Genomic DNA, 56394 nt, shown 5'->3' on the forward strand with positions numbered 1-56394 from the left:
TTATTTTGCCTAACATATTGCCACTTTTTTATACCGAAATATACACTTTTTGGCGATTTAAAAGTACTGTTTTCAACTGAATTTAATCACAAGTTATTAACAATCAAATTGTTAATTCATTTTTAAGGAATGACTAATTAGGCACTAATGCCCGTTGAATACTGTGGAAAATCCACAACTCTATAACCCGAATCCCGACAGCTATCGGACGGGCTTCCTTATGCTATTTGAGGTGGTTGCCAAATGCTCCCGAAGTAATTACAAGTACGTATTGATTGGTATTCTGGAATTGTTTTGTCAATTAGAGTTTTGACTGTACTAAAATTGAAATTGTAAGTGGAGTTGTAAACAAAAATTTGACTACTACAGCAGCTACAAACACAAAAAGGAGAACAAAAATCATTGTCCTGATGATGATTTGATTGACGATTAATAGTACTATTAGCAAACGTTACATCCTGCTCCATATCTGCGCAAGGCAAACACGAAAGTGCTATTATATATATCGATAGTATAAAGTTAAGAATTTTCACTAGGTTACTGTACTACTAAAATTCAATTTTGGTCACTATTATTTAAAACCAACTATTCAATCCATTAAAAAAAACGACTGTGCCAACTATCCATAGCAGGTACTTCCCAAGATTCGTTGTATTCTTCGATATTGTTAACGAGATTATTGAAAACGATGGTATTTTCGTTGACGGCTTTTTCTTTGGCCATTTTCTTGAAATCGATTAAAGTTTTGTGTGCAATATGTTCGCCATTTTTGAACGTAACATTCATTTTATCGAGCAAATCTACATTGTATTTTTGTTCTAAATTTTGAATAAACTGAACCGACTTATCAATAGAACAACCTGTCGCAGCTTGCACTTCCTGATTTACAGCAATAATTATAAATCGGTTGTACTTCAGTTGATAGGAACATTCAAGACCCACGCTGTGGGCTTCCCATTTTTCAAGAAAGGAAATTACATTTGTTTCTATTTCGGAGAATTCTGCATCCGAAAATTTTCTGTTGGATTGGTAAATCCAGATTTTGGATTCTAATGGTAAATTTTCGAAAGGTATAAGCATAATAATTATGAGTTATGAATTATGAGTTATGAATTACTGTTTGGAATCCCAAAATTCGTAATTTTTAATTCGTAATTGATTTTACAAATCCATTGCATTGGCAATTAATTCTGCGATGTCAATTACTTTTACTTCGCCTTCTTTTTCTTTGTTTTTTATTCCGTCAGTCATCATCGTGTTGCAAAAAGGACAACCAGCGGCAATAATATCGGGTTTGGTTTCAAGGGCATCTTCGGTTCTTTCGATGTTTACTTCTTTGTTGCCCGGTTCTGCATCTTTAAACATTTGTGCTCCACCTGCTCCACAGCACAATCCGTTTGCACGAGAGCGTTTCATTTCGACTAATTCAGCATCCAGTTTTTGAATTAAATCTCTAGGAGCTTCATAGATATTATTGGCTCTTCCTAAATAGCAAGGATCGTGAAACGTGATTCGTTTTCCTTTGAATTGTCCGCCTTCGATGGTTAATCTTCCATCATCTAGCAAGGATTTCAGGAATTCGGTATGATGCAAAACTTCATATTTTCCGCCTAGTTCAGGGTATTCGTTTTTGATTGTATTAAAACAATGCGGACAAGCCGTTACGATTTTTTTTACTTCATAGGCATTCAAAACCTCGATGTTTGTCATCGCTTGCATTTGAAACAAGAACTCGTTTCCGGCTCGCTTTGCAGGATCGCCAGAACAACTTTCTTCGGTTCCGAGAACTGCAAAGGGAACATTGGCACGATTCAAAATTCGGACAAATGCCTTTGTGATTTTTTTGGCTCTATCATCAAAACTTCCGGCACAACCTACCCAAAACAAAACTTCGGGTTGCTTGCCTTGAGATAGCATTTCGGCCATTGTAGGTACTATTAAAACTTCTGACATAATTATTCTTTTTCCTCACCCCAGCCCTCTCCGAAGGAGAGGGAGCCGAGAAGTGATTGTGTTATTGTGTACTAATTTATATTTCCTCCGCGTGAGGGATGGACGTGGAGCTCTCCCGATTTTTCATCGGGAAGCGGGAACGTACAGCCCGACCCGAAATTGCTAGGCACGAAGCAATCTTGAGGGTCACGCCCAAAAAATTCTATTCATTCTTCCAATTCAAGCGATCTTGCTGGTTGTATTGCCATGGCGCTCCGTTGTTTTCGATATTGGTCATCATAGCATTTAATGATGTTGGTGCAGCGCTTTGCTCCATCACCAAATACCGTCTCAAATCGACAATAATCGAAAGCGGACTGATGTTTACCGGACATTCTTCGACGCAAGCATTGCAGGATGTACAAGCCCACAATTCTTCGGGAGTGATGTAATCGTTTAACAATGTTTTGTTGTCGGGAATGAAAATTCCTTTATTGGCATCGATATTTTTACCTACTTCTTCGATTCGGTCTCTCGTATCCATCATAATTTTACGAGGCGATAATTTCTTGCCGGTGATGTTCGCAGGACAAGCCGATGTACAACGACCACATTCGGTACAGGTGTAGGCATTTAATAACTGCACCCATTTCAAATCCTGAACGTCGCTGGCTCCGAATTTGGACGGAACACCATTTTCAGGAGTTGCAGCATACGGATCTGCGTTGGGATCCATCATGAGTTTTACTTCATTGGTTACGGATGCCAAATTAGAAAGTTGTCCTTTTGGATTTAAATCGGCAAAATAGGTGTTTGGGAAAGCCAACAGAATATGAAGGTGTTTTGAATAATACAGATAATTCATGAAGATCAAAATCCCGATGATGTGCAACCACCAAAATAATTCGTTCAGAAGCATTACCAATTCGCTAGAAACGCCATTGAATAGAGGTTCGATGAATTGACTTACGGGGAAAGAACCTGCTTTGATGAAATGTGAAAAACCTCCGGGAATATTTTGCAAATGCAAATCGGAAGCGTTCATTAGTAAAAATAATGACATTATAACCACTTCAAAATAAAGAATGTAATTCGCGTCTTTTTTAGGGAAGCCTGTTAAATCTTTGCTAACAAAACGTTTTAATTTGATGACATTTCTTCTTGTCCAGAAAGCAAATACGGCAACTAAAACCAATAATGCCAAAATTTCGAAGGATGCAATTAACACATTATAGGAAGTCCCTAAAAAGGCAAAAATTCGATGCGTTCCAAACAAACCATCAATAATTATTTCTAATAATTCGATATTGATGATGATGAAACCGACGTAAACAATAATGTGAAGGATTCCTGCAATCGGCCGTTTCACCATTTTGGATTGTCCGAGAGCAATCATCGCCATATTGCGCCAACGAGCTTTTGAATTGTCTTTGCGATTCACATCGGTTCCAAGATTGATGTTTCTGACAATTTTTTTAATGTTAGTAAAAAAATAACCAAAGCCTACAATCAGCAGAATTGCGAATAAAATAGAATCTAAATAACCCATAATTGCGCGTTTTTTATTTGGAAACTGTATCTTTTACTGTTGTAATATAAGGTTTGTTTTTCTTTCCGAAAAGGGATACGTTTACATAACGAGTTGGGTGAAGTCGTACATCTTCTAATAATAATTCTAGCTCTTTTGACGTTTTTTCTAAATTATTGTACAACCCTTCATCGTTTATTAACTTGCCCATCGTGCCTTTGCCTTCTTGAAGGTTTGCCATCATTTTATCTACTTTTTCTAGGGTTTTTTGTAGATTGACGACAGTTTTTCCTAAATCGGCTTTGTCTAAGGAATCCGAAATTTTAGAAAAATTGCTTGACATCTTATTGAAATTACTAACAGCACCGTTTATTTGTCCTTTATTTACGTCCAAAATAGTGTTGATACTCGAAGAGGCTTTGTGAAATTGTTCCATCGTCTGGCTTAATTCAGCCAAACTTTTCTTTAAATCTTCTTGCCCTTCAGTGTCTAAAACATTGTTGATGCCTACCAATAAATCATTAGCGTTGCGCATTACTTTTTCGAATTTTTCTTGCAGTGGCAGCAACTGTTGTTTTAGCGCTTCAGTTAAATCCAAATCAGATCTACCAATTAAAAACTGACCATCGGCGCTTTCAGACTTGTCTTGAAGATTTGGATGAATCGCAATTTGTTTTCCATCAATAAAGCCTGGTTTATAAATCACTGCTGTGCTGGTTTTAGAGATAGGAAAATCAGTTTTTAATTGCAATTGAACCACAAGTTTTCCTGTGTTTTTGTCTAAAGTGATTTTGGTCACCTTACCTACAATCAAACCATTGATAGTTACAGAAGCTGATGGAGACAATCCTTCAACATTATCATATTGCACATAAAACGTACGGTATTTATCTAAAAGATCTCTGCCTTTCAGATAACTGTAGCCCCAAATAAATAGTAATATTGTCGAGATGACAAGTATTGCGGTTTTAATTTCTCGTGTTAATTTCAAAGTGTAAAATTTTAGGCAAATTTAATATAAATAAGTTAAACTTGAAGTTAATAATTTATTTGAGTGCATCCTGCACGCTAATCATTTGGCCATCTTTAAAAGCAATTAAATAAGCGGAATTATATCCTTTGGATTTTGCTTCCTGTAATAATTTCTTAGCTTCATCATAATTAATAGTTTCGCCATACATATATTTAAAAAATTTACCGTCCGATGACATGGTTATGTTTTGTAAACCTTTAAAATTACTAGCAATTAACGCTACTCTCCTGACACTTGCTGATAATTGCACTTTAAAAATGATTGCTGAACTGTCAGTAGTTGGTACTAGTTTATTTTCAATATTTTCCACTGGCTTTTTTACAATTGTAGAAGTATCTTTTACAGGTTTTTCTATAACTTTTTTGATCGTTCTTTGATTAACATTGTCGCTAGCATCCGCACCAAAATATTCTCTTTTGTAACTAACAATAGCATCTGCAATGGCTTGAGAAATTTCGTTTTGCCCTTCTTCAGAGTTCAATAAATTTCCTTCAACAGGATTCGAAATAAATCCAGTTTCGACTAGGACTCTTGGCATATACGCTTTGTGGAGTACCATAAATGGGGCTTGTTTTACGCCGCCGTGTCTGATATCTTTTCCCAAATCGGCAAATCTATCTTCAATTTTTCCCGCCAGAGAAATACTATATTCTAAATATTCTTCCTGCATCAAAGTCATTCCAATCATTGTTTCGGGAGAATTGGGATCGAAACCTTCATATTTTTCTTTATAATCTTTCTCTAAGGTAATTACAGAGTTTTCCTTTTTTGCAGCTTCCAAATTAGAAGCCACTTTGCTCATCCCCATTACATAGGTTTCGGTTCCTGAAGCTGCTGTATTTTTGTTGGCGTTGCAATGTATCGAAACAAAAATATTGGCATCGGCTCTATTAGCGATATTGGCTCTCTCTATTAAATCTATGAAAACATCTGTTTTTCGGGTGTAAATGACATCAATTTTGGGATTTTGTTCTAATAATTTTCCAACTTTAAGCACTAGAGCCAAGTTGATATTTTTTTCAACTCGACCACTATACACTGCCCCAAAATCGTGGTCTCCGTGACCAGCATCTAAGGCAACCTTAAAAATACCGGTTTGACTGTGCGTAAGAATTGAAAAAAAAGCGAAGAGAAATATAAATAGGAGTTTGATTTTATTAAATTTATACATAAATCTAAAAGTTAATTAAATTAAAACACTAAAGCTATAATGTATTATTTGACTATTTTTGCCAAAATTAATATGTAAGTTTGACCAATCAAAAAACAAGCCATATTTTACAAAAATAGCATTAAAACCTTTGAATACAAACTTATTTCATATCGTTTTATTATCAATTTTCCTAACAATAGGATCTTGTAAAATATATTCACAAGATATTTCAAAAAAAACGAAATTAATTCCAGCCAATAAACAAAAAGACGCTACAATTACTACCGATGAAAATAAAAAAAAATCGACTGCGATTGTAAAAACGGAAACAGATACTATCAAAAAAGATAGCATTCTACCTAAAGCACTTCTTGAGGGAAAAGTAATATACAAGGCTACTGATTACGTGAAAATTGAGCAAAAGAAAAAGCTAATTACTTTATACAATAATGCTGAATTGTACTATCAAGATACCGAATTGAAAGCGGGAATTATAGTTTTAAATTATGAAACAAACGAAGTTCTTGCGGGACGAATAAAAGATTCTTTAGGAAAACCATCGCAATTCCCCAACTTCAAACAAGGCCCAAATGTTGTTGAACCGGATTCGATACGTTTTAATTTCAAATCAAAAAAAGCGCTAATTTGGAATTCAAGAAGCGATCAAGGTGAATTTAAAGTCAAAGCGGTTTTAACAAAAAAAGAAAATGATTCAGTTTATTTCTTAAAAGGGGCTCGTTTTACAACCTCGAAAGACGTTGACAATCCAGAATATTACTTCCAAACCAATAAAGTAAAAATCATTCCTGGCAAAAAAGTAGTAACAGGATTAACTAATATGGTGATTGCTAATGTTCCCACTCCTATTGCTTTGCCATTTGCTTTTTTTCCAATGAGTAAGGAAACTAGCGTTTCGGGGCTTCTTCTACCAAGTTATAACGATTCGAATACTAGAGGATTTTCATTGCAAAATGGCGGCTACTATTTTGCCCTTAGCGACAATTATGATTTAACCGTTTTGGGAGATTATTATACCAACGGAAGTTATGCGATGCGATTTGAAACCAATTATGCCAAACGATACAGCTACCGAGGAAACTTAAACTTTAGATTTGAAAATTTAATTAATAGCGAAAGAGGTTATCCTGACTATGCAAAACAAAATATTTACAATCTGCAATGGTCTCATTCGAAGGACTCTAAGGGAAGTCCGAATTCAAGCTTTTCTGCATCGGTGAATATGGGAAGTAGCAAATACTTTCAACAGTCCATAAATCAGGCCAATGTAGGGTCAAATTTGAATAACACTTTGAGTTCTTCGGTTTCATACAGTAAATCATTTCAGGGTGCTGTAGGTTCTCGATTGGCTTTGAGTGCCACACATTCTCAAAACACACAAACTTCTGAAATCCAAATGACCTTGCCTGATTTACAATATAGTGTAGATCGAATTTATCCTTTTGTAGGCAAAGACGGTATGAAAAAAGGGTTTTTCAAAAACATCAATTTACTTTATAATTTGGTGGGAAAAAACAGTTTTGTTACCACTGATTCCCTGTTTTTCTCCAAAGAAATGTTTGATAATGCTAAGTTGGGCGTGCAACATAGTATTCCTTTGAGTACCAATTTTAAATTATTCAAGTATTTTAGCGCTTCGACCGCGATGAATTATAACGAAGTTTGGACTATAAAAACCATTCAAAGAAACTATGACAAAGAGCAAAGCAAGGTAACAGACCAAACCATCAATGGCTTTGATGCTTTCAGAACCTATAATTTCTCCAGTAGTTTGGGAACCACGATTTATGGAACCTTCAATTTCAAACCCGACAATAAAATAAAATCCATCAGACACGTGATGCGACCTTCTCTTTCCTACGGCTACACGCCCAGCTTCGAAAAATATTTCGATACCTATGCGACAGATGGCAGCGGAACAATGACAAAAGAGTATACTCGCTTCGAAAATGGTATTTTTGGGGCTCCGGGAAATAGCAATTCTAATATTCTTGGCTTTGATTTAAGCAATACGTTTGAAGCTAAAATAACGGATCCTGATAGTACAAAAGTAGAACCCAAAAAAATAATGCTTCTTAATAATTTGAATTTTTCTACCAGTTATGATATCAATGCCAATGGGAAAACTTCACTTGCATGGACTCCAGTTCGCGTGAGCGGCGGAACTCAATTCTTTAAAGACAAATTGAATATGAACTTTGGAGCTACTTTAGACCCTTATGCAATAGACAATTCGGGAACTAGAATTAATGTTTATAACATCAATAATGGGGGCAGTTTGTTTAGAATGACCAGTGCTAATATGACTTTGAATTATTCTATTTCGAGCAAAGATTCTGAAAAAGATAAAAAAGATAAAAACAAAGAAGGGGAACGAAATGGTGGTCGTGATGACGATTTGTTTGGACGAAATACCGTAGATAACGTTCGAGGAAGGAGTCAGTTTGACGATGAAGAAACCGATGAAGACAAAGATAAAATTACCGAGTTTTTTGCTTCAACTTTGCCTTGGGATATGACTTTTGCGTATTCGCTCACGTACGGCAATAATAATAGGGAAAGTAAAATTACAGGAAATTCAATAATGGTTTCTGCCAATGGAGATTTAACCCCAAAATGGAAGGTTGGAGTTTCGACAGGTTATGATTTTGTTCAAAATGGTGTTACTTATACCCAACTTCGATTTGAAAGAGATTTGTTGAGTTGGCGAATGGATTTTAACTGGCAACCCTTTGGCAATCAAGCTAACTGGAGTTTCTTTATAGGAATAAAATCGGGAATCTTGAGTGACATAAAATACGATAAACGAAGTATTAACAATAGATAGCTTTGTTTTGATTTCAAATTTTTAATAAAATAATCAAATTAATTATGAAAAAAATAATTTTTACCGAAAATGCCCCAGCGCCAATTGGACCATACAACCAAGCAGTACTAATAGGAAACACGCTTTACACTTCTGGACAAATTGCTATAAATCCATCAAATGGTGAATTGGTTATCTCCAACATTGAAGCCGAAACCCAACAAGTAATGGAAAATATGAAAGCTGTTCTTGCAGCGGCAGGAATGACCTTTGAAAATGTGGTAAAATCGACGATATTCATAATGAATATGGGAGATTTTGGAACAATAAACAGCGTTTATGGATCCTATTTCGACGAAAAAACTGCTCCAGCACGTGAAACGGTTCAGGTGGCAGGTTTGCCAAAAAATGTAAATGTAGAAATTTCTATGATTGCAGTAATATAGTACTCAATAACAAATTAGGAATTCCATACTTGAAAAGTGAATAGTAAAAAAAAGATATAAAAGAAAAAACACCTTGTAGCTAGTGGTAGTAACGAATTCTTTTCTTTTTATTATTTCGAATAAAATCTAACATAGTCATATTCAGCAGAACTATTTTCTTGGTCTTTTCCTGTCCAATTTGCTGCAATAGCTGTAATCCAAATATTTATGTTGTCATGCTCAAACTGGGATGCTGGATATTCAGCAACATGAGTTATTTTACCGTCAACATAAAATGTTACTGTTTTTTCATTCCATTCAAAACCATAAGTATGCCACACTCCAGCATCAAACAGCGGTATTGCAGTAATGTCGGCGGGTGTTTTTGGTACTCTACCGTATTCTTTACCATCTGCTTTCCAAATAATAATATGCTGTGTGAATTTATTGAGTGAGCTTTCAGCAAGATGATCGTGTGTACTTGCATTTTCATAACAGTCAATTTCGGTTCTACGACTCTCCGGATAGGTGGTATTAACTTCTCCCCTAGCATCTATTGATGCTGCCATTGCCCAAAATGAGTGATGCCAACCTTCATCGGCTTGGCCATCTGTATCATCGTCGATTTTATCTCCTAAACGAGATCGCACTTCGTAATAACCATATTTGAATTGTTTTTTAGATACAATCCCAGCACCTGAAGCCATTTTACCTTTCAATGGCTGCGTCAATTCACGTAAATTAAGTTTTAAAATCCCTCCTTTTAGGCTTACGTTTTCTCTTAATTGAACACTTCTATGCTTTACATCAGTGCGGAAAGCCCACATTGAAGTATCGAGAACAGAACCGTTAAATTCGTCATGCCAAATAAGTTTATAACCTGTAACCGGAATTGAATTTTTTGATTTTTTTTGCGCAAAGCAACAACTTAGCCCTAGAAAAAAAAGTATTAGAAAGGTGGAAGTAGGTTTAAAAGTAAAATGCTTCATTGATGAATATTAATTTTAGTTTTCTTTTAACAAATGATTTGTTTTGTGAATAGTGCACATTCTTAATTAAACTTTTGGTTGATATTAGTTTATACTAACCTAAAAGTTTAAATTGGTACTACTTTAAAAACAGTTAAAATTATTCCCCGCTTTATCTGTAAAAGAATTTATATGATATACCCGAGTCATTCAGAGAATATAAGTATGAACTTGAATCACGCACTATAACTGTTTTACGTAATGGATAAACTAGCGTCGAGATAAAATGTCGCACTATTGTTCGCGATTTTATTTCTCTGAAATGTGATAGGCTATTAATCCATCTATTGGTCTTCGCAACACATTTCCTAGTTGCATTTCATATTTATCAAACATTAATTGCAATTCATCTTTGAGATAAAAAGCGATGGAGCCTACAAAATGAACAGGAACTTCTTTACAGTTATCGTATTGTTTGATGTAGTTTTTAATAAAAGATTTCATTCCTTTGAAAATGATTTTTTTACAAAATTCATGATCTTTATGTTGAATGAGGAACTTTGCAAAAGTGGCCAAATACGCATTAGGATTGGGTTCTTTGTATAATTTATTCTTGATGTAATCCGGACTTAAATCATACTCTTTTTCAAATTCTATTGCTAATTCTTTTGGCATTTTATTGAAATAATATTTACGGATTAATTCTTTACCAAGAACATTACCGCTGCAATCGTCCATGACGATATACCCTAATGATTGCACTTTTTGATGCAATTCTTTACCATCAAAAAAACTACAATTTGAACCTGTACCAAGAATGCTAACAATGGCTTTTTCCCCTTTTGGAGTAGTAGCAAAAACGGCTGCATACGTATCTTCTTGAACCTCAACGATTGCATTTTGGAAATATTTTTGAAAAGCTTGCGAAAGCATAATTTTCATTGCGTCAGTACCACAACCTGCGCCATAAAAGAAAAGATGTGTGGCTTTATCCTTATTTTGTAGAATATCAAATTTATCATTTAATCGCTCAATAATTTCTTCTTCATCAAGGATTTCAGGATTTAAACCTAAGGTTCGTGTGGTAAACAATATTTTTCCATCCTCATCAATTGCTATCCAATCGGCTTTTGTAGAGCCACTATCTACTAATAATCTCATTTTACTTTTAGATTTTTAATTTTAGATTTTAGAGTATGTTTCTAAAAGCTAAAAAAATGGTTATTGGTTTAGATAAAAAAATCCCGCTAAAAATGAATCTAACGGGATTTCTTTTTGTAAATATAATTATTTTAAACTTGTGATATGTACCGCAAGGTCAATTAATTTGCTTGAATAACCATATTCGTTATCATACCAAGAAACCAATTTGAAGAACGTAGAGTTCAAACCAATTCCTGCAGTAGAGTCAATGATGGATGTTCTTTTGTCAGAAATAAAATCTTGAGATACAACAGCATCTTCTGTGAATCCCATAATTCCTTTCATGGTAGTTTCAGAAGCTAATTTTAAAGCCGCCATAATTTCTTCGTACGAAGTTTCTTTGGCTACTTTTACAGTTAAATCTACCACAGAAACGTCAACAGTAGGAACACGGAAAGACATACCTGTTAGTTTTCCATTCAAATCAGGAATCACTTTTCCAACCGCTTTTGCTGCACCTGTTGATGATGGAATGATATTTACACTTGCAGCACGGCCACCTCTCCAGTCTTTTCTAGAAGGACCATCAGCTGTCATTTGAGTTGAAGTTGTTGCGTGAACTGTTGTCATCAACGCTTCTACAATTCCAAAATTATCATGGATAACTTTAGCCAAAGGAGCTAAACAGTTTGTAGTACAAGAAGCATTAGAAACAACAAGATCAGAAGCTTTTGCAGTTTCGTGATTTACTCCCATTACAAACATTGGAGCATCTGCTGATGGAGCAGAAATAATTACTTTCTTAGCACCACCTTTAATGTGTGCGTTTGCCGTTTCAATGGTGGTAAAAATACCAGTACATTCAGCAACAACATCTACATCAAGTTCGTCCCATTTCAAATTAGCAGGATCTCTTTCAGCAGTGATTCTAATATTTTTTCCGTTTACGAATAATTTTCCGTCTATAACTTCAACAGTTCCATTAAAACGACCGTGAACTGAATCATATTTCAATAAATAAGCCAAATGGTCTACATCTAACAAATCATTGATTGCTACTACTTCTACATTTTCTCTATTAAAAGATTCTCTAAATACGATTCTTCCAATTCTACCGAATCCATTGATTCCTAATTTTACTTTTGACATTTTTTGTTTGCTTTAGGCTTAAAGTTTCTACTTTAAGCAGATTAATTAATTTATTGTTATTTGGCGTAAGCCGTACTTTTATACAGACATAATTTCCGAAACTCTTAGTAATTCTCTGTCTATTTCGGATTTTCCTTTGATGGCTTGTAATAATGGCGTTATCGCTACTTTATCGTTAATCATTCCTACCATATAGTTGGATTTTCCTTCTAATAAACTCTCAACAGCTTTCACTCCCAATCTACTTGCTAATACTCTGTCGTAGCAAGATGGCGCTCCACCGCGTTGCATGTGCCCTAAAACCGAAACCCGAATGTCATATTCGGGCAAATTAGCTTCGACATAATCTTTTAATTCGAACACATTTTTGCCAATTTTATCTCCCTCGGCGATGACAACAATACTGGATGATTTTCCAGATGCTTTACTTTTTTTGAGGGATTCGAGCAATCTTTCTAACCCTAATTCTTCCTCTGGAATAAGAATTTCCTCGGCTCCACCTCCAATTCCCGCATTCAAAGCAATATGTCCAGCATCGCGACCCATTACTTCTACAAAAAATAATCGGTTGTGTGAACTTGCGGTATCGCGAATTTTATCAATGCATTCGACTACCGTGTTTAGCGCCGTATCATATCCTAAAGTATGACTGGTGCCGAAAATGTCATTATCAATTGTACCAGGAATTCCCATCACAGGAAATTTATACTCTTTATTAAAAATTTCTGCTCCGGTAAAACTACCGTCACCACCTATTACAACCAAGCCATCAATTCCTGCATTTACAAGGTGGTCGTAGGCTTTTTTGCGACCTTCAACAGTCATAAACTCTTTGGAACGAGCTGATTTTAAAATTGTTCCTCCTTTGTTTATGATATTGTGAACCGTTCTTGGTCCCATTGGAATAAAATCGCCTTCAATCATTCCTTGGTAACCTCTATAAATTCCTGCGCATTCTATGTTATGATAGGCACATGTTCTTACTACTGATCGTATAGCAGCATTCATCCCAGGAGAATCACCTCCCGAAGTCAACACACCTACTTTTTTAATTGTTTTGGACATCATTTAAATATTAAAAGCGTAAATTTAATAAACATTCAGCAAATTTGACGGTATGTTTCTAATAAATTGGTAAAACACTGCGAATTCAAACGTTATCGTTGATAAGTTAGTTAAATAGTGCAATAAATATTTTTCAGCTTTAAGGTGAAGCTTAAATGTTCAATACTCGTTATTTTAAAAAAGATATAACTAAAATTTCCCTGCTGAATTAGTCTTCTTCAGGAACTTTACCCTCCGTGTTAGGATATAACGTTTTGGCATTGGGTTTATTAGATTTTGATGGATCTTTTTTTTCTGGCGCTACGTTAGAATCATCATCTATAACACCTGCATCAACTGTTTTTTCAATTTTATTATTTTTGAATATTTTGTTTGCGAGGTCTTTGAATGTATCAAAATCAACTTCATAAGAAATACCAACTCCTTGTGTATAACCAATTCCTTCCCCGATGTAACTAATGTCATTTTCTCTATTGAAAAATCGTAAGTTAACTGTTCCATCGTCGTTTACACGATACAAAATTTCTACGTCTCCTACCACAGCTGTTTGTGTAATTCCTCCAAAAGGAACTCCAACTTTCCCGTTAATGGTTACACGTTCATTAATTCTTGATGAAATCGAGGCAACAAATCTACCATCAGCTTCTCTTCCAGTAGTCCTATCTGCACCAATAATACCAATATTAACCTGAAATTTTGGGTCGTTAGATTTTATCATACCCGTCAATAAACTCGAAGCCGTTTCATAAGCACTTTGTGAAAATGCCGACTGACTGACGCCTTCCGAGCTCAGAAAACCACCAGTAGATAATAAGTATAAAGCTTGCGTCTGTCGTACTTCTTTGTCACTTAATTTATACTCTATTTCGGATTTCATCACATTGCTAACATATGGAAATTCAAAATTAAAGTCAGGTTCTGGACTGGTCAAATCACCACGAACACCAATAACTACGTTCACATCTATCTTTTTATTATAGGATGAATTTTCTAGTAAAACCGATGGATTTGCAGCTGTTTTATAAATGGCTTCCAAGTTCAAGCGAGCTCGCATCGGGTTTCCTTCCCAGGAAATATAGCCTCCTTTTTTGACATTAAATTTCTTATCAATCAAACCACCATATTTAAAATTGTAGGTTCCCTCATACAGCTGAAAATCACCCCACATATTGAATTTTCCTAAAGTATTAATTTTAAAAAGCAAGGTTCCGTTTCCTTTTCCTTTCATTCCGTGACCAGTATTTCGGTCTAAAATAACTTCCACTTCGGCATTAGGAGTAATGTCTAAATCAAATTCCAATTCAAGACCTTTGTAATTTCTGGAATTGTCAACAATTCCTTTTCTAAAGTTAAACTTTTCTTTGGCAGTCAAAAAATGTAAAAAATCATTACTGCTCACACTATCTGAATTATTAATTGGAATTTTCAAAGATGATCCTTTTTCGGATTTGGCATCAACCTTTATAAACAAGGCGTTTGTTGGTCCTTTAATTGTTGCAACACCATCGATAAATGCAACGCCATAGTATGCTGCGTCTTCTGCATCTTGGGTGTCCAAAACCAACAATCTTTTCGAATTAATAGTCAAATCCAGCTTCCAATCTGAAAAATTACGATGCTCAACACTTCCGTTTAAATTTCCTTTTGTGCCAAATTTAGTGTCGGTAAGTACATCATTTTTAAACAAAAATTTCTCATCTGTCAAATCTACGACAGTTCTTTGACCTAAGGAATAATCAACATTTAAATACGGTATTTTCAAACCAGCATCATCTACGTAAAGCCGCCCGTTGATGTCGGGCTTTTTGAGATTTCCCCCGATAGTAGCATTTCCTGTCGCAAAACCTCTTATGTTTGATATCACATCTCCACCAAGCGGTCCTAAAATTCCTAAATTGAACTTATCTAATTTCAATTGTAAATCTAAAATGGTACTATTTTCTACAATTTCAAACTTACCATTGACTCCAAAAGACTCCACATTTTCATTTTCGATAGAAGAGTTTACTGCAAATTTTTTGAAAGTTTCATCTCCAGTAATATCAAAATTCAAATTACCCAAATTCGTATTATTAATATTCAAACTGTCGATTTGAATGGATGCTGTGGGTTGAAAAACGGATTTACCTTGCTTGTAATTGATGACGGCGTCTATATTTCCGTTAAATACAAATTTGGGATCTGCAGGTGTAATTTGATTTAAATCGACATTTTTAAAACTTAATTTTAAATCTTTGTATGTTTTCCCTTTTATGTCCCCCATAAAAGTAATTTCTTGGTTTCCGTGGGTTAAAATAATGTTATCAAAATTGAAATTTTGGAAAGATTTATCAAAAACAATCTGATTGTTTGGAGTTTCTTTTTCATTCAAAAACCACAAATAATCCTTGAGTTTGATTTCGGATTTGTGTATCCCGACAACGTTATTATTATCCTTATTTATGGTGTGATATAAATTCAAATTGAAATAATCCTGGCCTTTTGAACCTCCTTTGAACTCCGACCGAAAGAACAACGTATCTTTCATCGTCACGTTTATTAAACTAAAATCGCGTATTTTATAAAGTTTAGTTTTAATGCTATCTAATTCAATGAAAGCATTGTAGAGTGGGTTTTTATTGTCAATTTTAACTCTGATATTATCGAATGTATTCGTTGAAGCGGTGACTTTTGGTGAATTAAAATTAAACTTGAATTCCTGATTATCTGAGTTGATATTTCCTTTTACAATGGTATTTGTCGCAATAGAAATTTCGGGATAAAAGATTTCGATTATTTTATTATAGATGGCGAAATTAAATTTCAGGAACTGTCCTTTTTTTACTTTCTCGGGTTTGAAATTGGTATACAGGCTTCCCAGCGAATTCATCACTAATTTCTCTAACTGATTGAATTGAAATTTACCCACAATTTCACCTTCAATAATATCTTGAGAATTTACCTTAATCGTTCGCACACCGCTTGGGTCAAAAGTAGAATTGATATAAAAATCATTAAAAGAATAGGTGGCTTTTGCGTTTTGATAGGTCGTTTTATTTATAAAAACATCCCCAGTGAGATTGTCAATAGTGTTTCCTGACAAATTCACAATAATATCTCCTTGGAATCTGGAAATACTATCTTTCATAAAATTTAATTTTTTCAAATCGGCATTATCAACATTGATTTTAAAATCGTAGCGGCTGCTCTTTTTACTCAAATCTACCAATCCATCAAAATTCATTTTCAAATTCGGGTCATTTGCCATAACCTGACCTTTGTAAAGACCTCTCACAAAACTTCCGTTCAAATCTAAATTACTGTAGGTATAATTATTATAGTTTATTTTTGCAATACTTCCTTTCACAGCAGTGTTCAAGGATTTTTCAGAAAATCCCTGACCATCAATATCCAAATTCAAACTCGCTTTCCCGATGTCTTTTCTGTCAATCAATGCCCCAATATCAAAATTATCTAAAACCACATTTCCGGCATAGGTGGCTTTGTCTGAGAAATTCATGTTATTAATAATCAAATCTGATTTTACGTTTCCTATTTGTGAAGTCATCATAAAATTGGCATCCAACGAAGTTGTAGTAACCTCAGCATTTCCCTTAAGATTAATTATGCCCAATTTTTTCAAAATGACGGGTAATTTTTTCCCTAAAACATTTGGTAAAATAGTTACCACATCATTGTAACTAGTAGAAAGTTTGTTAAATCTACCATTCATATAAAATTCTTTCCCTTTAGTCGGAAAAAGATTTTTGAAGTTGATTGTTCCTATTATTTGTGAATTTTTAGCATTCGACAATTTAAAATTTGCCAACACCAAATTATTTAGCGGTCCTTTGATTCTTCCTTTTACCTTAAAAAGCTGATCTTTACCTAATTCATTATAAAAACTGCGAATATCATTAGATGCCAACTTTGACTTTTCGAGTCTAATATCAAATTCGACTTTATCCGTAAAATTGGCAAAATCTTCAATTTCGTAATTCATCACCACCAATCCTTTTAGTTTGGATTCTTTGGTAACTAAATCAAGATTTTCAAGTTTAATATGTTTCTTGGTATATGTAAATTTTGTACTTAAATCCTTAACAAATATTCCACGATGATCCTGAAAAGACATCGCATTGATGGTTGTTGTTACCTCAGGTCCATAGATTCTCAAAGCAGTGGCTGCAATATTTAATTTGGTAAAGTCAACATCTGTAGGATTAGCTCTGTTTTCGTCAATAAGACTGTAGTGTCCATTGGTTATTTTTACTTTGGTGGCTGTTAAAAGAAATTTTTTTGTTGATGGTGGTGTTTTGGAATCAAATGCAGCTACAAATTTATCAAGATTGGATTCTTTTTCTTTTTTATAGGTTTTCATATTAAAATACAAACCATCGGCAGCAATATCACCAAAAATTAAATCGCCATCTACTATTTTACTCCAGTCTAAAATATTGGTTTTTATTCGGTTGGCAGAAATTAAGGTGTCTTTATGATGATCCAGAATCAAAACATTTTTCAATTTCATTCCACCAAAAACCGTCAAAGAAACTTCCTCGACATTGATGCTAATTTTGTACTTTTCGTTGAGTGTATTCGTTACATAATTCCCAATCTTTGTTTGAACAAATGGCAGTGTCAAAGCAATACCAAGTATCAAAACCAGCAAGATGAGTGCAAGAATCGTACGCAATACTATTTTAATAATTTTTTTGATACCGATTGGCTGTTTTAATTTATTCTGAAATTACATTTTGCACAACGAAAGAAAGCCATTTTAGATAAAAATTCTTTAATTTTGGCTCGCCCGTAAAATATATATTACGGATTGTCAAATATAATTCAAAATTGGTGCCTTTTTATGCAAAACTCTGAGGTTTTTATTCTTGCGATCGAAAGTTCTTGTGATGATACTGCAGCAGCGGTTTTACATAATGATATAGTTTTGTCAAATGTAGTGGCTAACCAATTGATACACAATCAATACGGAGGTGTTGTGCCAGAATTGGCCTCTCGTGCACACCAACAAAACATCGTTCCCGTAATTGATGCAGCGCTACGCAAAGCAAACATAAAAAAAGAACAACTTTCTGCCATTGCATTTACTCAAGGTCCAGGATTAATGGGTTCATTACTCGTAGGAAGTTCCTTCGCTAAATCATTGTCGTTGGCATTACATATTCCTCTGATTGCTGTCAATCATATGCAAGCCCATATTTTGGCACATTTCATTGACGAGGAAGGTTTTAACAAACCTACTTTTCCCTTTTTGGCTTTGACGATTTCTGGCGGACATACTCAAATTGTGAAAGTAAACAACTTTTTTGATATGGAAATTATTGGTGAAACCACCGATGATGCTGTGGGAGAAGCCTTTGATAAAAGTGCTAAAATATTAGGACTTCCCTATCCTGGCGGTCCGTTAGTGGATAAATATGCCCAACTTGGAAATCCGAAAGCCTTTGCTTTTACTAAACCAAAAGTTCCCGGATTGGACTTCAGCTTTTCAGGATTGAAAACAGCCATTTTGTATTTTATCCAAAAGAAAAAGCTTGAAAATTCAAATTTTATCGATGAAAATCTCAATGATATTTGTGCTTCTATTCAACATACTATTATCGAAATTTTGATGGACAAATTGAAATTGGCTGTCGCAGCAACTGGAATCAAACAAATCGCCATTGGCGGCGGAGTTTCTGCCAATTCTGGCATTCGAGCTACGATAAAAGAAGCCGAAAACAAATACGGTTGGAAAAGCTATATTCCAAAATTTGAATACACTACCGATAATGCTGCGATGATTGGAATTGTAGGTTATCAAAAGTTTTTATCCCAAAATTTCGAAACTTCGTCTGTGGTTTCAAAAGCACGAATTCAATTCTAAACTATGCAATTATTTTATAATCCAACTATTGACGAAACCACTGAAAATTTTTCTTTTGATAAGGAAGAAAGCAAACATATCATCAAGGTATTGCGCAAAAAAGATACTGATATTTTATTTGTTACCAATGGTTCAGGTTTGCTATTTAAAACCGAAATTACATTGGCCTCAGACAATAAATGCACAGTAAAAATTCTTGCTATCGAAAAGGCAGAACCTTCAAAATTTCATTTGCATTTAGCTGTTGCACCAACTAAAATGAATGACCGTTACGAATGGTTTTTAGAAAAAGCTACCGAAATTGGAATTCACGAAATCACGCCAATTATCTGTGATCGCTCAGAACGAAAAGTAGTAAACAAAGAACGTTTTGAGAAAATTATATTGACAGCGATGAAACAATCGAATGTTTTATTTCTTCCAAAACTGAACGAAGCTATCACTTTCAAAGAATTTATTAAAAGCAAAAACGAAGGGTTACAACTCATTGCTCATTGCGAAGAAACCAATAAAAAAACACTTAAATCAGTTTTGAAAACAAACGAAAATGTTATCTTGCTCATTGGTCCAGAAGGCGATTTCTCAGAAAAAGAAATTTCATTGGCAGCCGAAAACAATTTCATTCCTGTATCTTTGGGGAACACAAGATTAAGAACTGAAACGGCAGCGATTGTAGCTTGTCATAGTGTTGTTTTTTTTAATGAAAGCCCCCTAGCCCCCAAAGGGGGAATTACAAGTTAATTTCGAATTTTATGAAAAAAATATTTTACCTGTTTCTACTTGCTTCAATGAATTCATTTTCCCAAGAAATAGCCTTGGTAAAGTACAGTGGCGGCGGCGATTGGTATGCCAATCCGACATCATTACCAAATTTAATAAAATATTGCAATGCCAATATTAACACTAAGATAAAACTCAAACCTGCGACTGTAGAACCTAGTAGTCCTGATTTGTTTTCCTATCCTTTTGTACATATGACTGGTCACGGAAATGTAGTTTTTAGCGAAGCCGATGTAAGCAATCTAAGAAATTATTTGACTTCAGGTGGATTTCTACATATTGATGACAATTACGGAATGAATGAATACATCCGAAAAGAAATAAAGAAAATTTTCCCTGCTACTGATTTAGTCGAAATTCCAGCGAATCATCTCCTTTTTCAAAAACCCAATTTGTTTGCCAATGGTTTGCCAAAAATTCACGAACACGACGGCAAACGTCCACAAGCATTTGGCATTTTTTTCGAAAACAGATTGGTCTTACTTTATACCTACGAATGTGATTTAGGTGATGGTTGGGAAGATGCCGAAGTAAACAATGATCCTTTAGAAGTTCGCGAAAAAGCTTTAAAAATGGGAGCCAATATCCTGAATTACATTTTCAATAATTAATACCACAATAGGTAATTTAAAAAAACATTCCTTTGTAAGGATTTCTGCAATTACATCAATCTAAAAGTAGATTGTTTATGAAAAAATTTGCATTTTTAATAAATTTGTTATAAAATTGTCAAAGATTAAACATAAATCTTAAATTTTAACAAATTCTACTATGAAAAAAATTCTTTTATCTGCGGTAGCAACCATGTTGCTTTTTTCTTGTCAAAATGATGCTACTGATGCAGCAACTCCTATAACAAATGCGGTTACCCACAGAATTTGTGCTTCGCAAGATGTTCTCAACGAACAACTAGCAGCTGATCCAAAACTCGCTCTTAGAATGAATAAAATCGAAGCTTTTACACAAAAAAGAATTTCGAATAAAAACTTCAGATTAGTAAATGGCAAAATTGTGATTCCAGTTGTAGTAAATGTGCTATACCGAACCACAGCCGAAAACATTTCTGATGCACAAATTCAATCACAAATTGATGTATTAAACAAAGATTTTACAGCAACAAACCCTGATTTTGCTAGTGTTCCTGCTGAATGGTCTGGGGTAAAAGCTGCTATCGATATAACATTTGAACTGGTGAAAATTAACAGAAAAGCCACAACAAAAACGCCTTGGGGAACTAGAGATGCAATGAAAAGTACTAAAAAAGGAGGTCTAGATCCAACAACACCTACCACCACTTTAAACATTTGGGCATGTACTATTGGAGGAGGAATTTTGGGTTATGCACAATTTCCTGGAGGTTCGTTGGCCACAGACGGAGTTGTAATTGATTCTAACTATTTTGGTTTGTCTAGTGCTGCAAGTGCTCCTTACAATTTAGGAAGAACGGGTACACACGAAGTAGGTCACTGGATGAACTTGCGCCATATTTGGGGAGATGCCTCTTGCGGTAATGACCTAGTTGCCGATACACCAGTTGCCCAAACTTCAAACTTTGGAGTACCTACATATCCTTATGTAAGTACTTGTTTACCAGTTCATAACGAAATGACCATGAACTACATGGACTATACTGACGACAGAGGAATGTATATGTTTACTAACGGCCAAAAAGCTAGAATAAATGCCATATTTGTTGTTGGCGGGGCAAGAGCTGCTTTCGGAATATAATTTTTTAATGTTAATCATACCAAACTCGCTACTTGTTAGCGAGTTTTTTTTATCTTTAACGTCAAAATTAGTATCTATGATTACATCAAAAATTATTGCAAACGGTATTTTAAGAGCCATAGGTTTTTTAGTTTTAGCAGTTGTATCACTCTATTTTATATATTTAATTCAATCCGTTTTAATTTATCTTATTGTGGCTTTAATCCTTACTTTGATAGGAAATCCTATTCTTGATTTCTTCAAAAATAGATTAAAATTCAAACACATTTTAGCAACAATTGCTACACTTTCAATATTTGTATTAATTATTGCAGGTTTTATATTGTTGTTTATTCCTTTGATATCTTCGCAAGGAGAGAATTTATCCGTATTAAATACATCCGAAATTGAGAAAAAAATTACGCAATTGATCAATCAAGTCGCAGTTTTCTTAGAAAGTCATAATATTGATTCTAAACAGATGTTGCAAGAAGCCAATATCACTTCTAAGCTCAATTTCAATTTTATTCCTAATTTTTTAAATGGTGTTTTGAGTACCATCGGAAGTTTTGGAATGGGTTTAGCCTCGGTTTTATTTATTACTTTTTTCTTTCTCAAAGACCGATTACTTTTCATTGTTGGTGCTAAAAAATTGATTCCAGACTCACACGAAGAACAGATATTGAATTCCGTACACAAAATAAATCATTTGCTTTCTCGCTATTTCATAGGCTTATTGCTTCAATTATTTATTGTCTTTATCTTATATGTTATTGTATTATTAATTTTTGGAATTCCAAACCTGATAATTATCGCTTTTCTCTCTGCTGTTTTGAATATTGTCCCTTATATAGGACCATTAATTGCATCATTATTAGCTGCTATCTTGACAATGTTAAGCAATTTGGGTTCAGATTTTCAATCCGTAATTTTGCCAACAACAATTTATGTTTTAATAGGTTTTTGGCTTGTTCAGGTCATTGATAACAACGTATCGCAACCCCTAATATTTTCCAAAAGTGTTAGCTCGCATCCTCTCGAAATCTTCCTTGTTATCCTCATTGCAGGATTTCTATCAGGTATTTTAGGGATGATTATTGCGGTTCCTCTATATACCATTTTCAAAGTAATTGGAAAAGAATTTTTTCCAGAAAATGCAATAATCCAACTCCTTACTAAAAACATATAATTTTGGATTTAAAATTATTAAATCCTAAAATTCAAGCATTTATCAATTCTAATATTGATGCCAATATTGCAAAGTTAGCTTTGCTGAAGAATCCTTTTCCTGAAATGGATTGGATTCAGGTCTTGAATCAAATTGAGGCTAAAACCAAATCTAAAGACAAATTGCCCCATTGGTTTGCTGCAAAAGATATCCTTTTTCCAAGCAAAATTTCAGTTGAACAAACCTCATCCGAAAAAACAGCTTCCTATAAATCTGAACTAGTTTCTGGTGACAATCTTATTGATTTGACAGGAGGTTTTGGGGTTGACGCCTTTTATTTTGCTAAAAAGATAAAAAATATCACCCATTGCGAAATAAATACTGAACTTTCTCAAATCGTCAAACACAATTTCGAGCAACTTAATGTAAAAAATATACATTGTTATTCGGGCGGTAGTTTAGAAATTTTAACTCAATTAAACGCCAAATACGATTGGATTTACATCGATCCTTCGAGAAGAAATGATGCCAAAGGCAAAGTTTTTATGCTCGAAGATTGTTTGCCAAATGTTCCTGAAAATCTGGGTTTTTTATTTAACTATTCAGATAGGATTCTTGTAAAAACAGCTCCCCTACTCGATATTTCAGCTGGATTATCTGAACTGACAAATGTAAAATCGATACATATCGTTGCTGTAGAAAATGAAGTTAAGGAATTATTATGGAAATTACACAAAGATTATTTGGGGAAAACAAGTCTTAAAACCATCAATATTTTAAAAGAAAATCGAGATACTTTCGATTTTGTTTTGGATGAAAATCCAGAAATACCCGAATATGGTTTGCCAGAGAAATATATATACGAACCCAACAGCGCCATAATGAAATCTGGTGGTTTTGATGAAGTGGGCACTTTTTATAAACTCAAAAAGCTGCACAAACATTCGCATTTATATACCAATTCTGAAATTATTGCCTTTCCAGGAAGAATTTTCGAAATCGAAAATACTATTCCATATCACAAAAGAGAAATGAAGAATTTTCTTGAAGGAAAACAATGCAACATCACCACTCGAAACTTTCCTGAATCGGTTGAAAATATTCGCAAAAAATGGAAATTAAAAGAAGGTGGAAATCAGTATTGTTTTTTTACAACGGATCAAAATGACAATAAAATAGTTTTAATTTGCAAAAAAAAGTAACGAATAATGAAACAAGCAGCACTAGTGTTTTTCTTCTTGATAAGTAGCCAAATATTTGCCCAAATAAACTGCGAATACAGCGTGAATGTGAAAGATTCTATTGGGACTTACAAATCGACCAAAGAGTACATGATTTACGAGAAAAATTTCGCTGGAAACAAAAATTATATCTTTTTTACTCTTGTTTTGACCGACGGAACTCCAACATTAAATGTACAATTCATACAAAAAAGTAAGGAATTCATGAAAGCGAATTGTTTTGACAAAAATTCAAAATTATTTTTTCAGTTAAATAACGGCAAAATAGTGACTTTACTTCACATTGACAATGAAAATTGCGGAACGATGGTTCGAGATAATGAAGGATTTGACAACAGACTTCTAGTGGGGAATTTTATGTTTATAAGAGGTTCTTTTGAAGATTTAAAAAGCTCTCCAGTCAATTTAATGCGAATTAAATATTTGACCGATTTAGAAGATTATGTTTTCCGAAAAGAATTTACAGCTGAGATGGATAATAAAATTTACCAACCTGAAAATTATTTCATCAACTATTTGCACTGTATCGATTAACTAATCACATTTCCATTTGGCATTAGAAACTGCATCATTCAATGCCGATTTCAAATTATAATGCCACCATTCTGAATCAAATGAGTTAAAACCATTTTCAACCATTATGGTTTTCAACAATTGTCTATTGGATTTTATTTCCTTTGTACGATTTTGATAATTATGGCTGGCTTCAATCCCAAAAAAATCGAAACTAGTTCCCATATCGAGCGCTTTTCCACTAAAATCTACCAAAGTAATATCGACAGCTCCACCTCTATTGTGAATGGATCCCTTGATCGGATCAGCTACGTAAGAAGGATTGGGAACAATTTTCCACATTCTTTTTTGAATATCCAAAGGGCGATAGCAATCGAAAATCTTAATTTTATATCCCTTTTTCATAAACTGAGAATTGGCTTCAATCATGGCTTTGACCGTTTTTAAACGCAAAAAGCATTCGGCACAATCATAAACTTTGGCTTTCAAAAAATTATCTGAAGTTGCATATTTCATATCATACACAAAATCTTTGCTGTAGTCTTTCAAATTCACAAATGTGGTGTCATTTACGAGTACTTCCTTTTTATCAATGGTAGTTACAGTTTGTGATTTACAGGATAACAAACTCAAAATCGCACAAAAAAGAATAACGGATTTGATACAGGAAGACATAATTTTGTTTTTTAAATAATTTATAAACAAAAAAACCACTCTACTGAGTGGTTTTGTGAACGCAGAAGGATTCGAACCTTCGACCGCCTGCTTAGAAGGCAGGTGCTCTATCCAGCTGAGCTATGCGTCCATTGACAATTAAGAAAACTTAATAATCAGTCGGGGTGGCAGGATTCGAACCTGCGGCCTCCTGCTCCCAAAGCAGGCGCGATAACCGAGCTACGCTACACCCCGAAGCGCAAAAAAAGCGGAGAGTAAGGGATTCGAACCCTTGGTACAGTTTCCCATACGCATGTTTAGCAAACATGTCCTTTCGGCCACTCAGGCAACTCTCCAATATATAAACCTATATCCTTTTAAGCGGTTGCAAATGTAACTTTCTATTCTATATTCCACAAATAATTGACCCCTTTTTTTAAATGTTTTTTTATAGTATTACAAATTACTTAACAATCAAATGTATAGGCAGATAAATATAAAACTTTCAATTTTATATAATTTGCTGTACGATTAAAAATTAATTATTCAACATTTGCTAACTAAATGTATAATATTATCAAAATTGTAATTTAGTATTTACTCAAAATGTTTAAATTCGCTGCGTAACTCGAGAATTAAACTATTATGAGCAAAAAAATTGTTATTGTTTCCGCTGTCAGAACTCCAATTGGAAGTTTCATGGGAGGCCTATCTACCGTTTCTGCCCCAAGATTAGGCGCAGCAGCCATAAAGGGCGCCTTAGATCGAATACAATTGGATGTGAATTTAGTTGATGAAGTGTTCATGGGAAACGTCATTCAAGCCGGAGTAGGTCAAGCGCCTGCCCGACAAGCTGCCATTTATGCTGGATTGCCGAATTCTGTCGCTTGTACAACGGTCAATAAAGTTTGCGCTTCTGGAATGAAAGCTGTGATGTTAGGAGCGCAAGCTATTCTTTGTGGCGATGCTGAAATTGTCGTAGCTGGTGGGATGGAGAATATGAGTTTGATTCCACATTATGTACATTTGAGGAATGGGCATAAATTTGGCTCAGCCACAATGGTAGACGGAATGCAGAAAGACGGACTCACTGACGCTTACGACAACAACGCTATGGGTGTTTGTGCTGATTTATGTGCAACTGAATATAAATTAACCCGCGAAGATCAAGACAACTTCGCAATTCAATCCTATGAACGTTCTGCCAAAGCTTGGGGACAAGGAAAATTTGATAATGAAATTGTTCCTGTCGCTGTTCCTCAAAGAAAAGGAGACCCGATACTGGTCTCAAAAGACGAAGAATATACAAATGTAAGCTTAGAACGAATCCCATCCTTGAACGCCGTTTTTACCAAAGACGGGACTGTTACCGCTGCCAATGCTTCTACTATAAATGACGGAGCCGCCGCAATGGTATTGATGAGTGAAGAAAAAGCAATTGTATTGGGATTAAAACCTCTGGCCTACATAAAGAGTTATGCTGATGCAGCGCAGGAACCGAAATGGTTCACGACAACTCCTGCAATTGCCATTCCTAAAGCCTTAAAAAAAGCAGGCTTATCAATTGAAGATGTTGATTATTTCGAATTGAACGAAGCTTTTGCGGTGGTGGGTTTGGTCAATTCTAAAATCCTTGGATTAGAGGATACGAAAGTAAATGTAAATGGCGGTGCCGTTTCTTTAGGCCATCCGTTGGGATGCTCTGGATCACGAATTATTGTAACACTACTAAATGTATTAGAACAAAATAATGGTAAAATTGGAGCAGCTGCAATTTGTAATGGCGGTGGTGGAGCTTCGGCAATTATTATTGAAAGAGCGTAAAAAACGTTGCAAGCTATACGTTATGAGTTTAGCTTTATGCGCAATTTACACATAAACTTTTGACCTATTAACCCATAACCTTTAACCCCGACCTATGTTTGGAATTTGTAATCTAGCCATAATCCCACTTCGAAGTGAACCCAGTGATAGAAGCGAAATTGTTTCGCAAGTTTTGTTTGGCGAACATTTTGAAATCTTAGAACAAGTAAACCAATGGTCTAAAATTAAATTGCATATCGACAATTATGAAGGTTGGGTAGATTCTAAGCAATACCAGAATATTTCCGAATCAGAGTTTCAACAACTCTCTAATGATGTCATAGTTTTAAATTCCGATTTATTGGAATATATCACAGGGCCTAATAATTTATTACTTCCGATTCCGTTAGGTTCTTCCTTGTCTTTTTTGAATCATATCGATATTAACACCGCCAACTTTAACTTTGAAGGCACTAAAATTAGTGGTATTAAATCTAAAAAAAGCATATTAAGTACCGCTTTTATGTACCTCAACGCTCCTTATCTTTGGGGAGGAAAAACACCATTTGGTATTGATTGTTCGGGTTTTACACAAATGGTTTATAAGCTTAATGGCTACAAATTATTGCGAGATGCATCACAACAAGCGTTGCAAGGTGAGACACTAAGTTTTATTGAAGAAAGTGAGCCAGGAGATTTGGCTTTTTTCGATAATCAAGAAGGAAATATCATTCATGTTGGCATTATTATGCAAGACAATTACATCATTCACGCAAGTGGAAAAGTACGAATTGACCGCTTGGATCATCTTGGAATTTTTAATGCTGAGACTAACAGACATACCCACAAGCTCCGGGTTATTAAAAAAATTATATAAAAAAAACCGTTTCAATTTTAATATTGAAACGGTTTGTATAAATACGGAAAAATACTATTTTTGCTCCAACACTTTTATTTTTGCTTTTAACTCTTTAGATTCAGGCATCATTTCTAATGCGCTGTAAACATTTAGTAGTGTTTTTGCTATATCAATATTAGTTGGTTCCAACTCATAAGCTTTTTGAAGATATGGTATAGTGCTTTTGAATAAATCCTCTCTTTTTACCTTTAAAACATTGTAGCGTTTCATGTCCTTGTCTGAAGTTCCCAATTTGTTCATTTCATCGATAATAGGTTTTTCATCGTCTAGTTTCAAAGCAGCCAAATTGATATATGCATTTGCATACTTAGGATTAATTTCAATTACTCTTTTGTAATACTTCTCTGCATCAGCAAGATTTTTCGAATTAGCACTTATCACTCCTAGATTAAACACTAAATCGGCATCATTTGGATTTTTTTCTAAAGCTTCAGCAACTAATTTTTTATAAGTTTCAAAATCTTTTGTTTCTAAATATAGGTTAGCTTCTGTCAAAATTAATGAAGTGTCTGTTGGATTTGCTTTTCTTGCGTCAGCGACCGCTTTTTTAGCTTCTTCAATTTTACCGTCTTGAACTAAAATTAAGGCAATATTTTTATAAATTTCTCCTCTTTTAGAAGGAATTGCTTCTGTTTTTGGTTTTTCGTGAGTACCAATTTTCACAGCTAAATCTCTTTCTTTTGCTGTATTATATAGGTCTTCTTGACCTGTTAATTTATTAGTAGCCAAATAACTGGTTCCTTTACCCGAATAATTCAAGGTTTTTAAGTCAGAATATAACTTAAGAGCAGTTGCATAATCTTTAGCATTTACATAAGTAGATGCAGCATAATATAAATTGATGGTGTCTTTTTTATCTAATAAATAAGCATCGTATAATTTTTGAGCACCATCTATGTCTTTATTCGCTTTTGTGTCTGCTATGGCACTGTTCAATAATTTAAATTTAATATCAAGTATAGAAGTAGTGGCTTGAGTTGAATATTTGTCCTTACCAGACGTTTTTTCTACCGATACTAAATCTTGATACGCTTTGGCAGCCAAAGAAAGATTACTCCCTTCTGCAACTTTTTTATTGGCTAACTCCAAATGAGCATTCCCTTTTACAAAGAAATATTGCGCTTTTTCAGAATCTGGAGCCGTTGCTGATGCAGCTTCTGCTCCTTTCAAAATAGTTATTGCTTCCTGAGGATTTCCACTTTTTAGTGCTTTTTCAGCAGCTTTAATTTGATCTTTTTGAGCAAAAGCAATAACTGAAATCAATAATGCTGACGCTAGAATTACATATTTACTTTTCATGTTTTTAGTTTTTAATTTAACTGTAAAATTAGATAGAAAAACATGTACTGACTATGATTTTTATCATATACAATAAATGTTTCAGATTATTTATTTTTTATTGTTATTCATCTGAATCGTCGTCGTCACCAATTTCTTCAGCATCATCCTCCTCTTCGATTTCGTCTTCGTCATCAGCATCGTCATCGTCTTCCACTCCATCATCTTCTAGAATTTCAAGTACTGGTTTCACTCTTTCAATAGTTTCGGTTTCGATAACATTTCCTTCTTCATCAACCACCACTTCTACAACATCGTCTTTCATTACTTTGGTAACGGCAGCAATCGAATCGTTTCCTTTGATGTTGATTAACTTAACGCCTTGCGTAGCGCGTCCCATAACTCTCAAATCTTCAACAGCCATCCTAATGGTCAATCCAGATTTGTTGATAATCATCAAGTCATCGGCATCGGTAACGGCATTTATAGATATTAGTTTTCCGGTTTTCTCGGTAATATTCAAGGTCTTAACTCCTTTACCACCACGATTTGTGATTCTGTATTCATCAAGACTAGAACGTTTTCCGTATCCATTTTCGGCCACTACCAGAATTTCACTATTCATATCATTAACAGTAACCATACCAATTACTTCATCAGTATCATCTTTTAATGAAATTCCGCGAACTCCAGAAGCAGTTCTTCCCATCGGACGGGTTTTGGTTTCTTCAAAACGAACTAATTTCCCTGATTTTACTGCCAAAATAATTTGACTATTTCCATCGGTGAGTTTAGCTTCTAATAATTCATCACCTTCCTTAATAGTAATAGCAGCAACACCATTTATTCTAGGTTTAGAATATTTCTCTAAAGAAGTTTTCTTCACCTGACCTTTTTTAGTCACCATAATAAGGTTGTGGCTATTGGTGTATTCTTTGTCTTTTAAATCTTGGGTACAAATAAATGCTTTTACTTTATCGTCACTTTCGATATTGATTAAGTTTTGCAAGGCTCTTCCTTTGGCAGTTTTGCTTCCTTCTGGAATTTCATAGACGCGCATCCAGAAACATTTTCCTTTTTGAGTAAAGAACATCATATATTGGTGATTGGTAGCTACAAACATGCTTTCAAGGAAATCTTGATCTCTAGTTCCAGCACTTTTTTGTCCAACTCCACCTCTATTTTGAGTTTTGTATTCCGATAAATTGGTACGTTTGATGTAACCTGCGTGCGAAATGGTAATGACCACATTTTCATCGGCAATTAAATCTTCGATACTTACATCGCCGCCAGAATATTCAATTCGAGAACGACGCTCATCTCCATACTTCTCACGAATTTCCGCCAGCTCTTCTTTTATTAAAGCAGTTCTTAGATTTACATCGGCTAATAAGGCTTTCAAATGTTCGATTAATTTCATCAACTCTTCATATTCTGCTCTTAACTTGTCTTGCTCCAGACCTGTTAACTGACGCAAACGCATTTCAACGATAGCGCGCGCTTGAATATCGGATAATTGAAATCTTTCGATTAATTTTTCTCTGGCTTCTTCGGTATTTTTTGAACTTCTGATTAAAGCGATTACTTCATCAATATTGTCCGAAGCAATGATTAATCCTTCTAAAATATGGGCTCTTTCTTCGGCTTTACGCAATTCAAATTGAGTTCTACGAACTACAACATCGTGACGGTGCTCAATAAAATAATGAATCATATCTTTTAGATTCAACATTTGTGGGCGACCTTTTACTAATGCAATGTTATTTACGCTAAACGAAGATTGTAATTGTGTAAATTTATAAAGCGTATTCAAAACCACATTTGGTGTTGCATCCCGTTTCAAAATATAAACGATTCGCATTCCGTTTCTATCCGATTCATCACGGATATTGGCAATTCCTTCTATTTTTTTGTCGTTGACCAAATCAGCGGTACGCTTGATCATATCCGCTTTATTGACTTGGTATGGAATTTCGGTAACGATTATACACTCTCTACCATCTACTTCTTCAAAACCAACTTTAGCACGCATAACTATACGTCCACGACCCGTTTTAAAAGCTTCGCGAACACCTTCATAACCATATATTACACCGCCAGTTGGGAAATCTGGTGCTTTAATGTGAGTCATCAATTCGTCAATTTCAATATCGTTATTATCTAGATACGCCAAGGTACCGTTGATAACTTCCGTTAAATTATGAGGAGGCATATTGGTAGCCATACCTACGGCAATTCCTGTTGCACCGTTAATTAATAAAGTTGGCACTCTGGTAGGCATCACTTTTGGCTCATACAAGGTGTCGTCAAAGTTCAATTGAAAGTCAACCGTTTCTTTTTCGATATCGGCCATAATTTCTTCCGAAATCTTTTTCATTCTAGCCTCAGTATAACGCATTGCTGCTGGACTGTCACCATCAACAGAACCAAAGTTACCTTGACCATCAACTAATAAATAGCGCATACTCCACTCTTGGGCCATACGAACCATCGCATCATACACTGAGGTATCTCCGTGTGGGTGATACTTTCCTAAAACTTCTCCAACAATTCTTGCAGATTTTTTATGGGCAGATTTTGAAGTTACTCCTAGATCATACATTCCGTAAAGTACTCTTCGATGTACTGGTTTTAAGCCATCTCTAACATCAGGAAGCGCTCTTGACACAATTACCGACATCGAATAATCGATGTAAGCTGATTTCATTTCATCCTCAATGTTAATAGGAATTAACTTTTCTCCTTCAGACATAAGTTGTAATTTTTAATAAATTTATTTTAATTTCAAAACGTGCTAAGATAAGTCATTCCGATGTTTTTATCCAAACAATTCAGCACTTATTTCAATGATTTATTAACAAATTGATCTAAAAAATAGTCCGTTTTATTTATCCTAAATCAACTATCAAAACTCCTCGTTCAAGGTTTTTCTTTGGAAAGTAGTTATAAAAAAAACCGCTCCCTGAGGAAGCGGCTTACACAAAGTCTAAAGAATACAGATTTAATCATCATCGCTTGATGAAATATTAAAATAAACCTCAATATGATCTTGAGGTTTTCTGGACTTAAATATGTTTATTTTTTAATCAAACGCACCGTTTTAGTATTCGTTCCTTGAGAAACGATTACATTGTAAATTCCTGTTACGTAATTTTGACCCAATGCAAGATTTTCGACTTCATTTGCATCAACTGTTTTGTTTTCAATTTGTTTGCCAATCATATCAAATACTAAAATCGAAAAATTTTCATCAGTAGCACCATTAACTTTCAAGTTAAATATGTTAGTGCTTGGATTAGGGTAAGCTACAATTTCAAATGGTGTTTCTATTGCAATAGGTGTTTCGATTTTTTGGGCTTTTCTACAACCAACACTCCTAGTCACAACAACTATGTTACTAAAAACTGGGGAAGAACAAGCACCTATTGACACCATCGCTCTAAAAGCTGTTGCAACAAATAAGGCTCCGGTTGACACTGTTGCGGTAGTAGAGGTGTTTACGTTCGACCACGTTGGTGTTGTTGCGCTCCAGTTAGTAGATTTTTGCCATTGTATTGTACCTGCTTGTCCAGATAATGAAATAGTTGTTAGATCGCCATAACAAACCGATGCTGCTGCACTAGTGGCTGTTCCTGCTATCGCGGATGAACCAACTGTAAACACAACAACATTAGAATCAGATGTTGAACATGCTCCGCTTTTAACTACTGCTTTAAAGTAAGTTGTACTAGTTAAATTATTTACTAAATAAGTAGTTGACCTGCCACCTGCTGAAGTAGTGGAAAAACTAGTTGCACCATCAGGATTTTGATACCCTAATGTTGGGCTATTAAAAGGCACGTTATAAAAGGTTATACCATCAGTAGAATACACCCAATGAATGGTTCCAATTTGACCAACAAGTCTTAAAATTGCATTACTTCCTGAGCAAAATGTGCCGCTTCTTAATGCCGTTCCAGCTACTGATAGTGGATTTACAGTTACTGTTTTGACGCTACTTCTTGCAATACTGCAACTGCCGCTAGTTACTACCGAACGAACGTAGAATCTTGATAAAGGCGCAAAAGCAACATTGCTCATCGTAAATGTTGGGCCGTTTGCGCCAGCAACAGCAGTAAAACCGATGGTTGAAGAGGTTGTAGAAACTTCCCAAGCAATAGAACTGCCAGTATAAGCAGCGGATGTAAAAGTGATATTGTCACCAAAACAAACGGATGGTGGTACGCTTATAGATCCTGCTCTCGCAGCAGGAGTAACCGTGATTTTTACAGGCGTGGCATATACAATTGTCCCACCGCTAATGGTAACTTTTGCTCTGTACCAAGTTGTGGTTGTCAAATTTACTACGATTGCCGACGTAGGAGTTACAGTCAGGTTATTATTAACGGTTGTTGTATTTGCAACTGTGCTCCAAGAAGGCACAGCATTAGTGGTATTAACAAAATTGGTGCTTCTTTGCCATACCACTGTCGATCCTGCAGTTACTCCAGCTAAAGTAAGCGTTGTACTATTTGTAAAAGCTAGTGAAACACCTGATAAATTTAAAGCCGTTACAGGACTACAAACCGATACATTTCCGCCAGCAATTATTGGCCCTGTTGCTATTAAAAAATCCTGCCAAACGGGAGCCGCTTGATAAGCACTAATACTTCCAGCAGGCACAGTTAAAATACAAGCCGCTTGGTTGACACCGTCAAAAACACCGCGATTTAATATATTCAACGGAGTCACAATGTCACATTGTACAGAAGTTAGAGCAGAACAACGAGCAAAAGCATAAGAACCAATACTATTTACCGAGTTTGCTATAGATAAAGATGTTGCACGGACACAACCGGAAAATGCAGCAACACCAATACTAGTTACAGAGTTTGGAATAGTTATAGAAGTTATTGAAGAACAATTGCTAAAAGCATTTTTCCCAATGCTAACGATTGAGTTTGGAATAGTTAAAGAAGTTATGGAATAGCAACCGTAAAAAACATCTTCACCAATAGTGGTGATGGAGTGTGGAATGGATAGAAATGTAAGAGAACTACAATTAAAAAATGCGGCATAACCAATACTAGTTACAGAGTTTGGGATTATTATCGATTCTAGTGACGCACAAGCGGCAAATGCACCAGGCCCAATACTAGTTACCGAGTTTGGAATAGTTACAGAAGTTAAGGAACCACATTGGAGAAAAGCATTAAACCCAATACTAGTTATCGTATTTGGAAGTGAAATCGAAGACAAATAAGTACAGCCAACAAAAACCCCGTTACCAATGCTGGTTACCGAGTTTGGGATTATTATCGATTCTAGTGACGCACAACCGCCAAAAGCACCATGACCAATACTAGTTACAGAGGTTGGAATAGTTAAAGAAGTTAAGGAAAAACAACCGGCAAAAGCGTTTTGACCAATGCTAGTTATTGAGTTTGGAATGGTTATAGATGTTAAATCAGAACAACCGCTAAAAGCACTGTCACCAATACTAGTTACAGCATAAGTATTGCCACCATCGACAGTACTTGCAGGTATATTAGCAGTTCCTATAAAGCCAGAGTTATCACTAACTTCAACAGTTAATGGTGTTGTTGCAGAGGTTACCGTATAATTAATCCCTCCAAAAGTAAAGGTCTGTGCTACCAATGAACCCGCGGTACATAATAGAAGACTTAAAAAAATAATTTTCTTCATAATCTTTGTTTTTGTTTCCCTACTCTAGGTTTTGGCTTTTCGGGTTGCGCCGTTAGTATTGATTTGTTTGAAGAAAGTACCCTACTTCATACCTTCATAATTAAAACGAGTAGTTAGCGATATTCGTGATTTAGCCGCAAAAAAAAACACTGAATAAATAATCGTTTTTTAGAAAAGTTTAGATTACAGCTTTAATCATAACAGTATTATGAAATAGTATAAAAAACCTGAAGATGGTCTTGAGGTTTTCTGGAAAAACTAACTCAAACAAAATATTATTTCATAAGGTCACAGGCACGATTGCAAAACCGCGCTAGCGGAATTTATTTCGTTATTTAGCTTTAATATTGCGTAAATTATCTGCTCAGCTTAAACCACAGAAACAATTACAATTAGCAGCCCATCTTTTCTTAGAATTGAATATTTACCTTTTTTTACTTTACATTTACTCCTTAATTTTAAAGGTTTTAGATATAACTGATCTATTTCAAAATTTTCTTTCAATTCGAAATACTTTCTATTATTATAATAATCTTTGTTTTTCTTGTTAAAATCCTTTTCTTTAAAATAGATAGTTAGTGTACCGTTTTCATTATTTTCGAATAATGTGCTAGCTTTCCTTCTTGTGCCATCATCCATCACGACATCCTCTCTGCATAATCCGCTCCCCCAACATCCAAAAGCTCCTGCACTAAATGAACCAGCGTGATAAGTAGTAATAACTATTGGTTTTGCTGATAAATGCAAACAAAAAAAAGTAAATAACACAAATAAAATATTTCTCATAATTTCTAAATTTTAATTTTACCTACTCTTTGATACAGTTTTCGGTTACCCTGTTTATTATTAAATTTTAAAAATTTAGTTTGCTTTTGGTGTAGTTGTTACAGGTTCACAACTAAGACAACCTCCGCCATAACATCTACAACACGGTGCCCCATGACAATCCTGTTCCGTAATACTCACCCCAAATCCAAATCCACCAAAATTGGAGTAACTCGCTTTTAAATTAACAAAAAGCTTTGAGGTTTTAATCACATTTACCACCAATGTTGGATTGTAAACAAAACTCACCGCATTGCTTTTTATTTCTGCGCTTGGCGTAGTTTCTCCTAGAAAAAACTCTACATTTTGTTGGTTGCTAATTAAAACACCTGCTTTAAGGTCGAGCCACATTAAAGGTAGTTTTTTACTTTGCGATTTTGGAAATAACGGAATCTGTGGGCTTGCCATAATACTAAAACCACTTGGGTTTGATTTGGTAAATTTGTAGCTTAGATATTCTATGTTATTTTCTTTGGCATAAGTAACAATGCTTTCTTTATTGTTAGTACCAGTAATATACTCAGCAGCTAATTTTATTCGTGTACTACTTTTTTTATTTGGAGCAAAAGAAAGCTCCACACCAGCAGATTGTCCTGAGTTTAAAAACAGAAATGGACTTGTGCCTTCCTTTTGCATACTCATAGGTATATAATAATTTGCACTTGCACCAAACTTTATACTACGTTGTGCTTGAATGTGTAATGTGATTAAGAGAATTGCTAGGATTGTAATTGATTTTTTCATTATTTTATTTTTATTTTCCCCTACTCTTGGTTTGGCTTTTCGGGTTGCGCCAGTTTTTACTCACCCCTCCCGATAGCTATCGGGACTCCCAAGGAGAGGGAGCCGAAACGTGAGTATTATTGTTATAGTTTATTTTTAACCCTACCAGGGTTTAAAATCCTGATAGGGTTGTTTCATTAATTAAGCGGTTATCGTAGCCATCACCACATCGCTCCAAGGGCCAGATTCTCCACGGTTGTTTTCCCAACGGAGCCAGTAGTACACGTTTTTGCCTGCGTTTTCTCCGTTGAATTGATGGGTGTAAGGCGATGCAGTGTCCGTAGCCATATAGCTTAACTCGCTAGGATCTATGGCTGGTTCGCCTATTTTGAACCAGATTTGGCAACCGCGCACACCACTTGGTTTGCCGGCACTACCGTCTTCGTCAGTAAACGAGATGGTGTGTTCTAGCCTGCGACTAGTATCGACTTGCGCAATAGGCTTGGTGCTTGGTACAGCAACTGGAGTTCTAGAGGTACTTCTTTCAGCTAAATTCAGTGAGTTGCGATCTTCTACCGTCAAGACACTGGCAGGAATATCGGCATAAATGGCGCGAAGCGTGTCCATAATTGCTTCTTTCGCATTGTCTTTGTTTTCTACAATCGATTTGGTGCGGGTGTTGCTGTTTTGAGACGCCGGATAGACGGTGTTCCAAGTTACTAATTGGGCGGTTGCCGCGGTTTCGTTAGCAGCGGAAACTAATAGACGAGCTTTGTTTGCTACTAGATAAGGTACTGCCGTTTGAACATACAAGTTAAAATCGGCTTCTTTGCTGGGGAATGGTCCTAAATTGGGCATAGTTTTAAATTTTAAGTGTTAATTATTTGATTTTCATTGGTTTATATTTACTGTCCTCTGTTGATGTGCACTTTTATTATCTTCCGGGTTGCCGCCCGAAGCTTCCGGGCGGCAACCCGGAACTCTCGGGCGGTAACCCGCAACTCTCGGGTTCAATCCAGAAACTCTTGGGTTCAAACCCGGAACTCTCGGGCGGCAACCCGAAACTCTTGGGCGACAACCCGAAACTCTTGGGTTAAATCCCACAACTTGCGGGCTACAGCCCAAAACGTGGGAACGATATGCCGAGAGTTTGTACTGAAAAAAAAGAACTTTTAGTTGTATTGAAAACCTCATTATTGTTATTCAGCTTAATACTATGCAAATATGGGATAGATTGCAAAATAAAAAATCCCTTAATCTAGTGATAAGGGATTGTGATGCAGTATTGTAAAAAAGCATTAAAAGGAGTTTTCCGATGGGGCTTTGCGTGATACCTCTATTGCTTGACGTTCTGGTAATAATAAGCAATGGCTTCGCCAAGTGAGGAAATGTGCAGTTTTTCGTAGATGTGTTTGATGTGCGTGTTTACAGTAGCGTAACTAATGCCTAGTTTGTCAGCGACCATTTTATACGAAAGTCCTTCAGAAAGATGCGCCAGTACTTCATTTTCCTTTAGAGTGAGTGGATTGCTTGCTGCTTTGGGCTTAAAATAATCTAATACTTTTTGAGCAATGGCTGGATTCATCGCTGCTCCGCCTTGACTTACTTCTTCTATTGCTTGCAAAATGCGTTGCGGTTTGTCGTTTTTAAGAATATAACCGCTTGCTCCATTTTTGATAGACGTAAAAATTTTTTGACTGTCGTCGAAGGCGGTTTGCATCAGCACTTTTACCTCTGGATGATGGATTTTTATTTGACGCAATCCCTCTAAACCATCTACTTCTGGCATATTAATGTCCATTAAAACCACATCGGGATAATAGGTTTCTACCTCGGAAAGAACATTGACACAGTTCATAGCTTCTCCAACAAACTTGAGTTCGTCGTTGAAACGGAGCAACGCTTTAAGGCTGTCTCGTCTTTCGGTACTATCATCATAAATAAAAATTCGTATTGTCATAGCGCAAAAGTAATTCAATTAGTAGCTAAGTTTTGTCCCTTAATCTAGTTACACGGAATTGATACTGAAATTGTTGTTCCTGTACTTGCATTCGAAAATATATTGAAACTGCCCTTTAATTCGGTTACTCTTTTTTGCATATTGGCAATTCCATTTCCTTTTATTTGAGTAGCATCAAATCCGAGGCCGTTGTCTTTTACCTCTAAAAAAATGGTGTTTTGTTCTATGGAAAATGTCACTACTACCGCACTGGCCTGGCTATATTTTACTGCATTATTGATGGCTTCTTTTGTAATAAGCACGACGTTTTTTCGAGTCATAATATCTTTTATTTGTTCATCAATAGCCGTGTCGATTTTTATTTCATAGTCGATGGTAGTAGCTCCTAGAATATCATTGGCAAAGTTTTTTATACGAGTACTAATGGTCATGAACTCCTCTTTACCGGGTTTCATACTCCAAATGATATCGCCAATTTTTTCGGCTATGCTTTGCGATTGATCTTCTATTTTACCCAAGACACGTTGGGCTTCGTTTGGGTTATCCTTAATTAATCTATTGGCTATGGCACTATTAATTTGCAAACTGCTTAGCGAAGAACCAATTTCGTCGTGCAAATCGGCGGTTATTTTGTTGCGCTGCTGTTCTAAAACCAATTGCTGTTGAAACAATTGTTGTTGCATTTCTATTTTGTTGTTGAACAGCTGTATTTCATGTTGTCGAGCAACTTCATCTATTTCATTATCAATCTTGAAATATTTATAAATAAAAGCAGCAATAAAACAAATATTTTCAAGTAAATATCCATAACATAAATATTGAAAACCGGTATAAACACTTGTTTCTTGATATACGGTCGAGTCGATGATGGCTAAAATTCCAGTAACAAACAAAGCGGTAATGGCAAAAAACAAGTATCTAAAAAACACAATGTGCAAATTTTTGGCAATGTGATAATAGAATACGATTGAAATCAAGTAAATAATTATGCGAGAAACTACAAAAAGCGGTATACTTTTTCTAACAAAATCTGGAAAAAGCAGCATTATCAAAAAATAGAAAATTGTAAAATTAATATAAAATTGATAGAGCTTTTGTAGCTTCATATATTTGATGTCTTGCAACAGCATAGCCTGATAAATAAAGGCACAAAATGACAATGTACTCAACATTTGCAAAGCCTCAATCAAGAGTTGCATCATCGCTCTTTTGTGACTAGGAAAAGGAAAATCACCCGTGTTTTTTATATAAACAGCGATTATAAACAGCAAAAGTATCAAAACATACAAACTGTAATAGGTGTACATTTTTGACTTAAAAAAATAATTCAAATACAACGCAGTAAAGCTTACCAAAACCAAAAAGCCCATAGTAAAAAAGCTAAGTCCCACAAAAAATGGATCATTTATTATCATTATACATTTGTAATTTATAGTTAAACTTATTGAATTTTTATTGGCTTCAATTAAAATTGTATTGGTATTTGTAATGTATCAGGATGAAATAAATTTAAGCTCATTGTCAATCAATATTTTTTACTACCGCTGCTATGCGTTGCTATTTAGTTGTTATATGAACATTCAATCCATTTGGACTACCTATATAAAAATTTTGCTTTTTACCCTCCACAAAACGATAGCCTTGTTGCGGATTTGGACATTTATCAAAATACTTATCCACATTGTAAACTTTTACCGTTTTACCGTTACATCTATAAACGCATCGTTACACGTGAGCCTCATAAAGCCTTTCGAATCTTCATACCTAAAATAATTGGTTCCTCGCGAAAGTCCGTCTTCAGTTATTACGTTTGAAATGGCATAATTAGCAAAAGAATTTTGCCCAATGGAAGTATTCCAGAAGACAACGAAAAAAGTTAAAATGAAAAATTGTTTAATGATAAGAAGTAATTTTCGTGCTAAAATACAAAAAAACATCAACTGTTAACATAACACAAAATTAGAATAACCTCTTAAATTGTTTTTTTATTAACAAATTGACCTTTATTTTTAGTTAATAATTTAAATAAGTTTTAACGTTTTTCTGCAGTTTTTTTTGTCAATTAGCTGACATAACCTTTTAAGAGGTATGATTTTTGTTTTTCAAACAGTAATTCACTAAATTTACAGCAACAAGACACGATAATATGGATGATAATTTTTCACCAAGAGTAAAAGATGTTATTACTTATAGCAAAGAAGAAGCTCTGCGTTTAGGCCACGATTTCATTGGGACCGAGCATCTTATGCTCGGAATTTTGAGAGATGGAAACGGCAAAGCCATAAATATATTGAATAATTTATCAATAGATTTAAACCTTTTGCGAAGAAAAGTAGAGATTCTAAGTCCAGCCAGTCCTACTATGGAACTGAACAACGAAAAGAAGAATCTTCACCTTACTAGACAAGCAGAGCGTGCATTGAAAACCACTTTTCTAGAAGCCAAAGTGTTTCATAGCACCTCAATAAGCACAGCACATTTATTATTGTGTATTCTAAGAAATGAAAACGATCCCACAACCAAGCTATTGAATAACCTGAGTATTGATTATGATATAGCTAAAGAACAATATTTAAATATGACACCATCTGAAGAAAATTTTATCGAAAACTTGCCTAAAAACGACGCGTACAACGAAGATTCAGGACAAGATGACAGTCTCAAAGAAGGGAATTTTAATAATCCAGCCAATAAATCTAACAAAAAATCAAAGACTCCTGTTTTGGATAATTTTGGAAGAGATTTAACAGAAATGGCCGAAGAAGGAAAATTAGATCCAGTTGTAGGACGAGAAAAAGAAATCGAACGTGTTTCACAAATTTTAAGCCGTCGTAAAAAGAACAATCCGCTTCTTATAGGAGAACCAGGTGTAGGAAAATCAGCTATTGCCGAAGGTTTAGCCTTGCGAATCATTCAAAAGAAAGTATCTCGTATTTTATTCAACAAACGCGTGGTTACTCTTGATTTAGCAAGCCTTGTCGCCGGTACAAAATACCGTGGACAATTTGAAGAGCGAATGAAAGCCGTGATGAACGAATTAGAAAAAAATGACGACATCATCCTTTTTATTGACGAAATTCACACTATCGTTGGTGCAGGTGGAGCAACAGGCTCACTTGATGCTTCCAATATGTTTAAACCTGCTTTAGCAAGAGGCGAAATCCAATGTATTGGAGCCACAACTCTTGATGAATACCGACAATATATCGAGAAAGACGGAGCATTAGAAAGACGTTTTCAAAAAGTGATTGTAGAACCAACTTCGGTTGAGGAAACCATTACCATTCTGAACAATATCAAAGACAAATATGAAGATCACCACAATGTAACATATACTCCTGAGGCGATTGAAGCTTGCGTTAAATTGACTAATCGCTATATGTCTGAGCGTTTCTTACCAGACAAAGCTATAGATGCTTTAGACGAAGCAGGTTCAAGAGTTCACATCACTAATATTGAAGTTCCAGCACAAATTTTGGAACTGGAAAAACAATTGGAAGATGTTCGTGAACTTAAAAATGCAGTTGTCAAAAAACAAAAATACGAGGAAGCAGCAAAACTTCGCGATGACGAAAAACGTTTCGAAAAAGATTTGGCTATAGCCCAAGAACAATGGGAAGAAGATTCTAAAAACAATAGAATTCAAGTTACCGAAGACAATGTTGCCGATGTAGTATCAATGATGACAGGAATTCCTGTGAATCGTATTGCGCAAACCGAAAGCAATAAACTGGCTATTTTACCAGAACTCATAGGCGATAAAGTGATTGGACAAAAAGAAGCTGTGATGAAAATTTCCCGCGCTATTCAAAGAAATCGTGCTGGATTGAAAGATCCAAATCGCCCAATTGGTTCTTTCATTTTCTTGGGACAAACTGGTGTTGGGAAAACCCAATTGGCCAAAGTTTTAGCTAGAGAATTATTCGATTCAGAGGAAGCTTTGATTCGAATTGATATGAGCGAGTATATGGAAAAATTTGCCATTTCTAGATTAATCGGAGCGCCTCCAGGATATGTAGGTTATGAAGAAGGCGGACAATTGACTGAGAAAGTGCGTCGCAAACCCTATTGCGTAGTGCTATTAGATGAAATAGAAAAAGCGCATCCTGATGTTTTCAATATGATGTTGCAGGTTTTAGACGATGGTTATTTAACCGATAGTTTGGGGCGAAAAATCGATTTCAAAAATACTATCATCATTATGACTTCGAATGTTGGAGCACGTCAATTGAAGGATTTTGGACAAGGTGTTGGTTTTGGAACTGCAGCCAAAGTAGCTCAAGCGGATGATAATTCGAAAAGCATTATCGAAAATGCTTTGAAGAAAACATTTGCTCCTGAATTTCTAAATAGAATTGATGATGTGATTGTGTTTAATGCCTTAGAAAAAGAAGACATCAATTTGATTATTGAAATTGAATTGAAAAAATTATACGCTCGTATTAAAGATTTGGGCTATCAATTAAAACTTTCCGACAAAGCAAAATCATTCATTGCTGACAAAGGTTTTGATAGACAATTTGGTGCTAGACCATTAAAAAGAGCCATTCAAAAATATGTTGAAGATGCACTTGCAGAGGAAATTATTACCTCTAAAGTGAGTACTGGAGATGAAATTTTTATGGATTTAGAAGACGAAACCTCACAAGAGTTGTCTGTTAAAATTTTGAAAGCAGAAGAACCAACGAACTAGTCTCTGTTGTAGAGCGCCCTTGCAGCCACGAATTCAATACTTTCAAAATATATCTTTGAAATTATTGATTTCGTGGTTATTTTTTTGACCGCACTTAATGCGAAGCTGAGCGTTGAGCACTAAAAACAATGCGTTCTACTTGACCTAGGTTTATACCCAAAGAACCAATCCTTTACAATCACTGCAATTCGCTTCTCATTGATTTAACCGTAATTTAACATCCCAAGTGCTGCAATCGCTATATATTTACATTGAATTAAGTTGATATTTTAAAACTCTTTTATGTTACAAGACAAAATCATTTTAGGCAGCGAAGAATGGTGTACTTTTCCTGAATTAGGTATACCTTCTATCAAAGCGAGGGTAGATTCGGGAGCCAAAACCTCAGCGCTTCACGCTAAAAATATAGCTCCATTTATCAAAGAGGGTCAAAATTGGGTCAGATTTGACATCAATCCTATTCAAAATAATGTCAAAACTATTATTCACTGCGAAGCGCCTTTGGTCGATAAAAGAATTGTAAAAAGTTCCAGTGGTTTTAGAGAACAACGCTATGTTATTCAAACTGCATTAGAAATTGGAAATTCAAAATGGGTTATCGAAATGACTTTGACCAATCGAGATTCGATGGGTTTTAGAATGTTATTGGGTCGTGAAGCGATGAGCGGAAGAGTGCTAGTGGATCCTGAGCAACAGTATCTTTTAGGACAAACTACCACCGATATTTTAAAGGAAGTCTATAAAAATGCTGTGAAAACCAGTTCGGGTTTACGCATCGGGCTGCTGGCCAGTAATCCTGAATTGTATAGCAACAAACGCATTATGGAAGCGGGTGAAATGAGAGGGCACGAAATGCACTTCTTAAATATAAAGGAATGCTATATGAAACTCGATGCTAAAACGCCCGAAATTCATTATCGTGGTGGCATTATTTTAAATCAATTTGACGCCATTATTCCAAGAATTCGCCCAAGCATTACCTTTTATGGCTGCGCTTTAACCCGTCAGTTTGAGGCTTTAAATGTTTTTTGTTTGAATTCTTCGACAGCCATTACCCAATCGCGTGATAAACTATTCTCACTACAATTGCTATTGCATAGCGGCATCGACATTCCTACAACAGGTTTTGCCAATTCCCCGCTGGACACCAACGACTTGATAAAAATGGTTGGCGGTCCGCCATTAATCGTGAAATTACTTGAAGGAACTCAAGGAAAAGGAGTTGTTCTAGCCGAAACCAAAAAAGCGGCAGAAAGCGTAATTAACGCCTTCAAGAGTTTGAATGCAAATATACTAGTGCAAGAATTTATCAAAGAAGCCAACGGAAAAGATTTGCGTTTGTTTGTCGTTGACGGCAAAGTAGTGGCAACTATTCAAAGAGAAGCAATGCCAGGCGAATTCCGAGCCAACATACATCTTGGTGGAACAGCCTCAGTGATAAAACCCACTGCCGAAGAGAAAAAAATTGCCATTCGTGCAGCGAAAGCCATGGATTTGAAAGTTGCAGGCGTAGATATTATACGCTCTACAAAAGGTCCTTTGTTACTCGAAGTGAACTCCTCTCCGGGACTTGAAGGAATAGAAGGCGCCACCAATAAAGACATTGCGGGCGAAATGATTATCGCTATAGAAAAGAACATTAAAGTGTAATTTTTTGCTGTTCTCGTTGATGATTATTATTTTTGGTTCTTCTGGGTTTTGTGTGAACTAATTAATTAGATTCAATCTTCCACCCCTATAGGTACCGCTGTAAGCGTCCCTACTCTCGTGCGTTGAGACTCCTACGGAGTGACAAATAGCTTTATATTTTGTGCTTTTTAAATGATTTCGTTCTTTTTTATTTTCACACAAAACCCAGTAGTACCTTATTTTTTATGCTTTACATTATATGTATGAAATCAGTCAAACTTTAGGCGTCTGTTGGGATGTTTTATTAAAAAATTACTCAAAGAGACCGATGGATGGCTATTAATAAAAGAGTAAATTGATAATTAGTCGTTAGTTTGAGTGATTCCGCTTTTGGGCGGGATTGAATCGTAAAGCTGTCGCAGTACTAATCAAAATCACTCGAAGAGACGAAGTACCTTTATCCCAATAAAATGTTCTAATTTCACGGTATTCGCTTTTAAAATTTAATGCCAGCTAAAATAAAAAACAAACACCACAGATTCACAGATTTTGAAAATAAAGAGCATGTTTATTACGCAAATTAATAAATCGAAGAGACGAAGTACCTTTATACCAATAAAATAGTGTAATTTCACGGTATTCGCTTTTAAAATTTAATGCCAGCTAAAATAAAAAACAAACGCCACAGATTCACAGATTTTGAAAATAAAGAGCATGTTTATTACGCAAATTAATAAATCAGTGTCTTTTAATAGATTTTGGCACTTTAAAAATCTGTGAATCTGTGGCAAACTTTTTAAAAGCGAATGCCCTAGTGTAATTTTAAACAAAAAATATGAATCCTTATTTTGACATTATTATTCGAAGTGCTGCCGTCTATTTTTTTATGCTCATCGCTTTACGACTTTTCGGCAAGAAGGAATTATCACAACTCAACACCGCCGATGTTATTCTAATTTTGTTGATTAGTAACTCGGTTCAAAATGCAATGGTAGGAAGCAATACGAGTCTTTGGGGTGGTTTGGCCGCAGCTACTGTACTTTTTTTTATCAATTTTACTTTAAAAAAACTAATGTATAAATTCCCAAAATTCAGAGATTTTATGCAGGAAAAGCCAGAAATTTTAATCCACGACGGGAAAATAGATTTCAAAGCTTTGAGCAAATTAAACATCACCCACGATGAATTAAAAGAAGCGATACGAGAACACGGACTGGAACATTTTTCGGATGTAAAGTTGGCAATGCTGGAAATCGACGGCAATATCAGTATCATTTCTGGTACTAAAAACCTTCGTCAATCGCATTACAAAAGGTTGAAACGCACCAAAAAATCAATAGGGTAAGGTACTATTTTAGATTGCAGATTTTAGATTGCAGATTTCAGATTTCAGATGTAAACAGAGACTGGACAGAATTTTGTTTAAACTCTAAAGATATTAGACAACATTTTGTGTAAATTCTAAAAATGCGGATTGATTTTTTAGAAGGTTTTTGGTTTCGTAACAATTGATTATTTTAGCAAAACAAAACAATTGATTATGAAATGGGAAGCTAAAGTGATCACACACCGTAAGGAAAAGCGAATAGCCGTTTATTTCGAAAAAAATGCTGAACTAATTGCTCGAATAAAACAAGTGGAAGGCGCACGATGGAGTCAATCTCTAATGGCGTGGCACCTACCAGATACCGATGAAAATAGGCTGCGGTTTAAGATTGCGTCCAGCGACGGAAAATCGGCATTGTCGCAAATTAAAGAAAGTAATCAATTGGTTTTGAAACGTTTTATCGAGGAGATACAGCTGAAGGGTTACAGTGCAAATACGCTCAAAACGTATCGCAATGAATTTGGGATTTATTTGAATTTCTTGAAAGAAATCCCAGCCGAAAGCTGCACTGTAGAAGATATTCGCAACTATATTTTGTATTGCATCAACGAACTAAAACTAACAGAAGCGACCATTCATAGCCGCATCAATGCCGTCAAATTTTATTACGAACAAGTACTACGAAGAGAACGATTTTTAATAGAAATTCCTCGTCCCAAAAAACCATTGCAATTGCCCAAAGTCATAGCACCTGCCGACATAAAAAGGCTTTTTGCAACCACAGATAATGTAAAACACAACACCATGCTCAAGCTGTGTTATGGTTTGGGACTACGAGTTTCAGAAATTGTGAATTTAAAAATAAAGGATATCGATAGTAAAGCAATGCAGGTCTTTATCGAACGAGCCAAGGGCAAAAAAGACCGCTATGTCAATTTGCCTCAAAGTATCCTGCCGCAACTTCGGCCTTATTTTACAGAATATAAACCCAAAGTATATTTGTTTGAAGGACAATATGGCGGACAGTACAGTAGCCGCAGTGCGCAACAGGTTTTTAAAAACGCAATGCTGAAAGCAAAAATCAACAAAACAGTGGGTATTCATAGTTTGCGCCACAGTTTTGCAACACATCTATTAGAGCAAGGCACCGATATCCGATTCATACAAGAACTCCTAGGGCACAGCGACATCAAAACGACCCTGATTTATACCGAAGTAAGCGACAAAAGTATTCGGAAAATTATTAGCCCATTAGATAATTTGTAATACAAATTTTCCTATTTTTGGATTTGGAAATATAGATTATGGAAAATAGTAAAACAGACGAGAAAACTAAAAGTTTCGACACCGTTAAAACTTTTAGGGAAATTAAAACTAAAATTTCGGAAGAAACTTATGGGATGAGTATAGCTGATTTCAAAAACTATTTAAGTAAAAAAAGTAGCGAGTTTCAGAACGAACAAAAAGCATTATCGACTAAGAGCGAATAAATGCTAAGAGCGACAACATAAATAAACGCAATGCGTTTATTTGTGTTGTCGAAAATAAAAAATTAAAAATCAAGTAATTAGATATATTGTAGCTTCTGGAGTTGCGTATATTTATGAGTTGTACCCAATGCTATTTGACGACCTCGTAAAATAGAAAATTTCAAAAAAAAATCTAATAAAAAAATATTTGTGTGAACTTTTTTTATAAATTTGTCAAAAATTGACAAGTCTATAAATAAAAGTCATATGAAAGAAAGTTTTGGTAGTTTTATAAAAAAGTTACGTGTTGAAAATAATTTGACACTAACCCAGCTTGCGGCTAAATTAGATTTAGATTCTGCAAACTTGAGTAAAATTGAAAATGGCAAACGAGATTTTGATGAAAAGAGATTAGTATTATTATCTGATACTTTCAAAATTGAAATTGACGAATTAAAAAAAGAATATTTTGGAGATTTCATTGCTCGAAAAATATATGATTCAAATTGTTCAGAAGAAATATTATTAGTAGCAGAAGAAAAAGTAAAATATCTACGTTCAATAAATACTAAACAAATAAATTTAGATTTATGAGAAACGAAATAAATTACATTGACCTTTTTTCAGGTGCTGGTGGAATGTCATTAGGTTTTGACCAAGTTGGTTTTAATAATATTTTTTCAATAGATATTGAACCAAGATTTTGCGAAACTTATAATACAAATTTCCCAAAACATAATCTTATCCAAAAAGATATTTCCAAACTTTCCAATGAAGAAATAAAGTCATTAATTGGAAATCAAATTATTGATGTAATAATTGGCGGTCCACCTTGCCAAGGTTTCAGTATGGCTGGAAATATCGGAAGAAAATTTATTGATGATTCAAGAAATCAATTATTTAGAGAATTTGCAAGAATAGTTGAAATAGTTCAACCTAGTTACTTTGTTATGGAAAATGTTGCTAGACTTTTCACACACAATAAAGGAGAAACAAAAAAAGAAATTATTGAGCTTTTCAAAAAAATGAATTACAACGTTGATTGCAAAGTTGTAAATACAGCAGATTTTGGAATTCCTCAAGTTAGAAATAGAGTTTTATTTATTGGAAATAGAATTTCCAATAATATTGTCTTTCCAACAAAAACAATTGATAAACCGATTTCAATTAAAGAAGCTATTGACAAACTTCCTAAACTTAAATCTGGAGAAAAATCAAAAATTCCTAATCATATTTCTATGAATCATTCAGAACAAATGCTTGAAAAAATGAAATATGTTTCAGATGGCGGAAATAGGAACGAAATTCCGGAATTAATAAGACCAAAAAGTGGTGATGTTCGAAAATATATAAGATACAAGAGCACAGAACCTGCGGTTTGTGTAACTGGTGATATGAGAAAAATATTTCATTATTCTCAAAACCGAGCATTGACGGTTAGAGAATTAGCAACGCTACAAACTTTTCCGTTAGATTTTATATTTAAAGGTTCTACAATTTCTCAGCAACAACAAGTTGGAAATTCAGTTCCTCCAATTTTAGCAAAGGAAATTGCATTAACAATTAAAAAAATGATGAAAAATGATGAACAAATTTCCTAAAATAAATTTCATTGGCAATAAAGAAAAAATTGCTAAATGGATTACAGATTATTTTCCAAAAGATGCGGAAAGTGTTTTTGATGCTTTTTCAGGTGGAAGTTCTGTAAGTTATCAGTCTAAAATGAAAGGATTAAAAGTAATTTCTAATGATATTTTAGAAATAAACTATTTACTTTCTAAAGCTTTAATTGAAAATAATTCAACTAAACTTTCTTATGAAGATGTAGAATTAATATTTTCGGGAGAACCTAAAGAAGGGTTTATGTTCAATCAATATTCAGAAGTATATTTTTTTCCAAATGAATGTAAAGAACTTGATTTATATAGAGAAAATATTGAAAAATTAGATTCAGAATATAAAAAAGCTCTAGCTTTAGTTTTAATGCGTCGAGCAATGGTTCGCAAAATGCCTTATTCTCGTTTTAATATCAATTGGGAAAAAATCGTACAATTGAGAGACGAAAAGTACAGCTATGAAAAATATAAAAGAAAAAGAGCTTATCACAATCAATCATTTAAATCGCATTTTATTGAAAACGTAAGTGAATACAACAGAGCAATTTTTGATAACCTTAAAGATAATTTATCATTAAATGATGATATTTTTAATGTGCTTGATTCTGTTGAAGCGGATATAATTTATTTAGATCCTCCATACACAGGAACAATGAATAACTATTTTGGCTTTTATGGTATGCTAGATGAGTATATTGTTGGGAAAAAATTGCAACCTTTTGAAAATAATTTTATTGATAAAAAAACTTCAATTGAATTATTTGATAAATTATTTTCAAAATTAAGCAATTTCAAATATTGGTATTTAAGCTATAACAACTCATCATATCCGACCAAAGAGCAATTAATTGAACTTTTAGAGAAATATTCAAATAATGTTAAATTAGTTGAAAAACCACACGTCTATAAAATAACTGGTAAAGAGAATAAAAAGATAAATTTAGAATATTTATTTATTGTAGAAAATACTAATTTAACATCCAAAAAAAATTATACTTATGAGCGAGCAGAATTATGAGGAATATTGGAAATTAACCGTTGAATTTACAGACATTAATGAGGATAAGTTTATTGGAACATTAAGTATTATTGTCGAATTTATTGATGCAAATTTAGGTCTTGAATATAGTCCTAAATTATATAAAGAACTTCAAGTAGAAGTTTATAACAAATATCCAAAAGTAGATTATGGATCTATTAGAAAAAGTATAAATCAATTTGTAAAATTAGGTTTTATAGATTTTCAATTAAAATCTTATCATATAAATACTAAAGAATTTATTGAAGCCAAAACTGATAGAAAAAGAAAAGCTATTTTTTCTAAGATTTTTTATACAAATTCTAGTTTCAATAAAAGTGTTACAAATGATTCCAATAAAAAAGAAATAAATTTCTTGATTAAAACATTGGAAAATATTGGAAAACTACATAAATCAGATATTGAAGCAATGATGTTAGTTGATATAGAAAACGTTGATAAAGGTTACTTAACATATGATGAGTTAGTTCCTTTTAAAGCAGAAGCTGAAAAGATTGATTTTAAAATTAGAAAGTATAACCAAGTAGGATATTTATTTAATTTTTTAAATAAGCTAGATGATGTTGTTTTTGTAAAGAATGAATTATATTTTGAGGAAGATGCTCGAAGAATTTTCGGTGATGAATTGAAGGAAGAACGTAAATTAAGAGATCCTTATTTACATAGATTGTATAAAATTCAATTGCAAGAAGAAAGTGTACTAAACTTTAATGATACAAAATGTATGGTTGAAAAACTAGCTTATCCAATACTAATAGCAAGCCACATTAAACCATTTATTAAATGTGACGAAAATGAAGCATATGACGTAAATAATGGAATTTTATTAAGTAGAAACATTGATACTCTTTTTGATTTAGGATACATAACATTTAATGATAATGGCCAAATTGTTTTCGCATCACATTTAAAACAAGATGTCAAAGATTTTATAGCAAATTATTCATTAGACAGTAGATTCATAAATAAAAAAAGAATTGAATATTTGGAATATCACAGAACCGAAGTGTTTGAAAAAAGGTATAAATACGCATAAACAAGCACTGGGTACAACAGCGGTTTGGCAATATGGCGGGTTTTGGGCTTAATTTGAAGATGGTTTTGTACCTGCAAACTCCGTGTTTAACCGAAAGTTTCGGCTTCCTAAACCGCCACATCGCCAAGCTGCAAAACGTTACCAGAAAATTTTAAAAATGGAAGAAATAAAAATACTTTACAATAAAAAGCAGCAAAAATTCTTATTCCTATATGGAATGATAATGTTGACGCTTGGTATCATCTCATTATTAAACAATGCAAGTTCAAAATCGAATTTTGGAATTGTAATTGGAATAGTCTCATTATTGATTTTTGTAGTTAGACATTTTGGTAATTATGGAATTATCAATTCAAACCAAATTATTAAAGGAAATTTGTTTAAGACTGTAATTAAGCAAAATGAAATTACAAATGTCAAAATGTTTGCTGGCGACATTGAAATTTACAGCAAAAAAAATAAAATCATCTTTGACAAAAATCAAATTGACAAATCAAATTTAACAGAAGTGGAAGAATATTTTAGAGAGAAAATTTTAAAGTAAATCTTCTGGTAACAGCCGTTTCAAGAAATGGCGAAAAATGTGCAAAATTCACATTTTTCTTCCGCAAGAATTTTTATCTTAGTGGAAAATATGTCGTTACGAAGTTCGCCACTTCATGAAGCGGCGGAACGTTAGCGGTAAGGCGCCAAAAAAACGTAAAATAGAAACTAAACAGAAAAAAAATGATATTTAGAGCACAAGCACAATTTACTCAAACTTTATTAAATTTACCAGAAACTGGAATGGGCTATCAAATTATTGATGCAAGAAAAAGTGGAAGATATGCAACAGAAAGATTTGTAGTTTATAATGGAGAATTAATCGTTGAACTTGATAGTAATTTTAATGCTTACAAACGTCAAATAGTATTAAATAGTTATACCAAAACATTTAGTGCTTCAAACTTTATTGCATTAGAAAATCCAGTATTAGTAAAAAAAGATTTGATAAGAAGTGTCAGAACATTCAGCGCAATGAATATGATGACAAAAGACAGAAATCAAGGAACAACTGGAGCAGTTGACAATCAACCAATCTATGCAAATGGAACAGATGTATTTGTAAGACTTTCTGCTTATGAAGATGACCGTAGAATTGACTTTATAAATAAAAAATTAAAAAATGGAACATTTACAACAACTGAAAAAGATTATTTGGCGTGTAAAAACACCAATGATGATCCTGTTGATAGATATGCACTACCAAATGATGAAATCATAAAATGGGCATTTTATATAAGACCAACTTCATCAGATAAATATCGTCCTGGAGTTGTCCAACCTGCAAATAATCATAATGGTGGTGGAATTGAAGCGTTGTTTGATAATGGAACATCAAATAATACATACTTCAAAAAAACAGTATATTAAATGATAGCTAAAATAAAATTATCCGAAAAATTTATAACTAAACTTTCCGATTTGCCTGAACAAGGAATGGGTTATCAAATAGTTGAAATTATTTTAAAGAACGGAACTATTTTAAAAGAAAGAAAAGTTGTAAATTCAACTTACCTATTATTAGAAGAAAACGAAATGATAAAAAAATCAGAAATAAAAAATATTGAAATTCAACATTCCAATTAAAAACAAGCCCTACCGCTAACAGCTGTTTAACCTTATTACGCTTGTGAAGTATACATTTTATTGGTACTCAAAAAAATTAAAATTCCTTTAGTACAACATAAGTACAACAAATCAAAAACTTTTTACGGAACTATAAATACCCAGTTGATAAAGCTGCGCTTGGCGGTTCATCAATTGATATTCTGCGAGATTGCCGCAGTAATATTGTTGGGTTGCTTTTGCATACCCATTGATCAAAAGCAAATCATTCAAACATTCTCCTCCTGGTAATATTACATATCCTAGTTGTCTATTCCAGTAGTCGTAAAAGTTCTCCTGTTCTGTAACGATAGTTACAGCCGTTTTAGGCGGTGCAACCGACAAAACGAAGTGCAAGGATTGCAAACCAAATTGGAGCAATAATTGGGCTGGTAAACTGCTTTTCTCCTCATCCTCTTTCATCTTCCTATTTAGTTTTACTTCTGGCGCATCCAAGCCATAAAGACGGATTTCTTTTTTCATTTGAGTGAAACGATGGCTAATGATGATGCTATCGCCATCAAGGACTTCTTCAATTTGCCAATGGGTTTCCACTATGTACGGTGCTTTTGCGTTGTATTGCATTGATTTACAGTTATTTAAGTTATTGATAATCAAAGATAAACATTGAAATTTGTCTTATGAATTTTATCTAATTATTAACTTTTTAAATCTTAAAAAAATGGCAAGACAAAAAGGTGTTATTAAGTATGTTGGAACTCTTGGAGATATCCGACACTTTAAAATTAAAGGTCAGGAAGGCTACTTCGCTGGGATGGTTGGTGGACCAACTGGCGACCAAGTGTTGACTGCTCCTGAATTTGAGAGAACTCGTGAGAATATGAACGAATTTGGCGCTTGTGCTAAAGCTGGAAAAGCGGTTCGTACTGGTTTATCTCAATTGATGAAACAAATGGCGGACAGCCAAGTTACTGGAAGATTAACTTCTATTATGAAGAAAATCAATTTGGAAGACCAAACCGAAGCGAGAGGTTACAGAAAAATTGAAATTACCACACAACGCAGTTATTTGAAAGGTTTTGAGTTTGACAAAAACACTTCCTTTAATGGAATTTTCAACGCTCCATTTTCATTAACGCATACGCTTGATAGAGAAAGTGGTGATTTAGTCGTTCCTGCTTTTAATCCAGCGAATTTGGTCAATGCACCATCTGGTGCAACTCACTTTCGTTTGGTTACTTCGGTTTCAGTCGTGAGTGATTTTGAATACAACGCTACCACAAACAGCTATGATCCAATGGATGCTGACTTGAATGAGGTAAACGATATTCAATACAGTGGCTTCTTGGACTTGTACGCTCCAGTTCCTGCTACTACAATTACTGCAACTTTACCTGGTGGAGTTCTTCCAACAGTTAATACTTCAGTATTGCAATGCATCGGAATTGAGTTTTATCAACAAGTGGGAGCCAATTTCTACTTGTTCGCCAGTGGAAACTGCTTGAAAGTTGAGGATGCTTTTTAGAAAAGCATTTTACAAATCCCTCAACTTGTTTGGGGGATTTTTTGTTTAACATCAAATCTATTAATCCAATGGAAAGCAAAATAATAAGAGTAGCACAGGGAAAAGAAAGCACATTAAGCCAGTTGTATATCAACGGAATATTTCAATGTTATTTGTTAGAAGACAAAATTAGAGAAGTGAAAATTGCTTCGGAAACTGCCATTCCAAAAGGTGTTTTTAGTTTAAAGTTGAACACTTACGGAGCTAAAAATGTGGATTACAAAAAAGCTTTTGGAAAGCTTCACGAAGGAATGATTGAAATTTCTGGTTTGCCAAACTTCAATTTTGTGTATATCCATACTGGAAATACCATCAAAGAAACTGCCGGTTGTCCGCTTTGTGGTTTTGGTTTCCAATTTGTTGATGGTAATTTTCAAGTTTCTCAAAGTGTTGCAGCTTACAAAATGATTTATCCAAAATTGGTGGCATTGGCAAAAGAAGCTTCAAACAAAATTAGTATTGAAAATAATTTACAATTTTAAACCCATTATCAAATGGAAAATATCAATAACATCACGGTACTTTTTGGAACACTTATCACCTTGTTACTCTCGGTTGTAGCTTATTTTATCAAGCAATTACACACCGATTTTAAGAGTATGGGAAAAGATTTGGTTGAAGTAAAAACGATGGCTTTAATCATCAAAACCGAATTTAAAAGTGGTAATGATTTGCTGAACCAAAAAGTAGAATATTTAGAAAAAAGAGTACATAATATCGAACTAACAATTTTAAAAAATCAAGATTATGAAAAATAACAATTTGAATTTAGTAGAAAGAACCTTGGCACCAACACCAAAATGGTTTAAAATTCTTCGCACAATTGGAATTGCTTTGGCTTCCGTTGGCGGAGTGATCATCGCCTCTCCTATTGCTTTGCCTGTTGGATTGGTTTCGGCAGCTGGATATTTAGTTTTAGGCGGTAGTATTATTTCCGTAGTTTCTCAAACTGCTGTAAAATCGGAAGAAGAGCCGAAAATCATCCCTTAAAAATGGTTAACAACCACATTGAAAGCTCCGTAATTCGGAGCTTTTTTTGTTTTTAGTGATTAATAAAAGGGAATTGCTTTGCTTTTCTTCGATTTATTTAAGTGGTGCAATCGTATTGCACTTATGCTTTAGTTTGCTTGGGAACAAGGTGCAATCAATCCTAGTACGTTTGGACCAGGATTGATTTAACTTTTGCAATAACGGTACACAATGGCTCTGCGTAAATCGCTGATAAGATTAATGTTTTCGTGAAATTGATTTTCTTTTTGTTCTAAAAGATTTAAAGCTGCAACATTTTTTTGATGTTCTTCGTGTTCAACCATCATCAAACTTGCTTTTGGGCTAAATTCTTTTTTGAAATCTGAAAGGCGTAAAAATGGAATAACCGAACCCACTAAATGCTGATGCCAAAATTTAGTTTTCCATAAACTAAAAGCAATAAAAAATAGGCTTTCGCAATCTTCTTCGTTTTGAAAAATGACAACAAAGCTGTTAGTAAATGGCGTTTTCTGTGGCTTCCCGCTGTTCATCCCTTTGTTAAGTACAAATAAATGGGGTTTTGTGTAAATTGTTCCGACTTTGTGGGTTTTGATTATAAAATTCATCATACGTTCCGTTTTAAGATGATGTGCCTTGCTACCACAAGCCACACATAAAATTTTTAAAAGAAAAAAAGAAAAAAAAGAAAGTCGTACTTCAAGTGGAGGTTTCAAGAAAAACAAGTTTTTTAGAAAAAATACTACCCGATATATCATCGGAAATAGGAGCTTGAAATCGGAAGTGAATGTTGTTGCGAAACGGTAAGGGTGGAGATTTTTTCTAAAACCCGTAGGGCTTGAACTTTTTTTTCTTGAAACCGGAACTTACCTTTACTTTCTTTTATTTATTATTTTTTTTATTTTCTTCTAATCCGAGAAGTTTCTACTGAAGACTGATTTAAAAATGTTGATGATATAGCTGGTGTTCTTCGGAAAGGGTATTGAATTTTAAAGCAGGAAAAAGAAATATTAAATCGATTCCGATTATTTTTCTGCTTTAAAATTTAATACCCTTTCTTACGGTTTGATTTTGTGGGTGTGAT

The 56394-nt window shown here is 34.4% G+C and carries 50 protein-coding genes and 3 tRNA genes; 27 read left to right on the top strand and 26 right to left on the bottom strand.

Annotated elements, in window-relative coordinates:
• Window positions 1-218: 218 nt before the first annotated feature.
• From RMO83_RS16970 to RMO83_RS02180, 6 genes are all read right to left on the bottom strand, one after another.
• Window positions 219-533 (bottom strand): DUF6660 family protein, encoded by a 315-nt coding sequence (locus RMO83_RS16970; protein WP_409024994.1) that lies wholly within the window; start codon window positions 531-533, stop codon window positions 219-221.
• A gap of 64 nt (window positions 534-597) precedes the next feature.
• Window positions 598-1080: an ABC transporter ATPase gene (locus RMO83_RS02160; RefSeq protein ID WP_310558028.1), complete on the bottom strand. Its 483-nt coding sequence runs from the start codon at window positions 1078-1080 to the stop codon at window positions 598-600.
• A gap of 81 nt (window positions 1081-1161) precedes the next feature.
• Window positions 1162-1953: a (Fe-S)-binding protein gene (locus RMO83_RS02165; protein ID WP_310558029.1), complete on the bottom strand. Its 792-nt coding sequence runs from the start codon at window positions 1951-1953 to the stop codon at window positions 1162-1164.
• Window positions 1954-2155: 202 nt separating this feature from the next.
• A complete protein-coding gene (locus tag RMO83_RS02170; protein WP_310558030.1) occupies window positions 2156-3481 on the bottom strand; it encodes a (Fe-S)-binding protein in 1326 nt (441 codons plus the stop codon).
• A 13-nt stretch (window positions 3482-3494) separates the two neighbouring features.
• Window positions 3495-4451: an MlaD family protein gene (locus RMO83_RS02175; RefSeq protein ID WP_310558031.1), complete on the bottom strand. Its 957-nt coding sequence runs from the start codon at window positions 4449-4451 to the stop codon at window positions 3495-3497.
• Between the two features lie 55 nt (window positions 4452-4506).
• On the bottom strand, window positions 4507-5664 hold the full coding sequence (locus RMO83_RS02180; RefSeq protein ID WP_310558032.1) for an N-acetylmuramoyl-L-alanine amidase: 1158 nt from the start codon (window positions 5662-5664) through the stop codon (window positions 4507-4509).
• A gap of 130 nt (window positions 5665-5794) precedes the next feature.
• Between RMO83_RS02180 and RMO83_RS02185 the strand changes: the two genes are divergently transcribed.
• Both RMO83_RS02185 and RMO83_RS02190 read left to right on the top strand, forming a co-directional pair.
• The gene (locus tag RMO83_RS02185) at window positions 5795-8491 is read left to right on the top strand and encodes a putative LPS assembly protein LptD (protein ID WP_310558033.1); all 2697 of its coding nucleotides are present in this window, start codon (window positions 5795-5797) and stop codon (window positions 8489-8491) included.
• 44 nt (window positions 8492-8535) lie between these two features.
• On the top strand, window positions 8536-8916 hold the full coding sequence (locus RMO83_RS02190; RefSeq protein ID WP_310558034.1) for a RidA family protein: 381 nt from the start codon (window positions 8536-8538) through the stop codon (window positions 8914-8916).
• A gap of 110 nt (window positions 8917-9026) precedes the next feature.
• Here the strand turns inward: RMO83_RS02190 and RMO83_RS02195 are convergent, their stop codons facing one another.
• The 5 genes from RMO83_RS02195 to RMO83_RS02215 form a co-directional block, all read right to left on the bottom strand.
• Window positions 9027-9884, bottom strand: a complete 858-nt coding sequence (locus tag RMO83_RS02195) for a glycoside hydrolase family 16 protein (RefSeq protein ID WP_310558035.1) — start codon at window positions 9882-9884, stop codon at window positions 9027-9029.
• A gap of 288 nt (window positions 9885-10172) precedes the next feature.
• The gene (locus RMO83_RS02200) at window positions 10173-11024 is read right to left on the bottom strand and encodes an N-acetylglucosamine kinase (RefSeq protein ID WP_310558036.1); all 852 of its coding nucleotides are present in this window, start codon (window positions 11022-11024) and stop codon (window positions 10173-10175) included.
• A 126-nt stretch (window positions 11025-11150) separates the two neighbouring features.
• Complete coding sequence (gap, locus tag RMO83_RS02205; protein ID WP_310558037.1) at window positions 11151-12155, bottom strand: type I glyceraldehyde-3-phosphate dehydrogenase; 1005 nt, start codon at window positions 12153-12155, stop codon at window positions 11151-11153.
• Between the two features lie 78 nt (window positions 12156-12233).
• Window positions 12234-13220: a 6-phosphofructokinase gene (gene pfkA, locus RMO83_RS02210; RefSeq protein WP_310558038.1), complete on the bottom strand. Its 987-nt coding sequence runs from the start codon at window positions 13218-13220 to the stop codon at window positions 12234-12236.
• A 208-nt stretch (window positions 13221-13428) separates the two neighbouring features.
• The gene (locus tag RMO83_RS02215; RefSeq protein ID WP_310558039.1) at window positions 13429-17895 is read right to left on the bottom strand and encodes a translocation/assembly module TamB domain-containing protein; all 4467 of its coding nucleotides are present in this window, start codon (window positions 17893-17895) and stop codon (window positions 13429-13431) included.
• Window positions 17896-18063: 168 nt separating this feature from the next.
• On the opposite strand from RMO83_RS02215, the gene tsaD reads away from it, so the two are divergent.
• From tsaD to RMO83_RS02250, 7 genes are all read left to right on the top strand, one after another.
• Complete coding sequence (gene tsaD, locus RMO83_RS02220; protein WP_310558040.1) at window positions 18064-19086, top strand: tRNA (adenosine(37)-N6)-threonylcarbamoyltransferase complex transferase subunit TsaD; 1023 nt, start codon at window positions 18064-18066, stop codon at window positions 19084-19086.
• Between the two features lie 3 nt (window positions 19087-19089).
• The gene (locus tag RMO83_RS02225; RefSeq protein WP_310558041.1) at window positions 19090-19827 is read left to right on the top strand and encodes a 16S rRNA (uracil(1498)-N(3))-methyltransferase; all 738 of its coding nucleotides are present in this window, start codon (window positions 19090-19092) and stop codon (window positions 19825-19827) included.
• An 11-nt stretch (window positions 19828-19838) separates the two neighbouring features.
• Entirely contained in the window at window positions 19839-20477 is a 639-nt protein-coding gene (locus RMO83_RS02230; RefSeq protein WP_310558042.1) for a DUF4159 domain-containing protein, read from the top strand.
• 160 nt (window positions 20478-20637) lie between these two features.
• Window positions 20638-21594, top strand: a complete 957-nt coding sequence (locus RMO83_RS02235; RefSeq protein ID WP_310558043.1) for a zinc metalloprotease — start codon at window positions 20638-20640, stop codon at window positions 21592-21594.
• 76 nt (window positions 21595-21670) lie between these two features.
• Window positions 21671-22762, top strand: a complete 1092-nt coding sequence (locus RMO83_RS02240) for an AI-2E family transporter (protein WP_310558044.1) — start codon at window positions 21671-21673, stop codon at window positions 22760-22762.
• 2 nt (window positions 22763-22764) lie between these two features.
• Window positions 22765-23943 carry a THUMP-like domain-containing protein gene (locus RMO83_RS02245; protein WP_310558045.1) on the top strand — a complete coding sequence of 393 codons (1179 nt, stop codon included), beginning with the start codon at window positions 22765-22767 and terminating at the stop codon, window positions 23941-23943.
• A 6-nt stretch (window positions 23944-23949) separates the two neighbouring features.
• Window positions 23950-24516 (top strand): hypothetical protein, encoded by a 567-nt coding sequence (locus RMO83_RS02250; RefSeq protein ID WP_310558046.1) that lies wholly within the window; start codon window positions 23950-23952, stop codon window positions 24514-24516.
• Here RMO83_RS02250 and RMO83_RS02255 read toward each other — a convergent pair whose 3' ends face one another.
• From RMO83_RS02255 to RMO83_RS02270, 4 genes are all read right to left on the bottom strand, one after another.
• Complete coding sequence (locus RMO83_RS02255; RefSeq protein WP_310558047.1) at window positions 24517-25170, bottom strand: M15 family metallopeptidase; 654 nt, start codon at window positions 25168-25170, stop codon at window positions 24517-24519. It lies immediately after the preceding gene.
• Window positions 25171-25226: 56 nt separating this feature from the next.
• A tRNA-Arg gene (locus RMO83_RS02260) sits at window positions 25227-25300 on the bottom strand.
• A 29-nt stretch (window positions 25301-25329) separates the two neighbouring features.
• Window positions 25330-25404: transfer RNA gene (locus RMO83_RS02265), tRNA-Pro, on the bottom strand.
• A gap of 14 nt (window positions 25405-25418) precedes the next feature.
• Window positions 25419-25505: transfer RNA gene (locus tag RMO83_RS02270), tRNA-Ser, on the bottom strand.
• Between the two features lie 289 nt (window positions 25506-25794).
• On the opposite strand from RMO83_RS02270, the gene RMO83_RS02275 reads away from it, so the two are divergent.
• Entirely contained in the window at window positions 25795-26973 is a 1179-nt protein-coding gene (locus RMO83_RS02275) for an acetyl-CoA C-acyltransferase (protein ID WP_310558048.1), read from the top strand.
• Window positions 26974-27067: 94 nt separating this feature from the next.
• The gene (locus tag RMO83_RS02280; protein ID WP_310558049.1) at window positions 27068-27829 is read left to right on the top strand and encodes a C40 family peptidase; all 762 of its coding nucleotides are present in this window, start codon (window positions 27068-27070) and stop codon (window positions 27827-27829) included.
• A gap of 54 nt (window positions 27830-27883) precedes the next feature.
• Here the strand turns inward: RMO83_RS02280 and RMO83_RS02285 are convergent, their stop codons facing one another.
• From RMO83_RS02285 to RMO83_RS02325, 9 genes are all read right to left on the bottom strand, one after another.
• Window positions 27884-29170, bottom strand: coding sequence for a tetratricopeptide repeat protein (locus RMO83_RS02285; protein ID WP_310558050.1), 1287 nt, complete (start codon window positions 29168-29170; stop codon window positions 27884-27886).
• A 103-nt stretch (window positions 29171-29273) separates the two neighbouring features.
• On the bottom strand, window positions 29274-31901 hold the full coding sequence (gyrA, locus tag RMO83_RS02290) for a DNA gyrase subunit A (protein ID WP_310558051.1): 2628 nt from the start codon (window positions 31899-31901) through the stop codon (window positions 29274-29276).
• 323 nt (window positions 31902-32224) lie between these two features.
• The gene (locus RMO83_RS02295; RefSeq protein ID WP_310558052.1) at window positions 32225-34834 is read right to left on the bottom strand and encodes a leucine-rich repeat protein; all 2610 of its coding nucleotides are present in this window, start codon (window positions 34832-34834) and stop codon (window positions 32225-32227) included.
• A gap of 369 nt (window positions 34835-35203) precedes the next feature.
• Window positions 35204-35620 (bottom strand): hypothetical protein, encoded by a 417-nt coding sequence (locus RMO83_RS02300; RefSeq protein WP_310558053.1) that lies wholly within the window; start codon window positions 35618-35620, stop codon window positions 35204-35206.
• 75 nt (window positions 35621-35695) lie between these two features.
• Entirely contained in the window at window positions 35696-36403 is a 708-nt protein-coding gene (locus tag RMO83_RS02305; protein WP_310558054.1) for a hypothetical protein, read from the bottom strand.
• Window positions 36404-36583: 180 nt separating this feature from the next.
• Window positions 36584-37240 (bottom strand): hypothetical protein, encoded by a 657-nt coding sequence (locus tag RMO83_RS02310; RefSeq protein ID WP_310558055.1) that lies wholly within the window; start codon window positions 37238-37240, stop codon window positions 36584-36586.
• 33 nt (window positions 37241-37273) lie between these two features.
• Window positions 37274-37576 carry a hypothetical protein gene (locus tag RMO83_RS02315; protein WP_310558056.1) on the bottom strand — a complete coding sequence of 101 codons (303 nt, stop codon included), beginning with the start codon at window positions 37574-37576 and terminating at the stop codon, window positions 37274-37276.
• Between the two features lie 142 nt (window positions 37577-37718).
• Window positions 37719-38342 (bottom strand): response regulator transcription factor, encoded by a 624-nt coding sequence (locus tag RMO83_RS02320; RefSeq protein WP_310558057.1) that lies wholly within the window; start codon window positions 38340-38342, stop codon window positions 37719-37721.
• A gap of 44 nt (window positions 38343-38386) precedes the next feature.
• Window positions 38387-39649 carry a histidine kinase gene (locus RMO83_RS02325; protein ID WP_310558058.1) on the bottom strand — a complete coding sequence of 421 codons (1263 nt, stop codon included), beginning with the start codon at window positions 39647-39649 and terminating at the stop codon, window positions 38387-38389.
• An 839-nt stretch (window positions 39650-40488) separates the two neighbouring features.
• On the opposite strand from RMO83_RS02325, the gene RMO83_RS02330 reads away from it, so the two are divergent.
• The 12 genes from RMO83_RS02330 (at window position 40489) to RMO83_RS02385 (ending at window position 52780) form a co-directional block, all read left to right on the top strand.
• The gene (locus tag RMO83_RS02330; RefSeq protein WP_310558059.1) at window positions 40489-43035 is read left to right on the top strand and encodes an ATP-dependent Clp protease ATP-binding subunit; all 2547 of its coding nucleotides are present in this window, start codon (window positions 40489-40491) and stop codon (window positions 43033-43035) included.
• 282 nt (window positions 43036-43317) lie between these two features.
• Window positions 43318-44685, top strand: coding sequence for a 30S ribosomal protein S6--L-glutamate ligase (rimK, locus tag RMO83_RS02335; RefSeq protein ID WP_310558060.1), 1368 nt, complete (start codon window positions 43318-43320; stop codon window positions 44683-44685).
• 814 nt (window positions 44686-45499) lie between these two features.
• A complete protein-coding gene (locus RMO83_RS02340; protein WP_310558061.1) occupies window positions 45500-46009 on the top strand; it encodes a YetF domain-containing protein in 510 nt (169 codons plus the stop codon).
• 195 nt (window positions 46010-46204) lie between these two features.
• Window positions 46205-47257, top strand: a complete 1053-nt coding sequence (locus RMO83_RS02345) for a site-specific integrase (RefSeq protein WP_310558062.1) — start codon at window positions 46205-46207, stop codon at window positions 47255-47257.
• Between the two features lie 38 nt (window positions 47258-47295).
• Window positions 47296-47481 carry a hypothetical protein gene (locus tag RMO83_RS02350; protein ID WP_310558063.1) on the top strand — a complete coding sequence of 62 codons (186 nt, stop codon included), beginning with the start codon at window positions 47296-47298 and terminating at the stop codon, window positions 47479-47481.
• A gap of 246 nt (window positions 47482-47727) precedes the next feature.
• The gene (locus RMO83_RS02355) at window positions 47728-48054 is read left to right on the top strand and encodes a helix-turn-helix transcriptional regulator (protein WP_310558064.1); all 327 of its coding nucleotides are present in this window, start codon (window positions 47728-47730) and stop codon (window positions 48052-48054) included.
• A complete protein-coding gene (locus RMO83_RS02360; RefSeq protein ID WP_310558065.1) occupies window positions 48051-49061 on the top strand; it encodes a DNA (cytosine-5-)-methyltransferase in 1011 nt (336 codons plus the stop codon). Before RMO83_RS02355 ends, RMO83_RS02360 begins: the two co-directional genes overlap by 4 nt.
• The gene (locus RMO83_RS02365) at window positions 49042-50094 is read left to right on the top strand and encodes a DNA adenine methylase (RefSeq protein WP_310558066.1); all 1053 of its coding nucleotides are present in this window, start codon (window positions 49042-49044) and stop codon (window positions 50092-50094) included. Before RMO83_RS02360 ends, RMO83_RS02365 begins: the two co-directional genes overlap by 20 nt.
• Window positions 50075-51151 carry an HNH endonuclease gene (locus tag RMO83_RS02370; protein ID WP_310558067.1) on the top strand — a complete coding sequence of 359 codons (1077 nt, stop codon included), beginning with the start codon at window positions 50075-50077 and terminating at the stop codon, window positions 51149-51151. Before RMO83_RS02365 ends, RMO83_RS02370 begins: the two co-directional genes overlap by 20 nt.
• A gap of 157 nt (window positions 51152-51308) precedes the next feature.
• The gene (locus RMO83_RS02375; RefSeq protein WP_310558068.1) at window positions 51309-51695 is read left to right on the top strand and encodes a hypothetical protein; all 387 of its coding nucleotides are present in this window, start codon (window positions 51309-51311) and stop codon (window positions 51693-51695) included.
• Window positions 51696-51877: 182 nt separating this feature from the next.
• Entirely contained in the window at window positions 51878-52564 is a 687-nt protein-coding gene (locus tag RMO83_RS02380; RefSeq protein WP_310558069.1) for a hypothetical protein, read from the top strand.
• Window positions 52565-52780, top strand: a complete 216-nt coding sequence (locus RMO83_RS02385) for a hypothetical protein (protein ID WP_310558070.1) — start codon at window positions 52565-52567, stop codon at window positions 52778-52780.
• 111 nt (window positions 52781-52891) lie between these two features.
• Here RMO83_RS02385 and RMO83_RS02390 read toward each other — a convergent pair whose 3' ends face one another.
• The gene (locus RMO83_RS02390) at window positions 52892-53383 is read right to left on the bottom strand and encodes a thermonuclease family protein (protein ID WP_310558071.1); all 492 of its coding nucleotides are present in this window, start codon (window positions 53381-53383) and stop codon (window positions 52892-52894) included.
• A gap of 97 nt (window positions 53384-53480) precedes the next feature.
• Between RMO83_RS02390 and RMO83_RS02395 the strand changes: the two genes are divergently transcribed.
• The 4 genes from RMO83_RS02395 to RMO83_RS02410 all read left to right on the top strand — a co-directional run bounded on the left by RMO83_RS02395 (window position 53481) and on the right by RMO83_RS02410 (window position 55313).
• Complete coding sequence (locus RMO83_RS02395) at window positions 53481-54284, top strand: hypothetical protein (protein ID WP_310558072.1); 804 nt, start codon at window positions 53481-53483, stop codon at window positions 54282-54284.
• Window positions 54285-54352: 68 nt separating this feature from the next.
• Window positions 54353-54805 (top strand): DUF5675 family protein, encoded by a 453-nt coding sequence (locus tag RMO83_RS02400; protein WP_310558073.1) that lies wholly within the window; start codon window positions 54353-54355, stop codon window positions 54803-54805.
• A 12-nt stretch (window positions 54806-54817) separates the two neighbouring features.
• Window positions 54818-55081 (top strand): hypothetical protein, encoded by a 264-nt coding sequence (locus RMO83_RS02405; protein ID WP_310558074.1) that lies wholly within the window; start codon window positions 54818-54820, stop codon window positions 55079-55081.
• Complete coding sequence (locus RMO83_RS02410) at window positions 55071-55313, top strand: hypothetical protein (protein WP_310558075.1); 243 nt, start codon at window positions 55071-55073, stop codon at window positions 55311-55313. The genes RMO83_RS02405 and RMO83_RS02410 overlap by 11 nt, the downstream gene beginning before the upstream one ends.
• Window positions 55314-55498: 185 nt before the next feature.
• On the opposite strand, the gene RMO83_RS02415 is transcribed toward RMO83_RS02410, so the two are convergent.
• Window positions 55499-55921, bottom strand: coding sequence for a DUF6943 family protein (locus RMO83_RS02415; RefSeq protein ID WP_310558076.1), 423 nt, complete (start codon window positions 55919-55921; stop codon window positions 55499-55501).
• Window positions 55922-56394: the final 473 nt, after the last annotated feature.

The organism is Flavobacterium sp. (assembly GCF_031423415.1).
Lineage (GTDB): Bacteria > Bacteroidota > Bacteroidia > Flavobacteriales > Flavobacteriaceae > Flavobacterium.

Excerpts from the sequence above, each read along its gene's own strand:
- RMO83_RS02345 (WP_310558062.1), top strand. The coding sequence starts at position 46,205 with ATGAAATGGGAAGCTAAAGTGATCACACACCGTAAGGAAAAGCGAATA.
- RMO83_RS02380 (WP_310558069.1), top strand. The coding sequence starts at position 51,878 with ATGATATTTAGAGCACAAGCACAATTTACTCAAACTTTATTAAATTTA.
- RMO83_RS02280 (WP_310558049.1), top strand. The coding sequence starts at position 27,068 with ATGTTTGGAATTTGTAATCTAGCCATAATCCCACTTCGAAGTGAACCC.
- RMO83_RS02240 (WP_310558044.1), top strand. The coding sequence starts at position 21,671 with ATGATTACATCAAAAATTATTGCAAACGGTATTTTAAGAGCCATAGGT.
- RMO83_RS02170 (WP_310558030.1), bottom strand. The coding sequence starts at position 3,481 with ATGGGTTATTTAGATTCTATTTTATTCGCAATTCTGCTGATTGTAGGC.
- gap (WP_310558037.1), bottom strand. The coding sequence starts at position 12,155 with ATGTCAAAAGTAAAATTAGGAATCAATGGATTCGGTAGAATTGGAAGA.
- RMO83_RS02325 (WP_310558058.1), bottom strand. The coding sequence starts at position 39,649 with ATGTACACCTATTACAGTTTGTATGTTTTGATACTTTTGCTGTTTATA.
- RMO83_RS02390 (WP_310558071.1), bottom strand. The coding sequence starts at position 53,383 with ATGCAATACAACGCAAAAGCACCGTACATAGTGGAAACCCATTGGCAA.
- RMO83_RS02315 (WP_310558056.1), bottom strand. The coding sequence starts at position 37,576 with ATGAGGTTTTCAATACAACTAAAAGTTCTTTTTTTTCAGTACAAACTC.
- RMO83_RS02410 (WP_310558075.1), top strand. The coding sequence starts at position 55,071 with ATGAAAAATAACAATTTGAATTTAGTAGAAAGAACCTTGGCACCAACA.
- RMO83_RS02370 (WP_310558067.1), top strand. The coding sequence starts at position 50,075 with ATGAGCGAGCAGAATTATGAGGAATATTGGAAATTAACCGTTGAATTT.
- rimK (WP_310558060.1), top strand. The coding sequence starts at position 43,318 with ATGTTACAAGACAAAATCATTTTAGGCAGCGAAGAATGGTGTACTTTT.
- RMO83_RS02305 (WP_310558054.1), bottom strand. The coding sequence starts at position 36,403 with ATGAAAAAATCAATTACAATCCTAGCAATTCTCTTAATCACATTACAC.
- RMO83_RS02250 (WP_310558046.1), top strand. The coding sequence starts at position 23,950 with ATGAAACAAGCAGCACTAGTGTTTTTCTTCTTGATAAGTAGCCAAATA.
- RMO83_RS02285 (WP_310558050.1), bottom strand. The coding sequence starts at position 29,170 with ATGAAAAGTAAATATGTAATTCTAGCGTCAGCATTATTGATTTCAGTT.
- RMO83_RS02415 (WP_310558076.1), bottom strand. The coding sequence starts at position 55,921 with ATGATGAATTTTATAATCAAAACCCACAAAGTCGGAACAATTTACACA.
- RMO83_RS02160 (WP_310558028.1), bottom strand. The coding sequence starts at position 1,080 with ATGCTTATACCTTTCGAAAATTTACCATTAGAATCCAAAATCTGGATT.
- RMO83_RS02400 (WP_310558073.1), top strand. The coding sequence starts at position 54,353 with ATGGAAAGCAAAATAATAAGAGTAGCACAGGGAAAAGAAAGCACATTA.
- RMO83_RS02375 (WP_310558068.1), top strand. The coding sequence starts at position 51,309 with ATGGAAGAAATAAAAATACTTTACAATAAAAAGCAGCAAAAATTCTTA.
- RMO83_RS02195 (WP_310558035.1), bottom strand. The coding sequence starts at position 9,884 with ATGAAGCATTTTACTTTTAAACCTACTTCCACCTTTCTAATACTTTTT.
- RMO83_RS02235 (WP_310558043.1), top strand. The coding sequence starts at position 20,638 with ATGAAAAAAATTCTTTTATCTGCGGTAGCAACCATGTTGCTTTTTTCT.
- RMO83_RS02350 (WP_310558063.1), top strand. The coding sequence starts at position 47,296 with ATGGAAAATAGTAAAACAGACGAGAAAACTAAAAGTTTCGACACCGTT.
- RMO83_RS02365 (WP_310558066.1), top strand. The coding sequence starts at position 49,042 with ATGATGAACAAATTTCCTAAAATAAATTTCATTGGCAATAAAGAAAAA.
- RMO83_RS02190 (WP_310558034.1), top strand. The coding sequence starts at position 8,536 with ATGAAAAAAATAATTTTTACCGAAAATGCCCCAGCGCCAATTGGACCA.
- RMO83_RS02405 (WP_310558074.1), top strand. The coding sequence starts at position 54,818 with ATGGAAAATATCAATAACATCACGGTACTTTTTGGAACACTTATCACC.
- RMO83_RS02320 (WP_310558057.1), bottom strand. The coding sequence starts at position 38,342 with ATGACAATACGAATTTTTATTTATGATGATAGTACCGAAAGACGAGAC.
- RMO83_RS02310 (WP_310558055.1), bottom strand. The coding sequence starts at position 37,240 with ATGCCCAATTTAGGACCATTCCCCAGCAAAGAAGCCGATTTTAACTTG.
- RMO83_RS02340 (WP_310558061.1), top strand. The coding sequence starts at position 45,500 with ATGAATCCTTATTTTGACATTATTATTCGAAGTGCTGCCGTCTATTTT.
- RMO83_RS02355 (WP_310558064.1), top strand. The coding sequence starts at position 47,728 with ATGAAAGAAAGTTTTGGTAGTTTTATAAAAAAGTTACGTGTTGAAAAT.
- RMO83_RS02360 (WP_310558065.1), top strand. The coding sequence starts at position 48,051 with ATGAGAAACGAAATAAATTACATTGACCTTTTTTCAGGTGCTGGTGGA.
- RMO83_RS02330 (WP_310558059.1), top strand. The coding sequence starts at position 40,489 with ATGGATGATAATTTTTCACCAAGAGTAAAAGATGTTATTACTTATAGC.
- pfkA (WP_310558038.1), bottom strand. The coding sequence starts at position 13,220 with ATGTCCAAAACAATTAAAAAAGTAGGTGTGTTGACTTCGGGAGGTGAT.
- RMO83_RS02300 (WP_310558053.1), bottom strand. The coding sequence starts at position 35,620 with ATGAGAAATATTTTATTTGTGTTATTTACTTTTTTTTGTTTGCATTTA.
- RMO83_RS02395 (WP_310558072.1), top strand. The coding sequence starts at position 53,481 with ATGGCAAGACAAAAAGGTGTTATTAAGTATGTTGGAACTCTTGGAGAT.
- RMO83_RS02180 (WP_310558032.1), bottom strand. The coding sequence starts at position 5,664 with ATGTATAAATTTAATAAAATCAAACTCCTATTTATATTTCTCTTCGCT.
- RMO83_RS02295 (WP_310558052.1), bottom strand. The coding sequence starts at position 34,834 with ATGAAGAAAATTATTTTTTTAAGTCTTCTATTATGTACCGCGGGTTCA.
- RMO83_RS02165 (WP_310558029.1), bottom strand. The coding sequence starts at position 1,953 with ATGTCAGAAGTTTTAATAGTACCTACAATGGCCGAAATGCTATCTCAA.
- RMO83_RS02275 (WP_310558048.1), top strand. The coding sequence starts at position 25,795 with ATGAGCAAAAAAATTGTTATTGTTTCCGCTGTCAGAACTCCAATTGGA.
- RMO83_RS02200 (WP_310558036.1), bottom strand. The coding sequence starts at position 11,024 with ATGAGATTATTAGTAGATAGTGGCTCTACAAAAGCCGATTGGATAGCA.
- tsaD (WP_310558040.1), top strand. The coding sequence starts at position 18,064 with ATGCAAAACTCTGAGGTTTTTATTCTTGCGATCGAAAGTTCTTGTGAT.
- RMO83_RS02385 (WP_310558070.1), top strand. The coding sequence starts at position 52,565 with ATGATAGCTAAAATAAAATTATCCGAAAAATTTATAACTAAACTTTCC.
- RMO83_RS02255 (WP_310558047.1), bottom strand. The coding sequence starts at position 25,170 with ATGTCTTCCTGTATCAAATCCGTTATTCTTTTTTGTGCGATTTTGAGT.
- gyrA (WP_310558051.1), bottom strand. The coding sequence starts at position 31,901 with ATGTCTGAAGGAGAAAAGTTAATTCCTATTAACATTGAGGATGAAATG.
- RMO83_RS02230 (WP_310558042.1), top strand. The coding sequence starts at position 19,839 with ATGAAAAAAATATTTTACCTGTTTCTACTTGCTTCAATGAATTCATTT.
- RMO83_RS02225 (WP_310558041.1), top strand. The coding sequence starts at position 19,090 with ATGCAATTATTTTATAATCCAACTATTGACGAAACCACTGAAAATTTT.